The organism is Citrobacter sp. Cpo032 (assembly GCF_030332975.1).
Taxonomy (GTDB): Bacteria; Pseudomonadota; Gammaproteobacteria; order Enterobacterales; family Enterobacteriaceae; genus Citrobacter; species Citrobacter portucalensis.
This window is the reverse complement of record NZ_JAOWGU010000035.1, coordinates 1-57,671: the sequence shown is the minus strand read 5'-3', so window position 1 is coordinate 57,671 and position 57,671 is coordinate 1. Positions and strand designations below refer to the sequence as shown.

At 49.0% G+C, this 57,671-nt stretch carries 52 protein-coding genes, 1 tRNA gene, 4 pseudogenes and 1 other annotated feature (1 of these 58 running past the window's edge); of the genes and pseudogenes, 34 read left to right on the top strand and 23 right to left on the bottom strand.

Going from position 1 to position 57,671, the window contains the following annotated elements:
• The 6 genes from OGY33_RS05300 to ruvX all read left to right on the top strand — a co-directional run.
• Window positions 1–494, top strand: partial view of a SprT family zinc-dependent metalloprotease gene (locus OGY33_RS05300; protein ID WP_003825440.1) — the 3' portion only. It extends 4 nt beyond the left edge of the window; only the last 494 of its 498 coding nucleotides appear in the window; its start codon lies off the left edge, out of view; its stop codon occupies window positions 492–494.
• A gap of 94 nt (window positions 495–588) precedes the next feature.
• Window positions 589–1,296, top strand: a complete 708-nt coding sequence (endA, locus tag OGY33_RS05295) for a deoxyribonuclease I (protein ID WP_008785767.1) — start codon at window positions 589–591, stop codon at window positions 1,294–1,296.
• 74 nt (window positions 1,297–1,370) lie between these two features.
• A complete protein-coding gene (rsmE, locus tag OGY33_RS05290) occupies window positions 1,371–2,102 on the top strand; it encodes a 16S rRNA (uracil(1498)-N(3))-methyltransferase (RefSeq protein WP_008785768.1) in 732 nt (243 codons plus the stop codon).
• A 19-nt stretch (window positions 2,103–2,121) separates the two neighbouring features.
• Window positions 2,122–3,069: a glutathione synthase gene (gshB, locus tag OGY33_RS05285; RefSeq protein WP_191238140.1), complete on the top strand. Its 948-nt coding sequence runs from the start codon at window positions 2,122–2,124 to the stop codon at window positions 3,067–3,069.
• 176 nt (window positions 3,070–3,245) lie between these two features.
• Complete coding sequence (locus OGY33_RS05280) at window positions 3,246–3,809, top strand: YqgE/AlgH family protein (RefSeq protein WP_003027086.1); 564 nt, start codon at window positions 3,246–3,248, stop codon at window positions 3,807–3,809.
• Window positions 3,809–4,225 (top strand): Holliday junction resolvase RuvX, encoded by a 417-nt coding sequence (ruvX, locus tag OGY33_RS05275; protein ID WP_003825428.1) that lies wholly within the window; start codon window positions 3,809–3,811, stop codon window positions 4,223–4,225. The genes OGY33_RS05280 and ruvX overlap by 1 nt, the downstream gene beginning before the upstream one ends.
• On the opposite strand, the gene OGY33_RS05270 is transcribed toward ruvX, so the two are convergent.
• The gene (locus tag OGY33_RS05270; protein ID WP_191238139.1) at window positions 4,222–5,202 is read right to left on the bottom strand and encodes a type IV pilus twitching motility protein PilT; all 981 of its coding nucleotides are present in this window, start codon (window positions 5,200–5,202) and stop codon (window positions 4,222–4,224) included. The genes ruvX and OGY33_RS05270 overlap by 4 nt on opposite strands.
• A gap of 17 nt (window positions 5,203–5,219) precedes the next feature.
• On the opposite strand from OGY33_RS05270, the gene OGY33_RS05265 reads away from it, so the two are divergent.
• The 5 genes from OGY33_RS05265 to hemW are packed head-to-tail and all read left to right on the top strand — an operon-like array spanning window position 5,220 to window position 8,526.
• Window positions 5,220–5,924, top strand: a complete 705-nt coding sequence (locus OGY33_RS05265) for a YggS family pyridoxal phosphate-dependent enzyme (protein WP_103284733.1) — start codon at window positions 5,220–5,222, stop codon at window positions 5,922–5,924.
• Between the two features lie 18 nt (window positions 5,925–5,942).
• Window positions 5,943–6,509: a YggT family protein gene (locus OGY33_RS05260; protein ID WP_003825417.1), complete on the top strand. Its 567-nt coding sequence runs from the start codon at window positions 5,943–5,945 to the stop codon at window positions 6,507–6,509.
• Window positions 6,506–6,796: a DUF167 family protein YggU gene (yggU, locus tag OGY33_RS05255; RefSeq protein WP_003027101.1), complete on the top strand. Its 291-nt coding sequence runs from the start codon at window positions 6,506–6,508 to the stop codon at window positions 6,794–6,796. Before OGY33_RS05260 ends, yggU begins: the two co-directional genes overlap by 4 nt.
• Window positions 6,797–6,803: 7 nt before the next feature.
• On the top strand, window positions 6,804–7,397 hold the full coding sequence (locus OGY33_RS05250; RefSeq protein ID WP_003825414.1) for an XTP/dITP diphosphatase: 594 nt from the start codon (window positions 6,804–6,806) through the stop codon (window positions 7,395–7,397).
• Entirely contained in the window at window positions 7,390–8,526 is a 1,137-nt protein-coding gene (hemW, locus tag OGY33_RS05245) for a radical SAM family heme chaperone HemW (protein WP_003825412.1), read from the top strand. The genes OGY33_RS05250 and hemW overlap by 8 nt, the downstream gene beginning before the upstream one ends.
• Window positions 8,527–8,640: 114 nt before the next feature.
• On the opposite strand, the gene ansB is transcribed toward hemW, so the two are convergent.
• The 4 genes from ansB to trmB form a co-directional block, all read right to left on the bottom strand.
• The gene (gene ansB / locus OGY33_RS05240) at window positions 8,641–9,687 is read right to left on the bottom strand and encodes an L-asparaginase 2 (protein WP_003027108.1); all 1,047 of its coding nucleotides are present in this window, start codon (window positions 9,685–9,687) and stop codon (window positions 8,641–8,643) included.
• A gap of 188 nt (window positions 9,688–9,875) precedes the next feature.
• A complete protein-coding gene (locus OGY33_RS05235) occupies window positions 9,876–10,595 on the bottom strand; it encodes a YggN family protein (protein ID WP_003825409.1) in 720 nt (239 codons plus the stop codon).
• A gap of 49 nt (window positions 10,596–10,644) precedes the next feature.
• Window positions 10,645–10,971 (bottom strand): YggL family protein, encoded by a 327-nt coding sequence (locus OGY33_RS05230; protein WP_003027115.1) that lies wholly within the window; start codon window positions 10,969–10,971, stop codon window positions 10,645–10,647.
• On the bottom strand, window positions 10,971–11,690 hold the full coding sequence (trmB, locus tag OGY33_RS05225) for a tRNA (guanosine(46)-N7)-methyltransferase TrmB (RefSeq protein WP_003825406.1): 720 nt from the start codon (window positions 11,688–11,690) through the stop codon (window positions 10,971–10,973). Before trmB ends, OGY33_RS05230 begins: the two co-directional genes overlap by 1 nt.
• A 160-nt stretch (window positions 11,691–11,850) precedes the next feature.
• Here trmB and mutY point away from each other — a divergent pair, with 160 nt between their 5' ends.
• The 4 genes from mutY (at window position 11,851) to OGY33_RS05205 (ending at window position 15,839) form a co-directional block, all read left to right on the top strand.
• Complete coding sequence (gene mutY / locus OGY33_RS05220) at window positions 11,851–12,903, top strand: A/G-specific adenine glycosylase (protein ID WP_191238138.1); 1,053 nt, start codon at window positions 11,851–11,853, stop codon at window positions 12,901–12,903.
• 27 nt (window positions 12,904–12,930) lie between these two features.
• Window positions 12,931–13,200, top strand: a complete 270-nt coding sequence (locus OGY33_RS05215) for an oxidative damage protection protein (protein WP_003027126.1) — start codon at window positions 12,931–12,933, stop codon at window positions 13,198–13,200.
• A gap of 86 nt (window positions 13,201–13,286) precedes the next feature.
• Window positions 13,287–14,372, top strand: a complete 1,086-nt coding sequence (gene mltC, locus OGY33_RS05210) for a membrane-bound lytic murein transglycosylase MltC (RefSeq protein WP_008785777.1) — start codon at window positions 13,287–13,289, stop codon at window positions 14,370–14,372.
• Window positions 14,373–14,582: 210 nt separating this feature from the next.
• Window positions 14,583–15,839 (top strand): nucleoside permease, encoded by a 1,257-nt coding sequence (locus tag OGY33_RS05205; protein ID WP_008785778.1) that lies wholly within the window; start codon window positions 14,583–14,585, stop codon window positions 15,837–15,839.
• Window positions 15,840–15,891: 52 nt separating this feature from the next.
• Here OGY33_RS05205 and OGY33_RS05200 read toward each other — a convergent pair whose 3' ends face one another.
• Entirely contained in the window at window positions 15,892–18,027 is a 2,136-nt protein-coding gene (locus OGY33_RS05200) for an ornithine decarboxylase (protein ID WP_191238137.1), read from the bottom strand.
• A gap of 468 nt (window positions 18,028–18,495) precedes the next feature.
• On the opposite strand from OGY33_RS05200, the gene OGY33_RS05195 reads away from it, so the two are divergent.
• From OGY33_RS05195 to OGY33_RS05185, 3 genes are all read left to right on the top strand, one after another.
• On the top strand, window positions 18,496–19,203 hold the full coding sequence (locus OGY33_RS05195; RefSeq protein ID WP_048215570.1) for a DUF554 domain-containing protein: 708 nt from the start codon (window positions 18,496–18,498) through the stop codon (window positions 19,201–19,203).
• A gap of 105 nt (window positions 19,204–19,308) precedes the next feature.
• Window positions 19,309–19,384 (top strand) — tRNA-Phe (locus tag OGY33_RS05190).
• 175 nt (window positions 19,385–19,559) lie between these two features.
• On the top strand, window positions 19,560–20,750 hold the full coding sequence (locus tag OGY33_RS05185) for a tyrosine-type recombinase/integrase (RefSeq protein WP_016154414.1): 1,191 nt from the start codon (window positions 19,560–19,562) through the stop codon (window positions 20,748–20,750).
• A gap of 43 nt (window positions 20,751–20,793) precedes the next feature.
• On the opposite strand, the gene OGY33_RS05180 is transcribed toward OGY33_RS05185, so the two are convergent.
• Complete coding sequence (locus OGY33_RS05180; protein ID WP_223822565.1) at window positions 20,794–21,009, bottom strand: DeoR family transcriptional regulator; 216 nt, start codon at window positions 21,007–21,009, stop codon at window positions 20,794–20,796.
• A 142-nt stretch (window positions 21,010–21,151) separates the two neighbouring features.
• On the opposite strand from OGY33_RS05180, the gene OGY33_RS05175 reads away from it, so the two are divergent.
• The 4 genes from OGY33_RS05175 (at window position 21,152) to OGY33_RS05160 (ending at window position 26,408) form a co-directional block, all read left to right on the top strand.
• Window positions 21,152–22,174 carry an IS110 family RNA-guided transposase gene (locus tag OGY33_RS05175; RefSeq protein ID WP_016154415.1) on the top strand — a complete coding sequence of 341 codons (1,023 nt, stop codon included), beginning with the start codon at window positions 21,152–21,154 and terminating at the stop codon, window positions 22,172–22,174.
• Window positions 22,175–22,741: 567 nt separating this feature from the next.
• Window positions 22,742–23,965 (top strand): ABC-three component system protein, encoded by a 1,224-nt coding sequence (locus OGY33_RS05170; RefSeq protein WP_016154416.1) that lies wholly within the window; start codon window positions 22,742–22,744, stop codon window positions 23,963–23,965.
• Complete coding sequence (locus OGY33_RS05165; protein WP_016154417.1) at window positions 23,962–24,450, top strand: three component ABC system middle component; 489 nt, start codon at window positions 23,962–23,964, stop codon at window positions 24,448–24,450. The genes OGY33_RS05170 and OGY33_RS05165 overlap by 4 nt, the downstream gene beginning before the upstream one ends.
• The gene (locus OGY33_RS05160; protein ID WP_016154418.1) at window positions 24,447–26,408 is read left to right on the top strand and encodes a DUF3732 domain-containing protein; all 1,962 of its coding nucleotides are present in this window, start codon (window positions 24,447–24,449) and stop codon (window positions 26,406–26,408) included. Before OGY33_RS05165 ends, OGY33_RS05160 begins: the two co-directional genes overlap by 4 nt.
• 177 nt (window positions 26,409–26,585) lie before the next feature.
• On the opposite strand, the pseudogene OGY33_RS05155 reads toward OGY33_RS05160, so the two are convergent.
• Together OGY33_RS05155 and OGY33_RS05150 are read right to left on the bottom strand one after the other, a co-directional pair.
• Window positions 26,586–26,813 (bottom strand): annotated as a pseudogene (locus tag OGY33_RS05155) (transposase domain-containing protein); the annotation flags it as partial.
• 46 nt (window positions 26,814–26,859) lie between these two features.
• Window positions 26,860–28,100, bottom strand: a protein-coding gene (locus OGY33_RS05150; RefSeq protein WP_162838707.1) for an IS3 family transposase whose coding sequence is annotated in 2 segments (ribosomal slippage) — window positions 26,860–27,785 and window positions 27,785–28,100 — 1,242 coding nt in all. Because the reading frame shifts where the segments join, the coding sequence is not laid out codon by codon here.
• Window positions 27,676–27,792, bottom strand: a sequence feature (AL1L pseudoknot). Its footprint overlaps the gene before it by 117 nt.
• Before the next feature lie 50 nt (window positions 28,101–28,150).
• On the opposite strand from OGY33_RS05150, the pseudogene OGY33_RS05145 reads away from it, so the two are divergent.
• From OGY33_RS05145 to OGY33_RS05125, 5 genes and pseudogenes are all read left to right on the top strand, one after another.
• Window positions 28,151–28,606, top strand: a pseudogene (locus tag OGY33_RS05145) (IS66 family transposase); the annotation flags it as partial.
• 267 nt (window positions 28,607–28,873) lie between these two features.
• A pseudogene (istA, locus tag OGY33_RS05140) lies at window positions 28,874–30,417 on the top strand (IS21 family transposase).
• 13 nt (window positions 30,418–30,430) lie between these two features.
• Window positions 30,431–31,171: an IS21-like element helper ATPase IstB gene (gene istB / locus OGY33_RS05135; RefSeq protein ID WP_269150626.1), complete on the top strand. Its 741-nt coding sequence runs from the start codon at window positions 30,431–30,433 to the stop codon at window positions 31,169–31,171.
• Window positions 31,172–31,597: 426 nt separating this feature from the next.
• A complete protein-coding gene (locus OGY33_RS05130; RefSeq protein WP_016154425.1) occupies window positions 31,598–31,810 on the top strand; it encodes a YdgH/BhsA/McbA family protein in 213 nt (70 codons plus the stop codon).
• Window positions 31,811–32,135: 325 nt separating this feature from the next.
• Window positions 32,136–32,309: a hypothetical protein gene (locus tag OGY33_RS05125; RefSeq protein ID WP_016154426.1), complete on the top strand. Its 174-nt coding sequence runs from the start codon at window positions 32,136–32,138 to the stop codon at window positions 32,307–32,309.
• 172 nt (window positions 32,310–32,481) lie between these two features.
• Here the strand turns inward: OGY33_RS05125 and OGY33_RS05120 are convergent, their stop codons facing one another.
• The gene (locus OGY33_RS05120; RefSeq protein WP_016154428.1) at window positions 32,482–32,838 is read right to left on the bottom strand and encodes an IS4/Tn5 family transposase DNA-binding protein; all 357 of its coding nucleotides are present in this window, start codon (window positions 32,836–32,838) and stop codon (window positions 32,482–32,484) included.
• Window positions 32,839–33,220: 382 nt separating this feature from the next.
• On the opposite strand from OGY33_RS05120, the gene OGY33_RS05115 reads away from it, so the two are divergent.
• Together OGY33_RS05115 and def are read left to right on the top strand one after the other, a co-directional pair.
• A complete protein-coding gene (locus OGY33_RS05115) occupies window positions 33,221–34,588 on the top strand; it encodes an OprD family outer membrane porin (protein WP_016154429.1) in 1,368 nt (455 codons plus the stop codon).
• A gap of 176 nt (window positions 34,589–34,764) precedes the next feature.
• The gene (gene def / locus OGY33_RS05110) at window positions 34,765–35,217 is read left to right on the top strand and encodes a peptide deformylase (protein ID WP_016154430.1); all 453 of its coding nucleotides are present in this window, start codon (window positions 34,765–34,767) and stop codon (window positions 35,215–35,217) included.
• Here the strand turns inward: def and OGY33_RS05105 are convergent.
• The 7 genes and pseudogenes from OGY33_RS05105 to OGY33_RS05075 all read right to left on the bottom strand — a co-directional run bounded on the left by OGY33_RS05105 (window position 35,206) and on the right by OGY33_RS05075 (window position 45,012).
• A pseudogene (locus tag OGY33_RS05105) lies at window positions 35,206–35,940 on the bottom strand (IS5 family transposase). The gene def and the pseudogene OGY33_RS05105 overlap by 12 nt on opposite strands.
• A gap of 322 nt (window positions 35,941–36,262) precedes the next feature.
• The gene (locus OGY33_RS05100) at window positions 36,263–39,703 is read right to left on the bottom strand and encodes a molybdopterin-dependent oxidoreductase (RefSeq protein WP_023302365.1); all 3,441 of its coding nucleotides are present in this window, start codon (window positions 39,701–39,703) and stop codon (window positions 36,263–36,265) included.
• A gap of 149 nt (window positions 39,704–39,852) precedes the next feature.
• Window positions 39,853–40,287, bottom strand: coding sequence for a Cu(I)-responsive transcriptional regulator (gene cueR / locus OGY33_RS05095; protein ID WP_023336667.1), 435 nt, complete (start codon window positions 40,285–40,287; stop codon window positions 39,853–39,855).
• Window positions 40,288–40,506: 219 nt separating this feature from the next.
• Window positions 40,507–41,454, bottom strand: coding sequence for a UDP-3-O-acyl-N-acetylglucosamine deacetylase (gene lpxC / locus OGY33_RS05090; protein WP_023302364.1), 948 nt, complete (start codon window positions 41,452–41,454; stop codon window positions 40,507–40,509).
• A 312-nt stretch (window positions 41,455–41,766) separates the two neighbouring features.
• Window positions 41,767–42,036, bottom strand: a complete 270-nt coding sequence (locus OGY33_RS05085) for a hypothetical protein (RefSeq protein ID WP_223175622.1) — start codon at window positions 42,034–42,036, stop codon at window positions 41,767–41,769.
• Entirely contained in the window at window positions 42,020–42,424 is a 405-nt protein-coding gene (locus OGY33_RS05080) for a helix-turn-helix domain-containing protein (protein ID WP_071532327.1), read from the bottom strand. Before OGY33_RS05080 ends, OGY33_RS05085 begins: the two co-directional genes overlap by 17 nt.
• Window positions 42,425–42,516: 92 nt before the next feature.
• Window positions 42,517–45,012, bottom strand: coding sequence for a heavy metal translocating P-type ATPase (locus OGY33_RS05075; RefSeq protein WP_016154432.1), 2,496 nt, complete (start codon window positions 45,010–45,012; stop codon window positions 42,517–42,519).
• Window positions 45,013–45,093: 81 nt separating this feature from the next.
• On the opposite strand from OGY33_RS05075, the gene OGY33_RS05070 reads away from it, so the two are divergent.
• Complete coding sequence (locus OGY33_RS05070) at window positions 45,094–45,546, top strand: Cd(II)/Pb(II)-responsive transcriptional regulator (protein WP_009654812.1); 453 nt, start codon at window positions 45,094–45,096, stop codon at window positions 45,544–45,546.
• Window positions 45,547–45,635: 89 nt separating this feature from the next.
• Here OGY33_RS05070 and cueR (OGY33_RS05065) read toward each other — a convergent pair whose 3' ends face one another.
• Window positions 45,636–46,100, bottom strand: coding sequence for a Cu(I)-responsive transcriptional regulator (cueR, locus tag OGY33_RS05065; protein WP_016154433.1), 465 nt, complete (start codon window positions 46,098–46,100; stop codon window positions 45,636–45,638).
• 13 nt (window positions 46,101–46,113) lie between these two features.
• Entirely contained in the window at window positions 46,114–48,609 is a 2,496-nt protein-coding gene (locus OGY33_RS05060; protein WP_009654818.1) for a heavy metal translocating P-type ATPase, read from the bottom strand.
• 185 nt (window positions 48,610–48,794) lie between these two features.
• Here OGY33_RS05060 and OGY33_RS05055 point away from each other — a divergent pair, with 185 nt between their 5' ends.
• On the top strand, window positions 48,795–49,799 hold the full coding sequence (locus OGY33_RS05055; protein WP_009654826.1) for a cation diffusion facilitator family transporter: 1,005 nt from the start codon (window positions 48,795–48,797) through the stop codon (window positions 49,797–49,799).
• 45 nt (window positions 49,800–49,844) lie between these two features.
• On the top strand, window positions 49,845–50,207 hold the full coding sequence (locus tag OGY33_RS05050) for an ArsR/SmtB family transcription factor (RefSeq protein WP_016154435.1): 363 nt from the start codon (window positions 49,845–49,847) through the stop codon (window positions 50,205–50,207).
• Between the two features lie 384 nt (window positions 50,208–50,591).
• On the opposite strand, the gene OGY33_RS05045 is transcribed toward OGY33_RS05050, so the two are convergent.
• The 3 genes from OGY33_RS05045 to OGY33_RS05035 form a co-directional block, all read right to left on the bottom strand.
• The gene (locus OGY33_RS05045; protein WP_016154436.1) at window positions 50,592–50,840 is read right to left on the bottom strand and encodes a hypothetical protein; all 249 of its coding nucleotides are present in this window, start codon (window positions 50,838–50,840) and stop codon (window positions 50,592–50,594) included.
• Between the two features lie 280 nt (window positions 50,841–51,120).
• Entirely contained in the window at window positions 51,121–53,259 is a 2,139-nt protein-coding gene (locus OGY33_RS05040; RefSeq protein WP_009654821.1) for an AAA family ATPase, read from the bottom strand.
• A gap of 283 nt (window positions 53,260–53,542) precedes the next feature.
• Window positions 53,543–54,127 carry an MFS transporter gene (locus OGY33_RS05035; RefSeq protein WP_009654820.1) on the bottom strand — a complete coding sequence of 195 codons (585 nt, stop codon included), beginning with the start codon at window positions 54,125–54,127 and terminating at the stop codon, window positions 53,543–53,545.
• Between the two features lie 408 nt (window positions 54,128–54,535).
• On the opposite strand from OGY33_RS05035, the gene OGY33_RS05030 reads away from it, so the two are divergent.
• Together OGY33_RS05030 and OGY33_RS05025 are read left to right on the top strand one after the other, a co-directional pair.
• Entirely contained in the window at window positions 54,536–55,162 is a 627-nt protein-coding gene (locus tag OGY33_RS05030) for a Cap15 family cyclic dinucleotide receptor domain-containing protein (protein WP_016154438.1), read from the top strand.
• The gene (locus tag OGY33_RS05025) at window positions 55,155–56,291 is read left to right on the top strand and encodes a nucleotidyltransferase-like protein (protein WP_009654824.1); all 1,137 of its coding nucleotides are present in this window, start codon (window positions 55,155–55,157) and stop codon (window positions 56,289–56,291) included. Before OGY33_RS05030 ends, OGY33_RS05025 begins: the two co-directional genes overlap by 8 nt.
• Before the next feature lie 169 nt (window positions 56,292–56,460).
• On the opposite strand, the gene OGY33_RS05020 is transcribed toward OGY33_RS05025, so the two are convergent.
• Window positions 56,461–57,608, bottom strand: a protein-coding gene (locus OGY33_RS05020; protein ID WP_191238548.1) for an IS3 family transposase whose coding sequence is annotated in 2 segments (ribosomal slippage) — window positions 56,461–57,371 and window positions 57,371–57,608 — 1,149 coding nt in all. Because the reading frame shifts where the segments join, the coding sequence is not laid out codon by codon here.
• Window positions 57,609–57,671: the final 63 nt, after the last annotated feature.

The window sequence follows — 57,671 nt, the reverse complement described above, 5'->3', positions numbered from 1 at the left end:
AAACCTCCCGTCTCCCTATCGCCATCCAGCAAGCCGTTATGCGTAGCCTGCGGGAAAAACTCGCCCAGGCCAATCTCAAGCTCGAACGCCAATACCCGGAGCCAAAGCTGGTTTACCAACAGCGCGGCACCGCCGCGGGTACCGCATGGCTACAAACCTATGAAATTCGCCTTAATCCCGTCCTGCTGATGGAAAACGTCGACGCATTCATTAACGAAGTGGTACCCCATGAACTGGCGCATTTACTGGTGTGGAAGCACTTTGGGCGCGTGCCGCCACACGGGAAAGAGTGGAAATGGATGATGGAAAGCGTTCTGGGCGTACCGGCCCGGCGCACGCATCAGTTTGAACTGCAATCGGTGCAGCGCAAAACCTTTACTTACCGCTGTAAGTGTCAGGAGCACCAACTGACCGTCCGCCGCCATAACCGCGTTGTGCGCGGTGAGGCCACCTACCGCTGTGTTCACTGCGGCGAACCACTGGTTGCAGAATAATCTTCAGAATTATCAGTAGCTTTTCTGACCTAACTGATTGCATACTGGAATAACTTTCGCTACGTTGCGGGCTCGTTTTGACACGGAGTTTGTGATGTACCGTCATTTTTCTTTTGCTGCGGCCCTGTTAGCCGCTGCGTTTTCAGGCCCGGTTTTAGCCGAAGGCATCAACAGTTTTTCTCAGGCAAAAGCAGCAGGCGTCAAGGTTAACGCCGATGCGCCGGGCGATTTCTACTGCGGTTGTAAAATTAACTGGCAAGGCAAAAAAGGGGTCGTTGACCTCGAATCCTGCGGCTATAAAGTGCGAAAAAATGAAAACCGCGCCAGTCGAATTGAATGGGAGCACGTTGTCCCCGCCTGGCAATTTGGTCATCAGCGTCAGTGCTGGCAGGACGGAGGGCGTAAAAACTGCGCCAAAGATCCGGTCTATCGTAAGATGGAAAGCGACATGCATAACCTGCAACCTGCGGTGGGTGAGGTAAATGGCGATCGCGCTAACTTCATGTACAGCCAGTGGAACGGTGGCGAGGGTCAGTATGGGCAATGCGCCATGAAGGTCGACTTCAAAGAGAAAGTTGCCGAGCCGCCAGCCCGCGCCCGCGGTGCCATTGCTCGTACCTATTTTTACATGCGCGACCAGTACGATCTAACGCTCTCCCGCCAGCAAACTCAGCTTTTTAACGCCTGGAATAAGCAATATCCGGTCACCGACTGGGAGTGTGAGCGCGACGAACGCATTGCAAAGGTACAGGGGAACCATAACCCATATGTGCAACGCGCTTGCCAGGCGCAAAAGAGCTAACCTACACTAGCGTCAATATTTTTAACCATGCCCTGGCCTTTCGTAGCCCAGGGCCATGACGCGGATGTTTAACTATGCGCATTCCTCGCATTTATCACCCTGAGCCAATCACCTCCGGCAGCCAAATTTCACTGTGTGAAGATGCAGCCAACCATATCGGCCGCGTGCTGCGTATGGGACCGGGCCAGGCGCTACAGCTGTTTGATGGCAGCAATCAGGTATTCGACGCTGAAATCACCCACGCCAGTAAAAAAAGCGTGGACGTGAAGGTACTTAACGCTGAACTCGACGATCGTGAGTCGCCGTTGCACATCCACCTGGGTCAGGTGATGTCGCGCGGTGAAAAAATGGAATTCACTATCCAGAAATCGATCGAACTGGGTGTAAGCCTCATTACGCCACTTTTTTCTGAGCGCTGCGGCGTTAAACTGGACAGTGAACGCCTGAACAAGAAGCTCCAGCAGTGGCAGAAAATCGCCATTGCCGCCTGCGAACAGTGCGGTCGTAACCGGGTGCCCGAAATTCGCCCGGCAATGGATTTGGAAGCATGGTGCGCGGAACAGGACGAAGGTCTGAAACTGAACCTGCATCCGCGCGCCAGCGCCAGCATCAATACGCTGCCGCTGCCGGTGGAGCGCATCCGCTTGCTGATTGGCCCGGAAGGCGGGTTGTCGGCAGATGAAATTGCCATGACCGCACGTTATCAGTTTACTGATATTCTGTTAGGACCTCGCGTTCTGCGTACTGAGACAACCGCGCTCACCGCCATTACTGCGCTACAGGTGCGTTTTGGCGATCTGGGCTAAGGCATAAACGGAGAAGAAAATGATCAAGCTCGGCATCGTGATGGATCCCATCGCAAGCATCAACATCAAGAAAGATTCCAGCTTCGCTATGCTGCTGGAAGCGCAACGTCGCGGTTACGAAATTCATTATATGGAGATGGCCGATCTTTATCTGATCAACGGTGAAGCCCGCGCCCATACGCGCACCCTGAGCGTAGAGCAGAACTACGACAAATGGTATGAGTTCAAGAGCGAGCAGGATCTCCCGCTGGCAGACCTGGACGTTATTCTGATGCGTAAGGATCCGCCATTTGATACCGAGTTCATCTACGCAACCTATATTCTGGAACGTGCAGAAGAAAAAGGGACGCTGATCGTCAACAAACCGCAGAGCCTGCGCGACTGCAACGAAAAGCTGTTCACCGCATGGTTTGCCGACCTGACGCCGGAAACGCTGGTCACGCGTAACAAAGCGCAGCTGAAAGCCTTCTGGCAAAAACACAGCGACATCATTCTCAAACCGCTGGATGGTATGGGCGGCGCATCTATTTTCCGTGTGAAGGAAGGCGACCCGAACCTTGGCGTCATTGCTGAAACGCTGACCGAGCACGGTACCCGCTACTGCATGGCGCAGAACTATCTGCCAGCAATTAATGATGGCGATAAACGCGTCCTGGTGGTCGATGGCGAACCCGTTCCTTATTGCCTGGCGCGTATTCCGCAGGGCGGCGAAACCCGTGGCAACCTGGCCGCTGGCGGTCGTGGCGAGCCGCGTCCATTGACCGACAGCGACTGGGAAATTGCACGTCGCATTGGGCCAACGCTGAAAGCGAAAGGTTTGATTTTTGTCGGTCTGGATATCATTGGCGATCGCCTGACGGAAATTAACGTTACCAGCCCAACCTGTATTCGTGAAATTGAAGCGGAGTTCCCGGTTTCGATTACCGGTATGCTGATGGATGCCATTGAGGCGCGTTTGCAGAAATAAATACGTTGCCGGATAGCGACGCCATCGCGTCTTATCCGGCCTGGAATTGCACCCCGCAGGCCGGATTAGGCGAAGCCGTCATCCGGCAATGCTATCTTCAGAGGGTGACATCTTCGAGCTTTGCCCACATACTGGGCTCTGTTGCTTTTTTGAACCAGGAAACAGAACCTCTGACAATGAATTTACAGCATCACTTTCTTATTGCCATGCCTGCTCTCCAGGATCCGATTTTCCGCCGTTCCGTGGTGTACATCTGTGAACATAATGAGAACGGAGCAATGGGGATTATCGTTAATAAGCCTCTGGAAAACTTACAAATTGAAGGGATTCTGGAAAAGCTGAAGATTACCCCAGAAGAACGCGATCCGGCCATTCGTCTGGATAAACCAGTGATGCTCGGCGGCCCGCTGGCGGAAGACCGTGGATTTATTCTCCACACTCCACCCTCACGCTTTGCCTCCAGTATTCGCATCTCAGATAACACCATCATCACAACCTCCCGCGATGTACTAGAAACCCTGGGTACGCAGGAGCAACCGTCCGAAGTGCTGGTTGCGCTGGGTTATTCATCATGGGAAAAAGGTCAACTGGAACAAGAGCTACTGGATAACGCCTGGCTCACGGCGCCCGCAGACCTCAACATCTTATTCAAAACGCCGATTGCCGACCGCTGGCGCGATGCGGCGAAGCTTATCGGGATAGATATTCAGACCATGCCTGGCGTGGCGGGACATGCCTGATGAGCGGAACATTACTCTCTTTTGATTTTGGTACGAAAAGTATTGGTGTTGCTGTTGGTCAGCGCATTACCGGTACGGCGAGACCGTTGCCCGCCATTAAAGCGCAGGACGGTACGCCAGACTGGAGTTTGATTGAACGCCTGCTGAAAGAATGGCAGCCGGATGAAATCATTGTCGGCCTACCACTCAACATGGATGGCACAGAACAGCCCCTTACCGCGCGCGCGCGTAAGTTCGCTAACCGTATTCACGGTCGCTTTGGCGTAACCGTAACGCTGCACGATGAACGCTTGAGCACCGTCGAGGCCCGCTCCGGCCTGTTCGAACAAGGCGGATACCGGGCGTTGAATAAAGGCAAAGTGGACTCCGCTTCTGCCGTTATTATTCTCGAAAGCTATTTCGAGCAGGGCTACTAAAGCCGACCCTGCGCCTGGCGCTGCTGCTGGCTCTGCGTAAACGTCTGCATACCTGTCTGCTGCCCGGTTTGAATTACGCCGGGTAGCTGATGCGTTTTCCCTTCACGAATCAAATTGCCCACGGCTGGCGTGTTGACGAGCAGCTCAAATAGCGCCACGCGTCCTCCCAACTTATCTTCCTCCAGCTTTTGCGAAAGTACCGCCCGTAGGCTGTCTGCCAGCTGATTACGCACCGGATCTTTCTCCTGTGCGGGAAAGGTATCCACCAGCCGCGCGATGGCCTGCGCCGCCCCTCGCGTATGTAACGTTGCCAGCACCAGATGCCCGGTTTCCGCTGCCGTTAATGCCAGACGAATGGTTTCCGCGTCGCGCAGTTCGCCCAGCAAAATGACGTCGGGATCTTCACGCAGCGCGCCGCGTAAACCGGCGGCGAAAGAAGCGCAGTGTACGCCCACCTCCCGTTGGTGAATAAGACAACGCTGGCTGGTGTAGCGATATTCAATCGGGTCTTCCAGCGTCAGAATATGCCCCGCAACATGCTGATTCAGGTACTCTACCATCGCCGCCAGAGTCGTTGATTTACCGCTACCGGTAGCGCCTGTCACCAGAATTAACCCATTTTCACTGCGCAGCAGTTCAGGTATGACGTCAGGGGTCTGGAGATCGTCTAAACGTGGGCAATCAAGCGGGAGCAATCTTAGCGCCAGCGAGGTTCCCTGTTGATGAGCAAAAGCACTGGCGCGCAGCCGCCGGGAACCTGCCAGCGCAATAGCAAAATCCAGCTGCCCCTGTTCCTGCCACTGTACCTGTTGTTGCTCACTGAGCCAGCACATCAGCAGATTCTCCACGTCAGGCGTAGTAAAGGGTGCGATTTCGACTTTTCCACGTATGCGCCAGCGCGCAGGCCATGCATTGCACAGGTGTAGATCCGACACGTTATGCTTTACACTAAGGGCCACTATTTCTTCCATATTCATATGAACATCCTCGGAAAATGAACGATATCGCGCATAACCTGGCACATGTCCGGGACAAAATCTCAGCCGCCGCGACGCGTTGCGGGCGGTCTTCAGAAGAAGTTACGTTGCTTGCAGTCAGTAAAACCAAACCTGCGAGCGCCATCGAAGAAGCCATTGCCGCCGGGCAGCGTGCCTTCGGTGAAAACTATGTGCAGGAAGGGGTGGATAAAATCCGCTACTTCCAGGAAAAAGGCGTCAACGATCTGCAGTGGCACTTTATCGGCCCGCTGCAGTCCAACAAAAGTCGTCTGGTCGCCGAGCACTTTGACTGGTGCCATACGATCGACCGTCTGCGTATCGCTGCCCGTCTGAGCGAACAGCGCCCGGCGGAACTGCCGCCGCTCAATGTACTGATTCAAATTAATATCAGCGATGAGAACAGTAAGTCAGGAATTCCGCTGGCAGAGCTTGATGCACTAGCCGCTGAAGTCGCTGCACTGCCGCGCATTACCCTGCGTGGTCTGATGGCGATTCCGGCTCCAGAGTCAGATTATGTAAGGCAGTTTGAAGTTGCACAGCAAATGGCGGTAGCATTTGCCGGGTTGAAAACACGCTACCCAGGCATCGACACTCTCTCACTGGGAATGTCTGATGATATGGATGCCGCCATCGCGGCGGGTAGCACGATGGTGCGCATTGGCACTGCCATTTTTGGTGCTCGTGATTACACTAAAAAATAAGGAAAACTAAGGAACACCATGAATACGTTGACCTTCCTGCTCTCAACGGTAATTGAGCTGTATACCATGGCGCTGCTGCTGCGCGTGTGGATGCAATGGTCTCGCTGCGATTTTTACAACCCGTTCTCGCAGTTTATAGTGAAAATCACTCAGCCCATCATTGGGCCGTTACGCCGCATTATTCCCCCGATGGGACCGATCGACAGCGCATCGGCATTAGTTGCGCTCGTTCTCAGCTTTATCAAAGCAATCGTGCTGTTTAAGGTGGTCACGTTCCAGCCGATCATCTGGATCGCCGCCGTACTGATTGTCCTGAAGACTATCGGGCTGCTGATTTTCTGGGTGCTGCTGGTGATGGCAATTATGAGCTGGGTCAGCCAGGGCCGCAGTCCTGTAGAGTACGTGCTGATTCAACTGGCAGATCCGCTGCTGCGTCCTATCCGTCGCATACTTCCAGGCATGGGCGGGATCGATTTCTCCCCAATGATTCTGGTTCTGCTGCTCTACGTTATTAACATGGGCATCGCGGAAGTGTTGCAGGCGACAGGCAACATGCTGCTGCCGGGGCTGTGGATGGCGCTATGAGTGCCGTTACACCCTGCGACGACGGTCTAGTTTTACGGCTCTACATTCAGCCTAAAGCCAGCCGTGACAGTATTGTGGGTTTACATGGCGACGAAGTTAAAGTCGCCATTACCGCCCCGCCAGTAGATGGCCAGGCCAATAGCCATCTGGTGAAGTTTCTCGGCAAACAGTTCCGTGTGGCAAAAAGCCAGGTCGTCATTGAGAAGGGCGAGCTTGGTCGTCACAAACAGGTTAAAATCATTCATCCGCAACAGATCCCGCCCGAAATTGCGGCGTTAACTGATTAGGTATCCTATGCAAAAAGTTGTCCTCGCGACCGGCAATGCCGGTAAAGTGCGTGAACTCGCCTCTCTTCTGAGTGATTTCGGTCTTGATGTTGTTGCCCAAACGGAACTGGGTGTTGATTCTGCAGACGAGACCGGGCTGACGTTTATTGAGAACGCCATTCTGAAGGCGCGTCATGCCGCGCAAATTACCGGCTTACCGGCCATTGCTGATGACTCAGGTCTGGCAGTAAATGCCCTTGGCGGCGCGCCGGGTATCTATTCAGCCCGCTATTCCGGCGAAGATGCGACCGATCAGCAGAACCTGGAAAAACTGCTTCACACCCTGCAGGATATTCCTGATGACAAGCGCCAGGCGCAGTTCCATTGTGTGCTGGTGTATATGCGCCATGCAGACGATCCAACGCCTGTTGTGTGCCACGGAAGCTGGCCGGGCGTGATTACCCGTGAACCTGCCGGAAACGGTGGTTTTGGCTACGACCCGATCTTCTTTGTGCCGTCTGAAGGGAAAACCGCGGCTGAGCTGACCCGTGAAGAAAAGAGTGCGATTTCTCACCGCGGACAGGCACTGAAGCTGTTGCTGGATGCCCTGCGTAATGGTTAAGCTTCCACCGCTAAGTCTTTATATTCACATCCCGTGGTGCGTGCAGAAATGCCCGTACTGCGACTTCAACTCGCATGCGCTAAAGGGCGAAGTCCCTCATGACGACTATGTGCAGCATCTGCTGAGCGATCTGGATACTGAGGTGGCCCACGCCCAGGGACGTGAAGTAAAGACGATTTTTATCGGTGGTGGCACGCCGAGCCTGCTTTCTGGCCCGGCGATGCAAACGCTGCTCGACGGCGTGCGAGCACGGCTGAATCTGGCCGAAGATGCAGAAATCACGATGGAGGCGAATCCCGGGACGGTGGAAGCCGATCGCTTTGTGGATTATCAACGCGCTGGCGTCAACCGTATCTCGATTGGCGTACAGAGCTTTAGCTCCGCCAAACTCGAACGTCTGGGACGTATTCACGGGCCGGAAGAAGCCAAACGAGCAGCACACCTGGCGAGCGGTCTGGGGCTACGCAGCTTTAACCTCGACCTGATGCATGGTTTGCCGGATCAGACGCTGGAAGAGGCGCTGGGTGATTTACAGCAGGCCATCGCGCTCAACCCACCGCATCTTTCCTGGTATCAGTTGACCATCGAACCCAACACGCTGTTCGGTTCCCGACCGCCGGTTTTACCGGACGATGACGCGCTGTGGGATATTTTTGAGCAAGGCCACCAGCTACTGACCGCCGCGGGATATCAGCAGTACGAAACCTCAGCCTACGCCAGACCGGGTTATCAGTGTCAGCACAACCTTAACTACTGGCGTTTTGGCGACTATCTTGGCATTGGCTGCGGCGCACACGGTAAGATCACATTCCCTGACGGACGAATCCTGCGCACCACCAAAACACGGCATCCGCGTGGGTATATGCAAGGGCGTTATCTCGAAAGCCAGCGCGATGTCGCCGAAGCCGATAAGCCGTTCGAGTTCTTCATGAATCGTTTCCGGCTGCTGGAAGCCGCGCCTCGCGCGGAGTTTACGCAATATACCGGTCTTACCGAAGACGTTATTCGTCGACAGATCGATGAGGCTATTTCCCAGGGCTACCTGAGTGAATGCGATGAGTACTGGCAGATTACCCAACACGGTAAGCTGTTCTTGAATTCGCTGCTGGAGCTGTTTCTGGCGGAGTGATGGCTGGTGAACGTAGGCCTGATAAGCGTAGCGCCATCAGGAAAATTGCCGGATGGCGGCTGCGTCTTATCCGGCCTACAGGGTTAGGGCGGTAAGCGCAGCCACCTTCATCGATTAATACTGATTAAACATTTCCTGGATCTGCTTAGGATCCTTGGTTTGAGTCAGCGCAAGCTGCAGCAGAACACGTGCTTTTTGCGGGTTCAGGGAACCTGAAGCCACAAATCCGTATTTTGCATCATCAACTTCTGCATCCTGTGTAGTGGCGCCCGTTGGTACACGGGATGAACGCACTACAACGGTACCTTTATGCGCGGCGGTTGCCAGCGTATCGAAAATGGTTTTATACAGGTTACCGTTACCTACACCCGCACTGACGATCCCGGCGTAACCCGCATCCACCAGCGCTTTTGCCGGCAGATCAGAGGCGTTAGCGTAGTTATAAACAATTCCAACTTTCGGCAGCTCGGTCAGCTTAGACACATCGAACGGAGTAGACGTGGTGTGCTTACGCGCAGGCGTACGCTGGTAGTCGATTTTACCGTTATGGATGTAACCCAACGGGCCGTAGTTAACGGATTTGAAGGTAGCGACGTCGGTAGTGTTGGTTTTAGTCACGTCACGACCATCCATAACAGTGTCGTTCATCACCACCAGCACTCCGCGGTTGGCAGAGGCTTTGTCTGCGGCAGTTACTACTGCGTTATACAGGTTAAACGGGCCATCAGCGCTCATACCCGTAGACGGACGCATTGCGCCGACCAGCACCACCGGTTTGTTACACTTGACGGTCAGATCGAGGAAATAGGCGGTTTCTTCCATGGTATCCGTACCATGTGTTACCACGAAGCCGTCGGTTTTATCACACTCGGTATTAATCTTTTTCGCCAGCGTTAACCAAACTTCGTCATTCATATCCTGGGAGCCGATATTCACCACCTGCTCGCCTTTAACGACAGCGATATCTTTCAATTGAGGTACGGCCTCAACCAGATTTTCTACGCCAACCTTGCCTGCCGTGTAGTTAGATTTTGTCGCGGAATCACCGCCGCCGGCAATCGTCCCACCGGTCGCTAAAATGGTGATGTTTGGCAGTGCAAGCGCCGCGCCGCTGAAACCCATAACCAGTGCGGCAAGTGCCGTTTTCTTGAAAAACTCCATGTTATTTCTCCAGTTACTTGAATTTGCAGCATTATGTCTATCCTACAGATGAATAATGTGACGAGTTCCAATTAACCAGATTTATATCTCCACCAAATTGCCGTTCTTAGAGATGGATATCAAAAAAACAGAAATATACAAAATAAAACGGCACAGAATGTTTCTGTGCCGTTAATAAGAGGTGAAGATTATTTCAGAGTGCTAACCAGCGTTTTACGATCGTTTTCCAGCGTCACAACGCGGGAACAGACATCTTTGCCAAACTGCTGGAAGTCTTGTTCCTGATTCTTCCATTCGTTCTGAATTGAGGTCTGCAAACCACCGAGGCTTCCGAGTACGCCCTGCAGTGGATTACCACCGCCTTTGAGCACGGCTTTCGCCCCCATTTCGTTGATGCTGTCCTGCAAAATGCCGCCCATCGCCTGATTAACCAGCTGTTGTCCGTCCGCGCGGACCTGATCAATCGCCTTATAATGGAAAGTCAGGCCATCAGTTCGATGCTCGATGATGCGGTTCATCTGCTCTTTCAATTGCGCATCCAGCTTGGTTAAGCGGCCACGCATGTTGCTGCTTTCACCGACCTCTTTGGCGATGATTTTGTCCAGCGCCACGCGACCTTTCTCTACGCGCGCTCTGGCACCTTCGTCGATCCACGGCAGGCTGCTACGCAACGCCGCCTGATAATCTTTAGCCTGCTCACGCTGTGCGGCGTTCAGGTTGTACTGTTTACCGTTGAAGGTGACATCGCCAGCCTGGGTAATAACCAGGTCGCCATTCTCGCCCTTCACCTGCACCGTTTGTGGGCTCAAAATCACATCGTCACGCGGGGTGACGCTGCACTGGTAATCTGCATGTGCGGCCATCGCCGTGAACGTTAGGACTGCCGCCAGCAGCGTTTTGCGCATCATATCTTTCCCTCAATACAAATCGGGCCGGCATTTGCCGACCCTGTGCTACTTAGTCCCACCAAATATCGAAAAGTTCGCTGGTACGCACTTCTTCGAGTTTGTGCTCTTCCAGCCACTTACGCACGATTGCCTGGTGTTCTTCGGTGCATTTGCCGATTTCCTGCAGACAGATCAGACCTTCCCAGGCCAGATAGCCGCTGCCGTCAAAAGCCAGCTTGTTCGGTTCGATGACTTCATTGATAAAGTCATCAACGATTTGATCGACCTGCTCTCCAGATGTACCTTCCGGGAAACGCCATGCAACCGAAAATCCTACTTCCTGGAATTCTTCGATGTGCATCTTTTTACGCAGACGACGGCTACGGTTCTTTGCCATTATTTCACCCTCTCGAACATTAAGTCCCATACGCCGTGGCCAAGACGATGACCACGTTGTTCAAATTTGGTTACCGGGCGCGATTCCGGGCGCGGTACATAATCGTTACTCTCTGACTGGTTTTTATACCCGTCAATCGAGGACATCACTTCAAGCATGTGCTCCGCATACGCTTCCCAGTCGGTCGCCATATGGAACACGCCGCCCAGCTTCAGCTTACTTAAGATATGCTCAGCAAACGGTACCTGAACGATACGGCGTTTATTATGACGTGCTTTATGCCACGGGTCAGGGAAAAACAGCTGAACCATAGATAAAGAATTGTCAGGAATCATTTTATGCAGGACTTCAACGGCATCATGGCACATGACGCGCAGGTTCTCGACACCCTCTTCATGGGCTGAAGCCAGACACGCACCAACGCCAGGTGAGTGAACCTCAATGCCGAGGAAATTCTGTTCCGGACGCGCTTTCGCCATTGCAACCAGCGACGCTCCCATACCAAAACCGATTTCCAGCGTGACTGGCGCGTCACGGCCAAACAGTTCTGCGAAATCTACAGGCTCTTCGCTGAACTCAACGCCCATCACCGGCCAGTAGTTTTCCAGCGCGTGTTCCTGCCCTTTCGTCAGTCGCCCCTGGCGACGAACAAAACTACGAATCCGGCGCAGAGGGCGGCCGTTTTCATCAAATTCCGGTGAAATGACGTCGTTCTTCATAAAAGTTTAGTCTGCTGTGTTTAAGTTCTGAAAACGGGCATTATCCAAAGTTAGTTGCCGGATGCAAGTAAAGGAAGAAAGTGAGCAGCGGAAAGTTCCGGTTTACACCCCGTTGCCGCTGTGCTGCAATCTTGCCCCCGGCAATAATGAAACGGTAATCATGCAAGCGTCTCAATTTTCGGCTCAGGTTTTGAGCTGGTACGACAAATACGGGCGGAAAACGCTGCCCTGGCAAATTGACAAGACGCCTTACAAAGTATGGCTCTCTGAGGTAATGCTGCAACAAACTCAGGTTGCGACCGTTATCCCCTATTTTGAGCGCTTTATGGCGCGCTTCCCAACGGTAACGGATTTGGCCCATGCGCCGCTGGATGAAGTTCTGCATTTGTGGACCGGGCTGGGTTATTACGCCCGTGCGCGTAATCTGCATAAAGCCGCGCAGCAGGTTGTGACGCTGCATAGCGGTATATTTCCGCAAACCTTTGATGAAGTAGCCGCCCTACCTGGCGTCGGACGTTCAACCGCAGGCGCGATCCTTTCTCTCTCTCTGGGTCAGCATTTTCCGATTCTCGACGGTAACGTCAAACGCGTGCTGGCTCGCTGTTATGCTGTAAGCGGCTGGCCGGGTAAAAAAGAGGTCGAAAAGAAGCTGTGGGAGCTGAGCGAGCAAGTTACGCCGGCCCAGGGTGTTGAGCGTTTTAATCAGGCGATGATGGATTTAGGCGCAATGGTCTGTACGCGCTCAAAACCTAAATGTTCCCTGTGTCCGTTGGAAAATGGCTGTGTGGCGAGCGCCAATGCAAGTTGGGCGCTGTATCCCGGTAAAAAGCCCAAACAGACGCTACCGGAACGAACGGGCTATTTTTTACTGATGCAGCATGATGACGAAGTGCTGCTCTCACAGCGACCGCCCAGCGGCTTATGGGGTGGTTTATACTGTTTTCCGCAGTTTGACGACGAAGATGGACTGCGCAACTGGCTGGCGCAACGACAAATTAACGCAGATAATCTGAACCAACTTAATGCGTTTCGCCATACCTTTAGCCATTTCCACTTAGATATTGTGCCTATGTGGCTTCCCGTGTCTTCATTCACCTCATGCATGGATGAAGGCAACGCGCTCTGGTATAACTTAGCGCAACCGCCGTCGGTCGGACTGGCGGCTCCCGTGGAGCGTTTGTTACAGCAATTACGTGCCGGTACACACGTTTAACGTACCGGACGATAGAGAGGACTTTTTATGAGCAGAACGATTTTTTGCACTTTCCTGCAACGCGAAGCAGAAGGCCAGGATTTTCAGCTGTACCCGGGCGATCTGGGAAAACGCATTTATAACGAGATTTCTAAAGAAGCATGGGCGCAATGGCAGCATAAACAGACCATGCTGATTAACGAGAAAAAACTCAATATGATGAACGTCGAACACCGTAAGTTACTGGAACAGGAGATGATTAACTTCCTGTTTGAAGGTAAGGATGTGCATATTGAAGGCTATACGCCAGAATCATAAGAACCGTTGCCGGATGGCGCTGCGCTTATCCGGCCTACGTTTTAATCTGGTCCTTGCAAACAACAAACACAACACGCACTCCCGGAATGATGAAAAAATTTCTCGCGCTTGCCGTTATTGCGCCGTTGCTCATCTCCTGTTCCAGTTCGACCAAAAAAGGCGATTCCTATAACGAAGCCTGGGTCAAGGATACCAACGGTTTTGATATTCTGATGGGGCAATTTGCCCATAATATTGAGAATTTGTGGGGATTTAAGGAAGTGCTGATTGCGGGTCCGAAGGACTACGTCAAGTATACCGATCAGTATCAAACCCGCAGCCACATCAACTTTGATGACGGTACGATAACCGTCGAGACCATTGCCGGGACAGATCCCGCCGGACACCTGCGTCGGGCGATTATCAAGACATTGCTGATGGGCGATGATCCGGGTTCTATCGACCTCTATTCCGATGTCGACGACATTAAGATTTCCAAAGAGCCATTCCTGTACGGACAGGTTGTTGATAATACCGGCCAGCCCATTCGTTGGGAGGGGCGTGCCACCAACTTTGCCAACTACCTGCTGCAAACACGACTTAAAAGCCGCAGCAATGGCCTGCGTATCATCTATAGCGTGACGATCAATCTGGTGCCGAACCACCTTGATAAGCGCGCGCATAAATACGTCGGTATGGTGCGTCAGGCTTCACGTAAGTATGGCGTCGACGAGTCGCTGATTCTGGCTATCATGCAAACCGAATCCTCGTTTAACCCGTATGCGGTGAGCCATGCCGATGCGCTGGGACTGATGCAGGTGGTACAGCACAGCGCCGGGAAAGATGTGTTCCGCTCGCAAGGGCGCTCAGGCACACCAAGCCGTAGCTTCTTGTTTGATCCGGCCAGCAACATTGATACCGGCACGGCCTATCTGGCAATGCTCAACAATGTCTATTTAGGTGGTATCGATAATCCGACCTCACGCCGCTATGCGGTAATCACCGCGTACAACGGCGGTGCGGGCAGCGTGCTGCGCGTGTTCTCGAACGATAAAATTCAGGCCGCGAATATCATTAACAGCATGTCTCCAGGTGACGTTTATCAAACGCTGACCACCCGACATCCCTCTGCTGAATCACGCCGATACCTTTACAAGGTCAATTCCGCACAAAAATCCTATCGACGCCGCTAATGTATTCCTCTTCAGCCCCCTAAAACGGGGGCCTGAAGCACCAAAAATGTTAACTCCATCACTCTTTTGCTTTGCAATCAGAAATTGTTTGCAAATATTTGTCACAGGTAACAAAAAAAGAGTGCCTCTCATTGATAGAATCACATCATATAGCCACGGCAAATGTGCCTTTTAAAACATTCATCCGCATTACGGTGTGAGGAAATTAACATGAATCTTAAGCTGCAGCTGAAAGTTCTCTCGTTTCTGCAGTTCTGCTTATGGGGTAGTTGGCTCACTACCCTCGGCTCCTATATGTTTGTCACCCTTAAATTCGATGGTGCATCCATTGGCGCGGTGTATAGCTCGCTGGGGATCGCCGCCGTGTTTATGCCAACGCTGTTAGGGATCGTGGCCGATAAATGGATCAGTGCGAAGTGGGTTTACGCCCTTTGCCACCTGGTCGGCGCAGGAACGCTGTTTGCCGCAGCCGAAGTCACCACGCCAGGGGCCATGTTCTTTGTGATCTTGCTTAACTCCCTGGCCTATATGCCAACACTGGGGCTAATCAACACCATCTCCTACTATCGCCTGCAATCTGCCGGGATGGATATCGTTACCGACTTCCCGCCAATTCGTATCTGGGGCACCATCGGCTTTATTCTGGCGATGTGGGCCGTGAGCTTCTCCGGCTTTGAACTGAGCCATATGCAGCTGTACATCGGTGCGACATTGTCCCTGGTACTGGTACTGTTCACCCTGACGCTGCCGCATATTCCGGTTGCCAATCAGCAGAAAAACCAGAGCTGGACATCAATGCTCGGTCTGGATGCTTTCGCGCTGTTTAAAAACAAGCGTATGGCGATTTTCTTCATCTTCTCAATGATGCTGGGCGCAGAGCTGCAGATTACCAATATGTTTGGTAACACCTTCCTGCACAGCTTCGATAACAACCCACTGTTCTCCGGTAGCTTTATCGTGGAACACGCATCGGTGATGATGTCGATTTCACAGATTTCCGAGACGCTGTTTATCCTGACCATCCCGTTCTTCTTAAGCCGTTACGGTATTAAGAACGTGATGCTTATCAGTATTGTGGCGTGGATGCTGCGCTTCGGCCTGTTTGCCTACGGCGATCCAACGCCGTTCGGTACCGTGCTGCTGGTTCTGTCGATGATTGTTTACGGCTGCGCCTTCGACTTCTTCAACATCTCTGGTTCCGTGTTCGTGGAGAAAGAAGTACGCCCTGAAATCCGCGCCAGCGCACAGGGTATGTTCCTGATGATGACCAACGGTTTCGGTTGTATTCTGGGCGGACTGGTGAGCGGTAAAGTCGTTGAACACTATACGCTGAACGGTATTACCGACTGGCAGACCGTGTGGTTGATCTTCGCAGGTTACTCGCTGGTTCTGGCTTTTGCCTTCGTTGCGCTGTTTAAATACAAACACGTACGCGTTCCAGCAGGCACACAGACTATCGCGCACTAACGTTTACGCAGAGAAAAGCGGGTTACCAAAAGGTAACCCGCTTTTTTTGCGCTTACTTCACAACATATCCATACAGACGCTTAATACCGTCTGCATCCGTTTCACTGTAAACACCTTGCAGCTCCGGCGAGAAGCCTGGCAGCAGGTTTACGCCCTCTTCCAGCGCCAGGAAATATTGCTGTACCGCCCCACCCCATACTTCGCCCGGTACCACGCACAGCACGCCCGGAGGATAAGGCAGCGCACCTTCCGCCGCAATGCGGCCAGCTGCTTCACTAATCCGCACCAGTTCAACATCACCACGGATAAAAGCGCTGTTCGCATCCTGTGGGTTCATCGCCACGGCAGGTAAACTTTCCTGACGAAACATCGCTTTTTGCAGATCTTTCACATCAAAGCTGACGTACAGTGAGTGCATCTCCTGGCACAGTTCACGCAGCGTGTAATCCCGATAGCGTACCGGATACTTATTGAAGATGGTGGGCAGCACATCTGCCAGCGGCGTATCGTCTTCAATATGCTGCTCAAACTGTGCCAGCATCGCCACCAGTTGCGCCAGTTTCTCTGCGCTTTCTGCCGGGGTCAGCAGGAACAGAATCGAGTTAAGGTCGCATTTCTCCGGTACGATGCCGTTTTCACGCAGGTAATGCGCCAGAATCGTCGCCGGAATACCAAACTCGGTATATTGCCCGGTTTGTGCGTCAATGCCTGGAGTGGTTAACAGCAGTTTGCAAGGGTCAACGAAATACTGGTCACGCGCGTAGCCGGAAAAACCATGCCATTTAGCACCCGGTTCAAAGCTAAAGAAGCGGCGCTCGCTGGCAATCACCTGCGTCGGATAGCTTTCCCACGGTTTGCCATCAACTACCGGGGGAATAAACGGCTGAATCATCTTGCAGCGGGTAAGAATCGCTTTACGGGCCTCAATGCCCAGCGTCACACACTCCGCCCATAGCCGACGGCCGCTCTCGCCTTCATGGATTTTGGCGTTAACATCCAACGCCGCAAACAGCGGGTAAAACGGACTGGTAGAAGCATGCAGCATAAATGCATTATTCAGACGCTTATGCGGGCAGAACCGCGCCTGACCGCGAATATGGTTATCCTTTTTGTGGATCTGCGAAGTTTGCGAGAATCCGGCCTGCTGTTTGTGTACCGACTGGGTGACAAAGATCCCCGGATCGTTAGCATCGAGATCCAACAGCAGCGGTGACCCATCGGCCATCATCGGAATAAATTGTTCGTAGCCGACCCATGCGGAGTCAAACAGGATGTAATCACACAGATGACCGATCTTGTCGATCACCTGCCGGGCATTGTAGATCGTACCGTCATAGGTGCCGAGCTGAATGATCGCCAGACGGAACGGGCGCGGTTGATCGGCCTTTTGCGGCGCAACCTCGCGAAGTTGCTGGCGCAGATACTCCTCATCAAAACAGTGCTCGTCAATACCGCCAATAAAGCCAAACGGATTACGCGCCGCTTCCAGATACACCGGCGTCGCACCCGCCTGGATCAGCGCACCGTGGTGGTTCGACTTATGGTTATTACGGTCAAACAGCACCAGATCGCCGCGCGTCAGCAGCGCATTGGTTACTACTTTATTGGCCGCAGAGGTCCCGTTCAGCACAAAGTAGGTTTTATCCGCGTGGAAAACTTTCGCGGCAAATTTCTGCGCATGTTTCGCCGAGCCTTCATGAATCAGCAGATCGCCAAGCTTAACGTCGGCGTTGCACATATCCGCGCGAAACAGATTCTCGCCAAAGAACTCGTAGAAATGGCGCCCCGCAGGATGCTTTTTAAAGAACTCACCGTGTTGATGTCCTGGGCAGGCAAATGTGCTGTTCCCCATCTCGACATACTGAGTCAACGTGTCATAGAACGGCGGCAGCAAATCTTCTTCATACTGACAGGCAGCAGACTCCAGCTCCAGCCAGTCCTGCGCCTGACCGCGAATGACCGCATTCACGCCCGCCGGCAGATCAACATCCGACTCTGCGAACAGAAACACGGGTATATGAAAACCGGTGCGTTTCAGCAAAGCAAGGATCCCGCTGCGGCTATCCGCAACGGTAATGACGACTGCCGCAACGTCAGTAAAATCAGTACTGTCCAGCGACACCACCTGACGATGGCTGGACAGACGAGAAACCAGTTCTCCACTGGCGGCAATTTTCATTGATTTCATAAGCGCAATAACCCGTTTCGGGAAAATCAAAAGTCCCGGACAAAGCCATATTGCTTTGCCCACGAAATGACAGGTCAAACTGGTTACCAGCCCCGACCGCCAGACATCAGTAAAAGCAGATAGCCTCTGATTTTACTGTTATCCTGCAGTGAGCGTGCGCTGCCCTCACCGCATGGTGGGAGCGTAAAGATAAGTCGCAGGAAGGGGCAAACGTCGCGCAAAAAGGCGATGTTGAAGGCGATGTAGGGGGAGTAATATCATCCCAGGCAGCCCCATTCAGACAGGAGAAAATTCGCGCAATCATGGCACCTTTCACTTTCAGGCGCAAGATAAAATCCGGAGCCTGAACCTCACAGATAAACAAGCAATCCGCCTGTCAATCGCGGCATAATAATGCAATCTGAAAACATATTTTACCCAGAGAATTGCCTTTAGCATCAAGACGATAATGGGTATGCAGGAGCAAACGTGGTAATTGGACCCTTTATTAATGCTGGCGCCATTTTATTTGGTGGTGTTCTCGGCGCACTACTCAGCCAGCATTTACCGGAACGCATTCGTGCCTCCATGACCTCCATATTCGGATTGTGCTCTTTGGGAATTGGTATTTTGCTGGTTATCAAATGCGCTAACCTACCGGTGATGGTCCTGGCTACGTTGGTCGGTGCATTAATTGGTGAGTTCTGTTATCTGGAAAAAGGGATCAATACCGCGGTTGCCAAAGCGCAGCAGCTTTTCACCCGGTCGGATGCCAACACCACGCACGAATCCTTCATCCAGAGCTATGTGGCCATCATCGTGCTATTTTGCGCCAGTGGTACCGGGATCTTCGGGGCGATACATGAAGGGATGACCGGCGATCCAAATATTTTAATCGCCAAGTCGTTTCTTGATTTCTTCACGGCCATCATTTTTGCCTGTTCATTAGGTATCGCGGTATCGGCAATTTGTGTACCGATGCTGGCAATCCAGTTAACGCTTGCCACCTGCGCGGCAATGATTTTGCCCCTGACGACGCCAGCCATGATGGCCGATTTCAGCGCCGTAGGTGGACTGCTGTTGTTGGCAACCGGTTTACGTATTTGTGGAATCAAAATGTTTGCGGTTGTGAATATGCTTCCTGCCCTTCTGCTGGCAATGCCGCTTTCCGCCGCGTGGACGGCATTTTTTGCCTGAGAATGCGTGCAATAGCAACAATGTGGTGATAGATTGTGCAGTCTGCGTTGATTTGAAGAAATTTCGTTGACGAAACGAAGCGAATCGGTTTTAATGCGCCTCGTTGCCCGGATAGCTCAGTCGGTAGAGCAGGGGATTGAAAATCCCCGTGTCCTTGGTTCGATTCCGAGTCCGGGCACCACTTTCACTTCAATGTACGTCTCCCAAACATCACAAAACTCAAGTATAATCACTGCTATACGCCACTTTCCAACATTACGAACTCCACTGACCTCAACTCGATTCTCTCTAAATCAAGTTGCATCCGGGGGCTTTTCAGGGGGCTCTTTGTGTTCAATGAAAATTGAGGCCCCCATATGGCACTGACAGCCCGGCAGGTCGAGACCGCCAAGCCTAAAGAGAAGGACTATAAACTCTCTGACGAACGTGGCCTTTTTCTCCTGGTAACCACCACCGGAAAACGCTACTGGCGTATGAAATACCGTATCGCCGGTAAAGAGAAAAAGTTATCTATCGGTGTTTATCCTGAAATCTCTCTGGCTGACGCGCGTGTAAAACGCGATGAAGCCAGAAAAGTGATTGCTGATGGCGGCGATCCGAGTGAGAAAAAGCAGCTCGAAAAACTCGCCAAAAAAATATCCGTCGTAAATACCTTCAGGGCACTCGCCATGGAGTGGCATAAGCATAAGTGTATCTCATGGTCGGAAAGCTACGCAGAAAGCGTTCAGGAGGCGCTGGAGAAGGATATTTTCCCGTATGTGGGCAAACGCCCTGTCGCTGAGATCCTGCCTCTGGAGATGCTGGAAGTTTTACGGCTGATTGAAAAACGCGGTTCGCTGGAAAAATTACGTAAGGTCCGGCAGTACTGCAATCAGATCTTCCGTTACGCCATAGCAACAGGGCGTGCGACGATTAATCCAGCTGCGGAACTGACCGGTACTCTGACCGCACCAAAGACCGAGCACTTCCCTCACCTACAGGCATCCGAGTTACCCGCGTTCCTTGCCAGTCTGGCTAATTACCATGGCAGTTGCATTACGCGTATGGCAACCAGTCTGCTGCTACTGACGGGGGTTCGTACGATTGAACTTCGCGCTGCAGAATGGCAAGAGTTTGATCTGGAGAATGCATTGTGGACAATCCCCGAAAGCCGGATGAAAAAGCGCCGCAAACATCTGGTGCCTTTGTCAGACCAGGTTCTGTCGATCCTGCTGGAACTCCGCACTTATACCGGTCAGTATCAACTCGTGTTTCCAGGGCGCTGCAACATCAACAAACCGATGAGTGAAGCCAGTATCAACATGGTTATCAAACGTATCGGCTACGATGGTAAAGCTACCGGACACGGCTTTCGCCACACTATGAGCACCATTTTGCATGAGCAGGGGTTTAATACAGTCTGGATCGAGATGCAGCTCGCTCACGTGGATAAAAACAGCATTCGCGGCACATATAACCATGCACAGTATCTGGATGGAAGACGAGAAATGATGCAGTGGTACGCTGATTATATTGACAATCTTCTCAGTTCATCGACAAAAAGTTAGTGGTTGTTCACCCGCACCTGAAGGTGCGGGGAACGTAATTCTTTTATTTTTTGTTTGTTCTATAACCTTCTGGCATATTTACCGCGCTGTATGGACTTAAACGTGAAGCGATCCAGTACTGCTTTCCCTGTCGGAGCAAGTTCAGGTAAGCAAGACGTTCGGTCAGATCACGCCGTATTGTTTTTTCGCAAATGCTAAATTCGTCAGCAAGGCTCCTGACGGTCAGTGACTCGCCATTGTTGAGGCGGGTTGACCTGATCCCCGTTGATTAATACACCGCGATGTTTGTAATGTCTTCATCAGCAACGTAAGCGATGAGATGGTCTACCCCCTCCTTCACGGCGACTCTCAATACCGTCATGATGGTGGTAATTCAATCAGCGTTGAAAGGGTGAGAAACCATGTCAAGGCTGAACATTATTGGAATTGATCTTGCGAAAACAAATTTTTATCTTTTCAGCCTTTCACCGGAAGGGAAGCCTGGTGGAAGGATTAAGCTCTCTCGTGAAAAGTTGATTGGCTGGTTTACGACACAGTCCAGGATGATTGTCGCCATGGAGGCATGTGGTGCTTCTCATCACTGGGCCAGAGAAATTCAAAAGACGGGGCATGATGTTGTGATGCTACCCGCTCAGCACGTCAGGGCTTATCAGCGTCGCCAGAAAAACGACTATAACGATGCTCAGGCCATTGCCGAAGCCTGCTGGCACGGAACAATTCGCCCAGTTCCGGTAAAAACGCTATCTCAGCAGGATGAACAAACCTTTTTAAAAATGCGACGACTTGTTTCTGAAGAAAGAACGCAGTTAATCAACCATATCAGAGGGTTAATGGCAGAGTATGGTATTGTTTTGCGTAAAGGCGCAACTGAGCTTCGACGTAAATTACCCGAGTTGCTTGAAGATGCAGAGAATGGATTTACGCCCCAGATGCGTGAACTGTTACAACGGCAATATCAGCGGCTGGCGGCTCTGGATGATGAACTCATATGGTATGACAACCGACAGCGAAAAAATGCCGCCGGGGATTCAGTATGCCAGCGCCTACTTTCTATTCCGGGTTTTGGTCCACTGGTTAGTCTGGCAGTGAAAAGCTGGATGGGTGATGGAAAACAGTTTAAAAGAGGTCGGGATGCTTCAGCGGCTCTTGGGTTGGTTCCACGACAATTCAGCACAGGGGGGCAACAGGTTCTTCTGGGGATCACCAAATGTGGAAACAGCTACGTCAGATCAATGCTGATACATGGTGCCCGAGCTGTTTTGTTCAGATCCGCAGGCAAAACGGATCAACTTAGCTCATGGGTTAACCTGGTCCGGGAGAAACGAGGATTTAACAGGGCAGTCGTCGCCCTGGCAAATAAGTTAATTCGTATTGTCTGGGTTATTATCACTCGTAATGAAGTTTACCGGGTTTCGGTAGCATGAAATAAGAAGTTGAAACAGGGTAATTTATACCGTTAACTCCAGCATTGCGTAGAAAGCAGAAACGATGAAAAACAGGTCAAACCTGCATATCGAAAACCTGGGATCGGGGCTTGGCCAGAATTAATCAAGGCCGTGTAAGCGTTAAGGACGATATGCGCGAATGTTTCATCAAGGCCAGAAGCAGTAGCTTCATCAACAGGCCGAATATACGAAAGCAAACCTGTTACTTTCATTGTCACTGCGTTCTTGCAATACGGGGGAAGACCATATAGGTCCCCCTATTAAGAAGCGTTTTTACAACAAAAACCTTCACATGACCGAACGCCGTTTTCCATTCAGGTTACAAAGTGCCTCATCAGCACGATAAACCTCGGCACGGAAGGCTATTCACTTCACATTTAGCATTCTCAAGTACTTACTTTTTCTATTCACGCAGGAAACACAGTGGTATTGTTTTAAGCTAATATCGATGATGTGATACGTACCACCAAACATTGGATGGTAACTTGTTGCTTTCATGAGCCATTTTCCGTACAGCTGAAAGCGCAATCGACGCAGGGACTTAAAATGACCGGAGTATCTAGCGATCAATACGCTGCTGGTGAACAGGGCTTAGGGTATATCTATCAGCCTCGTTTTGCGCTACTTAAGCTTCTTCAGTGGCCAGAAGATACATCTGTTTTGATCGAAAAAGATGATGACCTAGACTTCGTTAGTTTTGATGGTGTCAAAACACTGGCATCGCTCAAACACAAAGGGGATGGGGATACTCTAACCGACCTGTCTACCGATTTTTGGAAGTCAGTCCGCATCTGGCTTGACCGCTATAATCGTGATGGTAAAACCGAAGCAAATCTTCGTTTCTTTTTGTTTACGACCGGATCTATCTCAAACTCCTCGTTCCTGCAACACTTCTTAGTCGAACCGCCAACAAAAGACGATAATTCAGTATCAATAACTCAACTCACCAACACAGCTCTGGCTAGAAGCAAGTCAAAACTGATCACGGCAATAGCCGATGAGTTCAATAAACTGACTGATGAGCAAAAAGATGACTTCTTATCACGGATAATCATATTTGATGGCGGGCCTCGCATTGAAGACCTCCCAACAATTATCAAAAATCAACACATGCGTATCATTAGACGCGATAACCGAGACGCTATTTTTGAACGACTTGAAGGGTGGTGGAATAACACGATAGTCGATCTGCTAACAGGGAAACGTAAAGAGGCGATTTTTGGTTATGAGATTTCCGACAAACTTGCAGCATTTTCTGAAGAGTACAAATCGGACAATCTGCCGATTACGTTCAGAGGAAAAATTCCCGTTGGAGAAATCGATGCGATGAATGATCCCAGGCTCTTTGTTGTGCAACTCCGTGAAATAGGGGTTTCCTCTAATCGTATCCGAAACGCTATTCTCGACTACTACCGAGCATTTGAGCAGCGTTCTTCATGGGCGCGTGAAAACCTTTTGGTAACAGGAGAGATGGAAGATTATGAAGACCGCCTTGTTGATGAATGGAGTCGCTATAAAGACGTAGTTTTTGAAGAATTAGATGAAAATTCAGCTGACGAAGTACTTATTACTGCGGGAAAAGCATTGTATCAATGGGCCGATCTTGAAAGTGGTAATATTCACTCATTGCGAATCCGAGAACGAGTGACTGAGCCTTATGTAGTTCGAGGAGGATTTCACATCCTTGCGAACAGTAGACCACTACCCAAAATTTTCTGGCATCCCCACTTCCTAAATAGAATTGGGCAATTGTTGGGAGCCCAAGCATGAAGCAATGGGATCAGCGTCCATTCGAGATAAGGAATCTTTTCAATCCTGCATTTTGTGGTGTTGTACTATTCAGAGCAATGCAGAGCTACGAAGAGGAAAACTCACAGGGCATGCCATTTTCTCTCGCTCTTTTAGTTTTACCATTATGTCTGCAAAAAGATTCTCGCCAAGTGTTTGCTGAAAATCCTCGCCGCTACCTTTTGAAAACTATAGAAAACAATCCCAAATTACTCATTAATTTTGCTAACCGCGTCAATAATATGCTGCCATTTACGCTTGAAGCTTTTGGAGTGCTCATGGAACGAGGATGTTTTGTCGTAACGCAAGACGGCCGATTGAAAACAATACCTAATAAAGTTCGCAAATCGGTCATAGGGACTGAAGAATCAATCTCATGCCAGCGTGTCGCGCGCTATATAGGAAAAGAATTTGCCCGTATTGCAGATCGCGTTACGGTGTACACGACCTTTGGAATACGCCCATGAAAATTAAGTCGATTCATGTCTACAGCCATGATGGCCAACGTCGGGACCTGCAATTTAAGGTTAATGGTTTAAATGTCATTACTGGCCGTTCCTCAACCGGTAAATCAGCTCTTTCTGAGATCATTGAATACTGTATGGGTCGATCTACTTTTAACGTACCAGAAGGTATTATTCGCGATAAAGTGTCATGGTTCGCAGTCATTTATCAATTTTCACAGGAACAAGTACTAATCGCGAAACCAACACCAAATGCAGGAGCCACAAGCTGTGGCACCGTTATGCTGCGACGAGGAAATGAACTGACCGCACCAAATTTCAAAGACCTCTCGGTTAACACCGATGATGATTCTGTAGTCGCACTGTTGTCACGATTACTTGGCATCCGCGAGAACCGTACAGACGTGGCAATTGGGCACAGCAGAGAAAGCTTTGAAGCAAACATCAAGCATACTTTTTATTACCTTTTCCAAAAGCAGGGCCTTGTAGCAAATAAAGATCAACTTTTTTATCGACAAAATGAGGCATTTCAGCCACAAGCTATTCGCGACACATTACCGATTCTTTTAGGTATTTCATCAAATGATCGCTATGAACTTGAGGCCAAACTCCGAACAGCACAACGAGATCTGAAAATCAACGCCAAACGTCTTGAACAAGCTCGCGATACAATCGATACATCACTGCTAAAAGGTTCTGGGCTTTTATCTGAAGCCAGAGCCGTGGGTATCATCACACAAGACAAAGAGAGAATCGGAACTGACGAAGTAATTGATGTTTTGCGTTCTGCAATGCAATGGATTCCGTCCCCCCTACCTGAAGACGATGGACATAGAATATCCATTCTTGAAAATGAAATTGCTGGTTTACGACAAGACAGACGTCAGACCCAGTCCCGAATTGATTCTGCTCGGATGTATGCCAAGCAATCAGGTAATTTTGAAAACGAAGTTTTAGAGCAGCAAGACCGATTATCTTCTATCAAGGCTCTACCGAAAAATCCGGAAACTGGTGAATGGCAATGGCCATTCTGTGAAGCAAATTTAGCACTGGAATCTCCAATTGCTAAAGCACTCCTGAGCGAACTAACAACTCTCGACGCTGAAATGAGCATTGTGGCTGGCCAACGCCCTAAAATGGATGTTTATCTTACTGAACTAGAAGATGAGGTTCAGACCATTGTAAGTTCGATAAGAGCCAAAGAAGTGGAGCTTGCTGCGGCAATCGCGGCAAACGAAGTTATTGAGCAATTAGGCACACGCAATAATGCTGCGGCAAGAGTAATTGGTCGTATAAGTTTGTTCCTTGAAGACCTTGTACCTAACTCAGAACTGGCCACATATGAAGCAGAAAATCGTCGTCTAAAGCTCAAAGTCGAAGACCTACAAAGGAAATTTGGAGCTGATAGCAGCCATGAAAGACTCATATCTATTCTGAATAACATTTCGTCACAGATTACACGCTACATCCAGGCTTTTGATGCAGAATTTCAGGGGCTCCCTGCACGGTTTGATCTAAGCCAAATGACTATTATCTTTGATCGTACAGATCGTCCGGTACCAATGAGTCGAACTGGCGGTGGCGAAAATCATCTCGCTTATCACCTGTCTGCCTTGTTAGCCCTTCATCTCTTTGCTTCAAAGAACAATTGCCCCATTCCTCAGTTTCTTTTAATTGATCAGCCTACCCAAGTTTATTTCCCTTCTGAAAAAATTTACCAGGAAGCTGATGGTACTGTTCAGAAAACGGAAGCTGATGCTGACTTAGCAGCAGTACGTAGACTGTTTGCGTTACTGCTGAAGTTTACACAAGAAGAAGTCCCAGGCTTCCAGCTTATCGTGACAGAGCACGCAAATCTTCGCGACCAGTGGTTCCAGGATGCTTTAACCGAGCTTCCCTGGACCAAGCCCCCTGCCCTGGTACCAGAAGACTGGCCTTTACCGTCAGAATTACCAAATTAAGCACGAGTTTTGAAAATCCCCGCATCTTTGGTTCGATTGCGAGTCTTGCACCAAATTCATATCAACGGACCTCCATGGTGGTCCGTTTTTGCATTCTAAGCCCGCCGAAATCAACACTTCTACAATACCTTAACTCCGCCTGACCGTAAGCGCACCGTGAAGGACGTGGGGTAAAAATTAGTTTACAGAGAGGGTGACGTTCCAGGGCAGCAGTTCTTTCACGCGGTTGGCGGGCCAGGTGTTGATGACGCTGATCACATGGCGCAGCCAGGCTTCCGGCTCGATGCCGTTAAGTTTGCAGCTACCGATCAGGCTGTACATCACTGCCGCACTGTCACCACCACCATCAGAGCCGAAGAACATGTAGTTACGGCGCCCCAGCGCAACCACCCGGAGGGCGTTTTCATACTGAACCGCCCCGGTTTTCCTGGAGAGAGTTAAGTTCGGAAGTTCAGGCTGCCAGAACCTTGTTCCCGATGGAAGCGTAATACGCTTTTTCTGCCTCTATCGGAGGGATGTGACCAAGTCGTTCCAGCAACCGACGATTGTTGTACCAGTCCCCCCATGCCAGCGTAGCCAGTTCCACTTCTGAGCGCTTCTTCCAGGCCTGACGGTGGATGACCTCCGCTTTGTACAGACCGTTGATACTCTCCGCCATCGCGTTATCATACGAGTCACCGGTACTCCCCGTGGAAGCCAGCAGCTCTGCATCCTGCAACCGCTGCGTGTAGGCCAGCGAGACATACTGAGAGCCTTTGTCGCTGTGATGGATGGTGCCCGAAGGTCGCCGTGACCACAGTGCCTGTTCCAGCGCATCCAGGACGAACGACGTTTCCATCGATGATGAGACCCGCCAGCCCACGATGACGCCAGCGAACACGTCGATAATGAACGCCACATAGGCGAAGCCCTGCCAGGTGATGACGTAGGTAAAATCTGCACACCAAAGCTGGTTGGGACATTCCGCTACGAACTGGCGGTTTACCCTGTCCTGTGCTGCGGTATCTCTGCGACTGGTTGTGGTGCGGACTTTTTTGCCCTGGAGCACGCCTGCGAGCCCCATCAGTTTCATCAACCGTACCACTGTACATCTGGCCACGCCGATGCCCTCCCGCTGTAACTGACGCCAGACCTTGCGGGCTCCATAGACGCCATAGTTATCGTCGTACACCCGCTGTATCTGCACCTTCAGAAGCGCATCACGCTGCGAGCGCAGGCTGTGTTTTTCCGGCGATTGCTGACGTTGCTGATGCCAGTAATATGTCGACGGGGCAATATCCAGCTCGCGGCATACCGGCCCGACCCCGTGGGCACCACTCAGACGTTCGAGCAGTGGCATTATTTTTTCCAGTGGCGGTCGAGCTCCGCCTGAGCAAAATAGGCTGATGCCTGACGCAGAATATCATTGCTGCGACGCAACTCCCGGTTTTCCCTCTCCAGCTCTTTTAAACGTTGACGTTCGTTACTGGTCAGCTCGCCATCACCAGTCCTGACGGGGCTGATACCACCGCGTAAGTCATTTCTGTGCTGGCGTAGCCAGCCTTTCAGGGTATCGTAATGACAACCAATTTTTGACGATATGGCACGGATAGCATCCGGTTCAGAGTCATATTCATCAAGATGCTCAATGAGCATTCTGACAGCGCGCTCACGTAATTCCGGCGGGTAACGATTAGCTGATTTTGATTTCATCAGGGATCTCCTTTTACTGAGAGTTTAGTCTCCAGGATTCCCGGGGCGGTTCAATCGAAGAAGCAATACGGGGCCTCCCTGCAACTGAGCGGCTGGCAGCCAGGCAGTCCCGAAGTAAGCCGCTGCTGATATCCCTGCATGACTGGTTAGTGGAGAAAAGCGCCACTCTGTCGAAAAAATCCCGTCTGGGCGAAGCGTTCGCTTATGCCCTGAACCAGTGGGATGCGCTGTGCTACTACTGTGATGATGGCCTGGCAGAGCCTGATAACAACACAGCCGAACGAGCCCTTCGTGCCGTCTGTCTTGGGAAAAAGAATTTTATCTTCTTCGGCAGCGACCACGGCGGTGAGCGCGGAGCCCTGCTGTATGGTCTTATCGGAACATGCAGGCTCAATGGTATCGATCCGGAGGCCTACCTTCGCCATATCCTGAGCGTACTGCCGGAATGGCCCAGCAACAAAGTGGCGGAACTGCTGCCATGGAACGTGGTTCTTACCGATAAATAACCGTCAATACGGCGCTCGTTTAACGCTTACACATTCCGGCGGTGATCGCGTTGCGTATTCTGGCGGAACGTGAACGCTATTTCTGGTTTTGCGTGAACGCGTATTCCGGCGGAAAATACCCCGATTTTGCACCATGACCAGAATCACTGTTCATTTTGCCAGAATCGGTGTTCACCCGACCGGAATTGCCGTTCACGTTGCCAGAATCATTCTTAACGCATTGATTTTTGATGCTATATCTATCCCTTTTATTCCAGGGTGTGATATATGCCAAACAAGAGAATCGCAATGCATAAAATCCATGAAATTTTAAGGCTGCGTTTTGAAGTCGGCCTGTCCTTCCGCCAGATAAGCCAGTGCGCAGATGTCAGCACGGGTGCCATCCAGAAAATGCTCAAACGACTTGAAGCCGCTGGGATCTCCTGGCCACTTCCGGAAGGAATGTCAGAGCCCCTACTTGCCAGTCTGCTTTATCCTGAGTCTGACAGTCGTCCTGGCGCGCTGGAGGATCCCGACTGGGCTGAAATCCATATGGAGCTGCGTAAAAAGGCGTCACCCGCCACCTGCTGTGGGAGGAATACTGCCAGAGGATGCCGGTTCGGGCGTACAGCTACTCGCAGTTCTGCTGCCGCTACCAGACCTGGTGCCAGTCACAGAAACGCTCCATGCGCCAGCAGCATCTTGCCGGTGAAAAATGCTTTATCGACTATTGTGGACCCACAGTGTCGGTTATCTCACCTGAGACGGGTGAATGCCGGCAGGCCCAGATCTTCGTGGCGGTGCTGGGCGCATCAAACTACACCTTCGCGGAGGCTACCTATACGCAGTCGCTGTCAGACTGGCTTCTCAGCCACGTCAGGATGCTGGAGTTCTTCGGTGGAGTCCCCGAAATCCTGGTTCCGGATAACCTGAAAAGCGGGGTTAGCAAAGCCAGTCGTTACGATCCCGAACTGAATCCCTCCTATCAGCAGCTGGCTGAGCATTATCAGGTTGCGGTGATACCTGCCCGCCCCAGAAAACCCAGAGACAAGCCGAAGGCGGAAGTTGGCGTTCAGATCGTCGAACGCTGGATCCTGGCCCGGCTCCGTCACCAGGTCTTCTTCTCGCTTGCTGAGCTGAACCACTGTATCCGTACGCTGGTAACCGGGCTCAACGAACGTCCCTTCAAAAAACTGCCGGGCAATCGCCGTGAGGCCTTCGAAAGGCTGGACAAAACTGTGCTCAGGCCATTACCGGTGCAGCAGTGGCGCTACCGGCACATCAAAAAAGCGAAGGTGAATATCGATTATCACGTGGAATATGAACAGCATCACTACTCAGTCCCCCATCAGCACGTCGGTAAAACGGTGGAGCTTCATGCCTTCGACAACCTGCTTGAAGTCTGGTCTGACGGGCAGATGATCGCCAGTCACCCGCGGCGTCTTCATCCGGGCAACAGTACGGCAGCAGAACATATGCCGGAGCGCCATCGTCATCATCAGCAGTGGACGCCAGAGCGGCTGAAAAGCTGGGCGGCCGGTGTGGGCTCCGACACCTTCACGTGGGTCAGCGAGCGTCTGGCTGAAAAAGCGCATCCGGAACAGGCCTATCGCCTGTGTCTGGGGCTGCTGAGCCTGACGCGTGAATATCCTTCTGAGCGCGTCAATAACAGCTGTCGGCTGGCCAATGCAGAGGGGTTAACCCGGCTGAAGCAGATAAAGTCGATCCTGAAGAATAACCGCGACCTGGTTCCGGCGGACAAAGATCTGCACCCGTCCCGGGAGCTTCCTCAGGAACATGAAAACATCCGTGGCCCACGCCACTTCCACTGAAACAAGGGATCCGATAATGCCACATACGCTGATGAAACAGCTGACAGAAATGAAACTGACGGGAATGGCGGCCGCGCTGTCCTCACAGATGGAGCAACCCGGCACTTACGAAGAGCTCTCCTTCAGGGAAAGACTGGCGTTGCTGGTCACGCGCGAATCACTCGAAAGGGATCAGCGTAAACAGAAACGTCTGCTACAAAAAGCCCGCCTGAGGCTTGAAGCCTCGGTCCAGGACATCGACTACCAGCCAGCGAGAAACCTGGAACGTTCTCGGATCGCTCAGCTAAGCCAGAACGAATGGGTGGTCAGGGGGCAGAACCTGCTGATAACCGGCCCCTGCGGTTGCGGCAAAACCTATGTGGGCTGCGCCCTTGGCAACAACGCCTGCCAGCAGGGTTACAGCGTACAGTACTGGAGACTGAACCGGTTGCTGGTTGAACTGACGCACAGCCGCGCAGACGGTAGTTACCGAAAGCAGCTGGCTCAGCTGTCAAAAACGCAGCTGCTTATCCTGGATGACTGGGGCCTTGAGCCGTTGCTGCCAGCGCAGCGTAACGATCTGCTGGAACTGATGGATGACAGATACGGAAAGAACGCCACGGTGATGATAAGCCAGCTGCCAACGGATGAGTGGTATGGCTGCGTTGGCGATAACACGCTGGCAGACGCGATCCTTGATCGTCTGATGCATAACTCCCACCGGCTGGAAATGAAGGGTGAGTCGATGAGAAAACGACTGGCACAGGTTGACTGAAAGTGAACGGTCGGTGTAATAAAAAGAAGTTAGGGCGCGTTAGGGAATAACGCGTTCACGTTCCTCCGGAATAACCGTTCAACTTCGCCAGAATACGCACGCGTACTTAATCAGTAGCCGTAACATCATAAACCCTCACTAATCCTGTAAGTTAACTTGCCCTGCACCGACCTATCTCCCCAGCGCAATCCCGGTTTCGCGGTGTCTGTTACGGCCGTATTTTCTCATTTCTCGTCAGCCACAGTGAGTCTCTTTCAAGAGCTGGGTTGTATGAAAACGACAAAAACACAGCCGACAATAATTTACAAAATAACTTGTTGACCCTGTATTTACTACAGGGTTTTTAATACACATCAACAGGTGAGACGGCGATGACGCCGGTATCACCAGATGACCAGATGACCAGATAACCCAAGGAATATGACCATGAAAAACATCAAACTGCTTGCTGCTGCCGGTATGCTCTCCGTAGTTTCTTTCTCCGGCTTCGCCCAGTCCGTCAGCGTTACTGCTGACACCCTGAACAACGCGGAAGCGAAAATTGCCGCTATCGCCCAGGAATCCGGTGCTTCGTCCTACCGCATCACCAGTGCAGACCAGAAAAACGTTGCCCGCGTGACTGCAGTACTTGATAAGTAATCCGGGACGGTATTACCCTGAACCTGAGCAGTAAACGCGTGAGATGGTCGCAGAGGGAACTGCCGGACTGACTGCCACTATAGTGGGGGTCACCTCCGGTTCCGCCGGCGACCTCACATGCGGACACACCCTCCAGGACAACCCTATCCCTGTTGTCCGTTTTCCTTGATGACTGTTTTAGTCAGGTTACCCCCAGGTAGCCTTTTTTTTTGTCCTTATCCCACCAGAAAAAACAGCGTAAGGGTGTTGACCCTGTATGAACCACAGGGTTTTTAATACACATTAACAGGTGAAACGGCGATATCTGATGAAGAGGAATATACAGATGAAAAAATTTAGCGTGACTGCAGTACTGATTCTGACTGGCATGCTCTCATCCGGAGCTATGGCAACCTCGTTCCTGCCGGAAACTTGCTCGGATATGGACATCTCTGTCCGGACAGACTATGTCAACCATGAAGACGTGAGCCACGTCTTTGACTGTCAGCCAGTGATCTGATGTAAAAAAACGGTCGGATTAATTTTCCTTTTAAGTGCGTTAGTGCCTTTGAATTTTTTTCGGGTCCAGAACTTCACCGCGGTCAGACCCAGCGGGAGCCCTGATGTCGTCACTGCCAGGCTCGAATGCATCAGGATCCCACAATTGACACCTGCATCATTCCCCATCTTGATTAGGTGTGATTGCCTGCAAATCCTACTGCATCAGGGTTATCCCGGTGGTAGCCAAATGTTGTGGTGTCCTGAAGCAGTAGAATCTTCTCACCTTGCAGCGCATATATCCTTTGACTGGTAGCCTCGGAATGTCCCTGCAGCAGGTGCTGCTCATCAATCCTGTCACTGGAAAGGAACCGGTAAGCGGCTTTTGTTGCTGCATTATCCTGGCAGGCAAAAGGGAGGCTGTTGCCCATCCCCCGCCAGAGTTTTTGCATGAGACTTTTAAAACGACTGGCACGGCGGCGATCGCTAAAGACAGAAGAATTAATTTCCTCATCGAGCCATGAAAGCGAAGTCTGTTCCTGATTAATCATTCAACCATCCCTGAAAGTAATTTAGCTGATTATCATAATGATTACCTTAATATAATTGTGGGTAGTTGCAAGTCTCGCTGGACGCTTACAATTAACCCAATTCGCTTGATACATCAGATTGATTCCCTCCCTGAAAACAGTGCCGGTCTAAACGGAAGTCTCCTGTCTTACAACCAGCAGAAACACGGTGCATAGGGCCAATCCATGGTATAAGCAGTCAGTCTGAAAAAAAAAGTCTTGACCCTGTAGCCACTTCATGGTTTTTGATATGAACTGGATTCGTACTTAGTGCAGCGGTAAACAAATACCTCATTATTTTCTGCCATTTTCCCTTCGTGTTACCGCGTATATTGATATCAGGCAAGCTAAAGGAATTACCTGAATGAGAATAGTTACACTCGTAATATCTGCTGTAGCTTTGATGCCGGGAGTTACAGTCCCTAATGCGATAGCCGGTTTTATTGAAGACAGTAAGGCCAATCTCACACTCCGCAATTTCTATATTAATACAGATAATCGCAGTGGGGACGGGTTCAGTAAACAGGAAGAATGGGGACAGGGGTTCATCCTCAATTACGATTCAGGTTATACTGAAGGGCCAGTGGGATTCGGACTGAGCACTCTGGGGCTACTGGGCATCAGACTTGACGGAGGAGGTAAAGCAGGCTCACCGGCGTCAGGTCGGCAACCCGGTACAGTATTTCCGCTAGACAATGATGGCAGAGCGGTTCATCAGTTCGGTAGCCTGGGGGTTACCGGCAGGGCAAAAATATCTGATACGGAACTCCGTTATGGAACGCTTCAGCCCAAAAATCCCGTCGTTATATACAACGATGCCCGCCTTTTGCCCATGACATATCAGGGAGGACAAATATCATCAACAGATATCGACGATCTGAGTCTGACCGGCGGCGTTCTCACACATACAAAAGGACGTAACTCCACAGATATGCGCGGAATGTCCATTGCCGGAGCCAATGGAAGTGGTCCCACTTCACGGAGCAGTAATCGTTTTTATTTCGCCGGTGGTGACTATACTCTTATGAAAGACATGACTCTCTCATACTATTACGGTGAGCTGGATAATTTTTACAGACAAAACTATATCGGACTGGCACATAACCTGAAAATCGTTTCCGGGAACCTGAAATCAGATATTCGTATATTCATCAGCGATGCAGACGGAAAGAACGGAAGTGCTGCAGGACGGAGTGCCGGATATGTAAGTACTGGTTATTACGGAAATAATCGCACAAAGGGAGAAGTGGACAACAATGTTTATAGCGGTCAGTTGACATGGTCTTCTGGAGGTCACAGTGTGAGCAGTGGTTATCAGTGGCTGACGGGGAAAAGTGACTTTCCATATCTGAATCGTGGTGATGGAGAAGGAACAAGCACCTGGTTAATTACTGATGCACAATTGCTAAAATTCAGCAGGGCGGGGGAGCGAACCTGGCTGGCACGGTACGCCTATAATTTTGCTGATGCAGGGCTCAAAGGGCTGAATCTAAGTATCCTCTATCTGAACGCCGATAATATTGATACCGGGAATGGGCGAAAGGGGGAATGGGAACGGGATATTGCCCTGAGTTATACTATCCCCGAGGGAATACTTAACGGACTTGGCATCTCCGTAAAAAATGCCACAATGCGCAGCGCTCTGCCTGACACAAGTAGAAAAGGCTCTGCTGGACAGCGTGACCAGGATGAAACCCGGGTTACAGTCAGTTATACCCTTCCTCTTCTCTGATATAGTGTTTCCGGTCTGTTGTGCTGTTGAGCAGGACAGACCGGAATGACGTTCGCAGGCAGCAGAAGATTTATATCTGGCTGTCAGTCCGGTAGTTATTTCTGTCCCGGTTCTCCACTCAGGTCCGACTTAAAACATATCGTTTTTACTGCCATTTAAATAAAGAGTAGCCTTGCATGTCATTATTATCAGTTTTAAAGTATCCGGATCCCAAATTGAAGATCATTGCAATGCCCGTCGAACATATTTCACCGATAACCCGGCAATTTATTAAGGATATGATTACCACTATGTACGGTACATCCAGTGTAGGTTTAACAGCAACCCAGGTTGGTGTTCACCAAAGGATTGCTGTAATTGATGTCCCTGAATCGCTGGTGCAACCAATAGTATTAATTAATCCGGTAATTGCTGAGAGTAAGGAAGAAAAAAATATCACTGAGGAAAAATGTCTTTCTATACCAGGAACCAGTCGTTTTGTATACCGTGCAGAGAAAATAAATGTCACCGCTCTTGATGCTTTTGGGAATACAATAAATTTTAGTGCAAGTGGTACTCTCTCGATCTGTATACAGCATATGATAGACCATATGAACGGGATTCTATTAACTAAGAGCCTATCTCAATAGGACTTTATTCCAGACGATAAGACCACAGGCAAAATGCAACATAGCCTCGTAATTTTCGGCCTTCTTTTTCCATCGGGTCAGAACCCGGCGAAAGCGATTCATCCAGCTATGAGTCCTCTCAACGCCCCAGAGAGGGGCTTTGAAGTCCCTGTTTTTACTGGCGTCAGACTCCTCTTTACGGGACTGAATATGTGGCTCGTAACGGCGACTCTGCAGATACGTTTTCAGCCATCCAGCTTCGTAACCTTTGTCCAGACAGAGCCTGAGTTTCCCCCCGGATGCCCCGCCTGAAGGGCATCGAGCGTATCCGCAACCAATTTGATGTCGTGCGTGTTCGCTGCTGCGACGACCAGCGACAGAGGAAGCCCCCTGGCGTCCGTCAGCAGGCTGCGCTTTACACCTTGTTTCCCTTTGTCCTTAGGATTGCGACCTGTTTTTTGTTCCTGACAGCGGCGATTTGGTCATACAACCGTCCATCGACAACCAGGACCAGTCAATGCTGTCCAGATGCTCGCAGGCAAGCAAACCGTTCTGCCAGAAGCGCTCAAAAATGCCTGAATCGTGCCACTCCTTAAAGCGCCGGTGTGCAGAACTCGATGAACATATCCCGGTGGCGTTCAGACAACCAGTCCTGAGGAAGAAGAATATGGCATCCATGGCAGCGCGGTTATCAACGCGTTTCCTGTATGTATCGAGTGGATGGCTGGTTTTGTGCTCAGGGATACCCGGTCATTTTTTTAGGCTCGATGCAGAAAAACAATGAAGTTTCAATTTTATCATTGCAAGCCTTTCATTCACTAAAACTCCTCGGCCAATCCGAAACTGGTGACTGTAGTAATTTCTTACAGGCTAAGACTTGCAGTAACTTGAAGGTAAGGGGGAGGATGATAAAAATTCATGAAGATCGCACTGAAATAATTCATTAAATCGGTTATTGAGTTGGATTGGCGCAAAATAATTAAAAATGTCTTTAAAACATAGCGTTATCCATTGAATAACATCAGACCACTAAAATGGCCTGATGTAAAGGATGCTAATACCTATCTCAGGCATCAATAGTGATATCACCGGCAGGAATGCACTGGCATGTCAAACATGCACCCTCATCAGAGGGTTCCACACCATTCAGATGCTGCACGTTCCCGGCAATCACCTTAGTTGAACAGCTTTCACATTGTCCAACACGACAACCACTAGGCATTTTAATCCCAAGTTTTTCTCCAAAATTCAGCAGAGTACCTTTATCCGTGGTCCAGATCTCTTCTCTTCCTGATTTTGCAAAAATTACTTTATGACGTAATGAGGGATCATTATTTATTTTTGTCGGAGAACGAAATATCTCGTAGAAAATAGCAAATGCAGGTACACCTCTCTCCTGAAGCCCTCGGGATATCGCATCCATCATAGGCTGCGGACCACACATGTAATAACGAGCATTATTCTCAATAAGATATGCCTCGACATCTCCCGCACCAACATAACCAGCTCTATCATAATCCAATCCTGGAATATCACAGTCGAGGGGCTGGTTGTAGATATTAATTACTTTAAGCCTGTCAATAGACGCATTTAGCTCCGCAATTCTTTTCTTAAACGCATGTAGCCTACTATTTTGATTAGCATAGAAAAGCCAGATTTCCGGACCTTCCGCTTGGGGGTTAATAGACTCCAGATAGGAAATGAATGGAGTAATTCCAATACCGCCAGCAAATATTACGACAGGCTGGACGGCATTGAGCGGGACAATGAAATTCCCCCCAGGAGGCGTAAGTTCAACATCCTTGCCTATCTGCAAATGCGTGTTTATGTAGGATGACATTATTCCTTCTACATATTCACCTTTCTCATCAGTCGCTTTCTGATGACGGACAGAAATGGAATAGGTTTTACGGTCATGAACAAACGCAGGGCCTGTCAGCGAATACGCCCGGGTAACGATCTCTTCAGAATCGCTCATCGGACAACAGCTAACAGTGATATGCTGGCCCGGTTCATAATCAGGTAAGTAGCCTTCACTATTCGATTGGAAGGTAACTGTCGTAACATTATCTGCTTCTTTTTTCAGTTCAATGACTTTGAATGTTTTACGACCTTCCCAGGGGCGTCTTATCAGCTCAAAATCATTCAAGCGGCGAATGCGGCAGCGGAATGAACGCAAAGGTAAAGCACCGCTGACTGGATCATAGCTATCACCGCTGATTAAGCTATTGTAATTGCTACTGTACTCACCTTTAACCGGGTATGAAGGTTTGCCAAAATCAGGACAAGCCTGCCACCACCCAAACTCAGCAATTACAGTTTCATGAGAGAGTTTGGCTTCCACTTTTGCTCTAAATCGAGCAAGACCTGCTCTCGTTTCAATTTCTACCCAATCCCCCGTCTTGATACCTTCTTCGTCAGCCAGAGCTGCCGAAATGTCTACCGTTGGATAAGGTGCTTTTTTTCGTAGGCTAGTCAGGCTTCGATGTTGGCTATGACAGAAGAATCCGCTTTTAACGGATGTCAGCATTAGTGGATAATCAGGATCGTTGCGCTGGTATTCTTGCGGCTGTACATACTCAGGTAAAGGATTGTAACCATAGCGATGAAGGATCTCAGAGTAAAACTCTGCACGTTTTGTTTCTGTATTGAAACCTGCCAGATATCCACTATTTGGGTCTCTGAAAGCATATTTTCTGACTTTATGCTCAAGCGGGATATCGTAACCTTCTGGCTTATTTCTGAGCATCTCAACAGTCAAACCTAATGGTTCTAGTTGATAATTCCAGGCTGCCTCAATATTGCCGTCGAAGAACGCTTCATTCATTCCTAACCGGCATGCAAGATCGAAAACAATCTCAAGGTCGGAACGGCTTTCACCGCGCGGAGAGACCATTTTTTTTCTCAACTGAATGTGGTCCTGAGCAGCAGCACTACTTTCAAACCCGGTTCTTAGGCCTTCGCGCTCCCAGGCAGTGTTTACTGGCAGAAGGATATCAGCATACTTTGATGTAGGCGTTTCAAACAAATCTACATGGGCATAAAACTCAAGTGCCTCAAGCGCCTGTTGTCCGAGAGAAGTATCACTTTGTGAAAGTAATATGTTGGCACCAAAGCCAATTAACCCGCGAATTTTATAGGGTGTACCTTCTAATACTGAATGCCAGATATCCTGAGAATGAACCCAACCTTGTGAAGGCGGCCCGATAGGCCTTTCTTCAAGACCTAATGCTTTATCCCATTGTGATTTTGGCATCAGTGTCGGTGAATTAACCACATTCACCGGGTGGCTGGCATAGATTCGATTACATCCTTCCTGATCGAAACAACCGGTTAAAGCATACAGTGTCGCAATCGCACGTTCTGTTTGGGTGGCATTAGTGTGTTGTGCCACTCCAGACCAACTGTGGTAGGCGATTTTCTTGGCCCCGGCAATCAAACTCGCAGCGGCTTCAATTGATGCAACAGATACCCCGGTGATACGGCTTACGTTTTCTGGGTCATAATTAGCCAACATATCTTTAAAAGATGAAAACGCCGTTTGGCAGGAAATTTTTGCACCATCAGCTATTGCAACTTCAACATTACCCTCAAGTGCAGCTGTAGGCGTCAGCGTTTCTTCAGTTCGAGTCTCGGAATCGATAAATGTGACTTGCTGGTTGTGTTCGTCCCAAACTGTATAGCGATTACTGATGGCAAGTGGGTTAATATCTTTTTCCCGAAGAAAATAACCATTATCATTTCGAACCAACAAAGGACCATTAGTCCAGTTTCGAACAAACTCATGATTAAACAGGTTTCTTTCTACCAGGAGATGGCTTAACCCCAAAGCTAATGCACCGTCAGTTCCAGGATTGACATCAAGCCAGGCATTTGCTTCTTTCGCTAAAGGTGTCGGGCGAGGATCCACGACGATCAGTTTTGCACCGTTATTTCGACCAGTACCAATCGCACTAGCCTGGGCAAGCCAAGTATTCGCGGGGTTATGCCCCCAAAGAAGGATAAGATCGGCATGGGAATAGTCAGCAACAGGGATGCCGCAGCCAAAGGTCCATCGATGTGCAACGTCTTTATGCCAGTTACATATTTCAGTTCCATAGCTGGTGTTTGGGCTGCCATAGATACGAACAAATCGCTCTAACCATTCAATTGCATCGCTGAGGGGGGTACCGCTTGGGCTCGTAAAACCGAAAGCGACAGATTCAGCTCCGTTCTCTCGTTTAAATTTTTCCAGTTGTCCGGCTATCGTTGACATAGCCTCTTCCCAACTTATACGTTTCCAGCCCGGGTTCTCGGCACCTTTAGGATGGGTTCTCTTCATCGGGTACAGAATTCTATTTGCGCTGTCCACCAGCTCAGGTGCCGCTTTGCCCTTCATACACATGGCCTTACCATTAGGATGTTCAGGGTTGGCCCGTACCTTGATCAGGTGGTCATTTGCTACTTCATTCAACGTCCCGCAACGCGAACGGCAAAGTGTGCAATATCCGGGAATAATATCTGACATTGTAAACCTCACTACTAAAAACAGTTAATATATTTTAAAAACCACATTGCTTTCTTTTCACCCAAGAATTACTAACCCAATTAATGTTAATATCATCTTGTTTTGTGGGCGTAATTTCAGTTGAAATTACTGTCATATATGGGTAGCGGCTAAGTAATTTCAGGGCCAGAATCTGATTCCTGCAAACCGTTAACATCTGCAAGATACAGTGCACGCAAAATAGGGCATTCAGGCTTATCATCCCCTGCACAGCAATCAGAAAGCGTTGTAAGTATTGATGCCATACGCTGAAATTCTTGAATTTTTACAGTCAACTCGCGGATGTGTGACTCGACTAATTTTTTCACATCAGCGCTTTGGCGCGAATGGTTACCCCAAAGACAGAGAAGTTCTCCTGTTTGCGCCAGAGAGAAACCTAACTCCCGACATCGACGTATAAAATGCAATTTGTACACATCAATATCGCTGTACATCCGATACCCGGCTGCAGTTCTTGCAACTTCCGGTATTAATCCCGCCTCTTCGTAATAGCGGATCATTTTGGCGGAAACTCCGGATAACCGGGCAGCATCACCAATGTTCATCCTTACCTCCCAAAATGTATTCTGTTAATATCAGATCCAGTTTCAAATGACGTCGTTTCTGACACTCTTACCTTGCATACGTAGTGATACGGTTACCGTTTGGCTCATCAAGACTTAGTCGATATCCAGCCTAGACCTTCCCGTGGTGGTAAGGTCAAGAAAAAAATCATCAAGATAAGCTGTGTAAAAAACCAGATGTGACGAACATACTCATATCCCTTATGACCACATACTTAATGACTCAAAACACTCTTCTTTGGGTTTAGAAAGGATGGTTTCTCTAGTGGCATCATTTTTATATTCACCAACACTCACTAATTCCCATGATTCGACATCATTCAACAGTGCAAGCATCAACTTATTATTTAATGCATGCCCTGACTTATAAGCATGGTAGGCGCCAATAATATTATGGCCTGATACAAAGAGGTCTCCAATCGCATCCAGTGTTTTATGTCGCACAAGTTCGTTATTAAATCGCAGACCTTCCGGATTCAGAACGCTATATTCATCAAGCCCTATCGCATTGTTCAAACTTGCCCCTAACCCAAGACCTTTTTGTTGTAGAAGTTCTACATCACGAACAAATCCGAAAGTTCTGGCATCAGCAATCTCGCTAATATAGTTTTCTTTCGACACTTCAATATTTAATCTATTAGTCTCAGCAGAAATCAAGGGATGCTTAAAATCAATCATAAAATCGATCGAGAACTTTGAGTCTGGATGCAAAAGAGCCCATTTGTCGCCATCTTTTACGGAAACCGTTTTTTTTATCAGAAGATATTTTTTTAGCGCACACTGCTCTATCAAACCAGCGTGCATTATTGAGTCTATGAATCCTCTGGCACTCCCATCGAGAATGGGAAGTTCTGGAGCATCGAGCTCCACCAAGAGGTTATCAAGCCCCATGCTAGACACCGCAGAAAGGAAATGCTCGATTGTTGAAACTCGAACTCCCTGAGGGTTGATAATGCTTGTTGCCAGCATAGTGTCATGAATCTGATCGGCACGGAGCTGAATATCAACAACAGGAGTTACATCTGTTCTACGGAACCGTATGCCACTATCGGCACCAGCAGGCATGATTTTCATGTTAACGGTTTTACCGCTATGCAAGCCAATACCGTTTAATTCAACAATATTCTTGATAGTTTTTTGCTTGATCATGGAGACCTCTGTTTGCTCTAGCGACTAGGCAGAACGTCCGCAACAAGGTTCCATTGATGATTCCCCCTATTGCTCTGTTCATCGTCCTCGCTACTCTCGACTTGGTTCCATTAAAAACCATGAAGTTGATATAGGGTCAAGATTTTATACGATATACACATCAAGCATCTTGCATGAGTCGCACTGACTGACCCGGGTTAGTTACCATCATATTCTTTATGGTTGAGACCATACGGAAATCAGTGAATTAAAAATATTTATTCATCCAAAACACAAATGGTTTTAAGAAAGCCTAATGCCCTTCTTGTAAAATTATTCAAGATAGTCAAGTATGTTTTTTATATTGTCAATTAAGGCGACATGCAGGTCAGGGTCATCACATTCATCTGAATGGCAATAGGAAATATGTTGAAGTATAATTCTTTTTTTGAATTCACTAACTGTACACTCCAACTCATACACCGACCGTACGATATCAATACAAGGTTCATCATCGATTAAAAAATCCTGCATTTTATTATACTTATCAGTCAGATCTTCTATCATAGAAATTAATACGGGGTCATTAACTAACATTGGCATATCTCTCCTCATAATCTGAAAGTAAAGATGGACACAGCGCTGATAAATTCCAATTCCCTTGCTTGCGGTACCGACCGGGAGGAAGATGAAACTTGTTTTTAAAAGCTCTCGTGAAAGTTTGTTGCGAATTAAAACCATACTGAAGTGCAATGTCTAGGACTGTTCTGGAAGTCAATTTCAGATCAATCGCAGCACATGATAATCGACGAGCACGAACATATTCACCCAGCGCAACACCGGTCGTCTGTTTAAACAAACGTTGAAAATGCCATCGTGAATACCCAGACTTCTCAGCAATAAATTCTACTGGCAAGGTTGTATTCAATGAACTTTCAACCCACTGCAAAATATCTTTGACAACACTTTCAGAATATTTCCTGGTGTCCATTCTCTCCCCCCAAACCATATTCTATGAATATATTCAAACCAGAATACGGTCTCTGAGTCTGTCATCCATGAAGAACTCAGGGACCCAACTCTTTATTTTCGTAATAACCTCAGGCCATTTGCCACAACCAGAAGACTGGCACCAACATCAGCAAATACAGCCATCCACATAGTTCCCATTCCCATGAGCGTGAGTACAAGGAATACGGCTTTAATACCTAGAGCGAGGCTGATATTTTGCACGAGTAAGCTGTACGTTTGTCGGGATAATTTTACAAAGGCTGGGATTTTACGCAGGTCATCATCCATTAAGGCTACATCTGCAGTTTCAATCGCCGTATCAGTACCCATTGCGCCCATAGCAAAACCGATATCAGCTGCAGCCAGAGCCGGTGCATCATTGATACCATCACCAACCATCCCAGTGATTCCAATCCGTGAATGCTCTTCAACTGCACGATGTTTATCTTCTGGCAATTGATTCCCTCGAGCCTCATCGATTCCAACCTGAGATGCGATTGCTTTAGCTGTATGTGGGTTATCACCAGTCAGCATAATAGTTTTAACGCCAAGTTCATGAAGTTGTTCAATCGCTTCACGGCTGCTGTTTTTAACAGTATCAGCAACAGCGAACAACCCAAGCACTTGCTTACCATCATTGAGTAAAATAACTGTTTTACCCTGGCTTTCCAGCCTTTGTACTGTTGCTTTAATCTCTGATGGACAATTAAAGTGTTCTTCAGTCAAACGCAGGTTACCAAGGTAAAAATCCTTACCTGTAATCGCGCCATGCACACCTCGCCCAACAATCGCTTCAAAGCTGTCAACATCCTGCTTTTTCAAATCAGCAGAAGCATTCACAATTGCCAGTGAAACAGGGTGATCAGAGTAACTAGCGAGACTAGCTGCAGTAGTACGAACTTCACGCTCGCTCCACCCATTGAATACCATTACGTCGGTTTGTACTGGTTTCCCATAGGTAATAGTTCCTGTTTTATCCAGCGCAAGGGCTTTTAGCTTACGTCCCTGCTCAAGATAAACACCGCCTTTAATGAGAATCCCTTTGCGAGCAGCTGCAGTAAGTCCACTAACAATCGTTACTGGCGTAGAAATAACCAGGGCACATGGACACGCAATGACAAGCATAACTAAAGCTTTATAGATCCACTCCTGCCATGTTCCTGCCCCAAACAATGGTGGCAATACAGCAACCGCAACAGCAATACCCATAACGACGGGGGTATAAATCTGGGAAAAGCGGTCAACAAAACGTTGTGTAGCTGCTTTGGCGCCTTGCGCCTGCTCAACGGCATGAATGATGCGAGCAAGGGTTGTATTATTTGCAGCTGCAGTGACTTTATATTCAAAAGAGCCTGACTGATTTATTGTTCCAGCAAATACAGCATCGCCCGCAATTTTATCGACAGGCATACTTTCACCTGTAATTGGAGCTTGGTTAATGGTGGTTTGGCCTTTGACGATTTCTCCGTCGAGACCAATTCGTTCACCTGGTTTTACCCTGACAATACTGCCCGGTTGTACGCTACTGGCGTCAACTTCCTGCCATGTTCCATCAGCTTGTTGGACCATTGCAGTTTCAGGAGTCAGGTTCATCAGGGAACCTATTGCATTTCTGGCTCTATCAAGTGATTTGGCTTCTATCAGCTCGGCAATGGTGAATAACACCATAACCATCGCCGCTTCTGGCCACTGCCCAAGGACCAAAGCCCCAGTAACGGCAATACTCATTAGTGCATTGATATTCAAGTTGCCATTGCGAATCGAAATCCAACCTTTTTTGTAGGTTGTCAGACCACAAGAAAGCACTGCTATCAAAGCCAACCCAGCTTCTAGCCAGTCAGGCATATCAGCCCAGTGCATCACTTCGGCTGCAAGAGCAGCTACGCCAGCAAGAGCTAATGGCCACCAGGGCTTTTTTTTCTCCTGGGTATTTTTCTTGCCGCTAGTATTATCAGAGACTTCTGGCGCGAATCCCAACGAGCGAATTGCAGCCATGATAGCTTCAAGCGAATCCGGTGTATGGGTTACAGTCAAAACACGCTGCATCAGGTTGAAATCAAGCTCTTTAACAGCGCTCATTCCACCCAGTTTCTTTTTGATAAGATTTTCTTCAACAGGACAATCCATCTGCATAATGCGAATTTCTGTCCGTAATCCACCAGCCACAACCTGCGAGCCCCCTAGGCTACTCAATTGTTCTGGAGCAGCGGAGCAACAATCCCCCTCATGGCCGTGATCGTGGCCTTCATGAGAATGCTCTTGCGCGGCATGAGCATGGTTACATCCCTTATGATTATGCTCATCATGCGAATGCCCTTCGCCGCCATGGCTATGGGCATCATGATTATGGCCTTCATGGTTATGGCCTTCATGGTTATGACCTTCATGGGAATGATCATCACTGCATTTCTTGTGATTATGAGCCTGCTGATCATGTGCATGATCATTTGCTTTATGTGATTCACCAGTATTCTTAACCCGGAGTCCTGTCCCTAAATTGAACGTTTCACAGCAACTAGCCGCTTCGTCTCCTGCAGGGTTTTTGCTATTTTTTACACCACCACTCATTTTCATTGCCTCATCTGTTAACTATACTGACGATTAAAGACCCTAATCTAACTAGAGGGTCAAGCGCATAAGGGGGGAGGCATGAAAATTGGTGAATTGGCCCGTAAGGCGGATTGTCCGGTGGAAACTATTCGGTACTATGAGAAAGAAGGATTACTTCAGGCTCCATTAAGAGATATTGAAAATAACTATCGCCGTTACAACAATACTCATCTGGAAAAGTTATTATTTATCCGACGCTGCCGCTCTCTTGATATGACCCATGAGGAAATACGTGCATTGCTACTGGCAATGAATAATCACGGTAAAGACTGTGGCCCCATTGATGCAATAATCAGTGCCCATCTCACTCATGTTCAGCATCGTATTAAAGAATTAATAGCCCTGGAAATACAACTCAAAGAACTTAATAACTATTGCAGCTCAGACCGGAGCGTGGACGAATGCGGGATAGTACAGAAATTGACTGCTGATGAAGAGAATGGTGATCTTCCTTTAACCGTACCAACTGACCACTTGGGGGGTGTGCATTAGTGGTGTGCGCTTATAAGTTGATTAGACTGATGGCGTAACACAAGCCCATACAGCTTTGTGCTACGCCATCATGCCCTTAAAATAAGGGGTCAGGCTTTTTCCATTTCGTTACCACGAGAACGACGTTGCACTGCCCCTTCTCTCTTACCGGGATGGCTTTTAGCATCAGCGGTCATTAATGTCTGGAGTATTGGGCATTCAACTCGCTCATCCCCAGCACAGCTTTTGATCAGAGCTCTGAGTGTATCTGCCATTCGTCGCATATTTTCCATACGTCGCTCTAAATCATCCATATGCTCTTGTGCCAGACGTTTAACATCGGCGCTCTGGCGAGATTTGTCATTCCATAACTTGAGCAAATCGGCTATCTCTTCAAGAGAAAAACCAAGATCGCGCGCACTGCGGATAAAAATCAGACGATGGACATCATTGGGTGCATAATCACGGTAGCCCGCTTCGGTACGGCCAGTAGCAGGAATCAGACCAATTTGCTCGTAATAGCGAATCATCTTTGCGGAGATTCCTGATTCGTTCGATGCTTTACCAATGTTCATAGCTCCCCTTTTCTTAGTGCTCAGAGTCTTCTGCCAGCGGAGGCTGGAACCGACGCAAACGAAGTGCGTTGCCCAGGACAAATACACTGGATAGCGCCATCGCGCCTGCAGCAAAGATTGGTGAAAGCAGCAATCCATAGGCAGGGTACAGCAGGCCTGCTGCTACAGGGATCAATGCGGCATTATAACCAAACGCCCAAAAAAGATTTTGCCTGATGTTACCTATGGTTGCCTTAGACAATCCAATAGCATTAGGCACACCCTGTAGGTTGCCGGACATTAAGACAACATCAGCAGATTCCACCGCTATATCGGTACCTGTACCAATTGCAAGCCCAATATCTGCCACGGCTAAAGCTGGGGCATCATTAATGCCATCACCAACATAAGCGACCTTACCGTAAGACTCCTTCAACCGACGAACTGCTTCAACTTTCCCTTCTGGCAACACTTCGGCAACCACTTCATCAATACCAAGCTGTCTCGCAATCGCATTTGCTGTATTGGCATTGTCACCGGTAATCATTGCGACTTTGAGCCCCAGTTGGTGCAATGCATTTATGGCAATCGGCGTACTTGATTTAATAGGGTCAGCGACTGCGATAATGGCAGCCAGACGTCCATCAATAGCAACATAGAGTGGCGATTTTCCTTCGTTTCCAAGGCGTATCGCAGTCTTTGAAAAATACTCGATATCCAAGCCTAACTCACGCATAAATCGATCGGCCCCGACCTCTACGCGCTCTCCGTCTACGGTAGCCCTGACGCCCATCCCAGTAATTGAATCAAACTCAGTCAACGCTGGCAGCGATATCTCTTTTCCTAGAGCAGCTTCAACGATAGCGCGGGCAATAGGATGTTCCGAACGTGATTCAACAGCGGCAACTTTTGCTAATACTAAGTCAAGCTCAAACCCTTCGGCCAACTCCAGGTCTGTCATTACTGGGCGCCCTTCAGTCAAAGTACCTGTTTTGTCTACAGCGACAACCCTGGCATCTTTAAGCAACTGCAGAGCTTCTCCCTTACGGAACAAGATCCCCATTTCTGCACCACGCCCAGTACCTACCATGATAGAGGTTGGGGTAGCCAATCCCATTGCACATGGGCAGGCAATGATCAATACAGCCACGGCATTAACCAGTGCGAAAGACAGGGCCGGTGATGGCCCAAATGTTAACCAGGCAAGGAAAGTTAACAACGCTGCCAGCATCACCACAGGAACAAACCATAATGTCACCTTATCGACCACGGCTTGTATAGGTAGTTTAGAGCCCTGGGCTTGCTCTACCATTCTGATTATTTGTGACAACATCGTCTGGCCACCAACGGCTGTTGCACGCAACCTCAATGCTCCTTTCTGGTTAACAGTCCCGCCAACCATTAAGCTTCCGGGAACTTTCTCGACGGGGATAGGCTCCCCCGTTATCATCGATTCATCGACAAAACTTGTTCCTTCACTCACCTCACCATCAACAGGTATCCGCTCACCTGGTCGAACTTCGATAATGTCATCAAGGGCTACATCACTAATGGGAATATCGATGACAATGCCGTTACGCAGCACATGCGCCTCTTTGGCCTGCAATCCAACCAAACGCTTGATAGCCTCAGACGTTCGACCTTTAGCTCGCGCCTCCATAAATCGTCCTAAAAGAATAAGAGCGACGATTACCGCAGCAGCTTCGTAATACACATTGACGGTACCTTGAGGCAAAAGACCTGGAGCAAAGGTCGCAATCATTGAATAACCGAATGCAGCGAGAGTCCCGACGGAGACGAGAGAGTTCATGTCTGGGCCAAGTCTTAATAACGCGGGAATACCTTTCAGGTAAAAGCGCCGCCCCGGAATAGCCAACACCAGCAATGTTAATACAAACTGGAGATACCAGCTTTCCTGGAGCCCAATGGTATCCATTATCCATTGATGCATTCCCGGTATCACATGCGACCCCATTTCCAGAATAAATACTGGTAACGCAAGTACGGTCGCCAGAACTAAATCTTTCTTCAACGCAACCTTTTCAGCATCTTTTTTTTCTGCGGCACTATCATTATTCTGGCTTTGGTTATCAACCAGGCTGGCTTCATAACCGATTTTTTCGATAGCAGTTATGAGGTCATCAACTCCTGCGGTTCCACGTACAGTAGCTCTTTCAGTCGCTAAATTAACAGTGGCTTCTTTTACACCTTTAACCGCTCGGAGCGATTTTTCGACACGCCCTACGCATGATGCACATGTCATGCCCTGAACTGATAACTCTACAGAAGCTTGAGGAACCTCATAACCAACCTTTTCAACTGCTTCAACCAACGCCATACGATTAACGAATGCATTTAGGCGGATATCTGCACGCTCTGTTGCAAGGTTAACGCTTACGTTTTGTACGCCTTCAACCTTAGCCAGAGCGGCTTCAACTCGTCCAACGCAGCTTGCACAAGTCATTCCCTCAATGGGCAAGCTGACTTGAGTTTCACCATCATTAGAATGCTGTTTTTTTTGAATGCTCATGATGTATTTCTCATCGTTATGGTCAGATAAAGAACAACCTTAAGGCTTACCATCGTGGGAAGGTCAAGCGCATTATTTTGAACATGCCGATGCCGTGGAAGGAATGGATATAAAAACCCTTTACATGAACACATATTCATATGTTATATTGAAGGCATCATGTATAACCAACCGCTTGAGGCCCTATGTCACAATCACATGATCACGAGCATGACCATACTCCAGCAGTAACCAGTGCAAACGAGCGTAAAGTCCTTATCTCCTTCCTCATGATATTCACATTTATGGTGGTCGAAGCTGTTGGAGGGATACTTTCTGGCTCATTAGCATTGCTGGCAGATGCAGGCCACATGCTTACAGATGCAGTAGCTTTGGCGCTGGCTTATGCGGCATTCCGTTTTGGCCGTCGAGCTGCTGATAGCAAACGAACCTTTGGATATTTGCGATTTGAAGTCATCGCGGGATTCTTTAATGCCCTGACACTCTTCGCTATTGTGGCGTGGATTGCATATGAGGCATGGGAAAGGTTACAAGCTCCACCAATTATACTGGCAGGCCCAATGCTGATCGTTGCCATTGCAGGATTGTTGGTCAACATATTGGTATTATGGATCATGACCCGTGGTGAGACCGATCATGTTAATGTCAAAGGTGCTATTTTACATGTGATGGGTGATCTATTGGGTTCTGTTGGCGCTATTGTCGCCGCTATTGTCATTTACTACACGGGCTGGACACCGATTGACCCAATACTTTCCGTTCTTGTCGCAGCACTGGTTTTACGTAGTGCCTGGAAATTATTAGCAAAATCGCTGCACATCCTGTTAGAAGGAGCGCCTGAAGATGCCTCCCCAGACAAGGTGGAACAGAGACTAATCAGTTCTGTTAAGGGCTTAGCAGCCGTAAGTCATATTCATGTCTGGCAAATAACCTCAGGTCGGACGATGGCAACACTGGAAGTAAGAGCCAAGGAAGATGTGGACGTAAAAGACGTTGTGAAGCTTGTAAAACAAGAACTTTATGAGCAGTTCAAAATAGAACATGCAACTGTGGGAATCGACTGGAATTACGATCAAAACGATAATACATGCAGCCTTTCACCGACAAAACTGCGTAACGAACACGAACACGAACACGAACACGAACACGGAAAAAAGCATAACCATTCTAGTCCAGGCCACAAACATTAATCAGGCCTCTGGTGATGCACTATCAATTTAGGAGGGAGAATCATAATGTCCAGCACATCAGATTGCGGCAACATACAAGACTGTTCCGCGACAGATCATGTCGCGGAGCCAGATCTATCAATGCTCTCGCAAAACGACATTGGGCAACTTTCCGAGATTTTCCATCTACTGGGGGACCAGTCAAGACTACGAATCCTGCTTTACTGTATGCGTGGTTCGGTCTCTGTAGGCGACATTGCTGAGTCGCTCCAGTTATCACAATCTCTGGTCAGTCATCATCTGAGGTTGTTACGAAGTGCAAGGCTTGTTCGCGGAGAGAGAAAGGGTAAGTACATATTTTATAGCATAATGGATCACCATGTAAGTCATGTTCTTCAGGACATGGTATTTCACATAGCTGAAGAATAACCCGAATGAATTTTGATAAGTAGAGCTTGTGTAATTCCAACTCACCTTAGTTTTTCATTACTTTGGTGAGTTGTTTCATCATTAATTTATTAAAACCTTAATAATTAACCTTTTAATAATGAAACCTGCCCCCTTCCCTTGTATGTAATAAATACCTGATGGTTCACTATCACCAGATAAAGCGAAGTGAGCAGGCCACCTCATGAAGGAGAAACCTTGCTTTGCAAGCTTATTGAATAGCCACGGATAATCTAGTTTGTCTGCTTCGTGCCAAAAGCGGACATTGCTACATCACAATGCGTTATGGTCAACATCAGAATGCAGCCCTTGTGTTGTGACGTGTAGTCTGGCCTAAACGCAGTTGCACTACATTACCTCGTGGGGTCAGCGACGGCCCCGTTTCAGTTCACGTACACAGGGATCATACTCATCTGCATAGCCACCAAAGTCATGGCTGGGCATGAAGTACCACTTTTCACCTTTCCAACCAGCGATCCGGGTGGTCGGTTTGGTTTTATTCAGAACAACAATACAGACGCCGACGGGAGACACTGGAGGAAGAAGTCGTTGCACCACACACTCACGATTGCCCACATCAATCCAGTCTTTGACGTGAATTTCAGGATGGTTCATTGTTTATCTTCATGTGATGGAATTGCTTACCGTAATGCATCCGATTACCGTGCAAGATCATGTATCCTGTCGCCTTCCTGCTCCCTTGAGGTGGCGCTGCCTTGGTACAGTCAGCACTCTGAATGTCAGGCCCAGCCGCGAGGCCGGAAGCTCATCAGGTCGCTGCGGTAGGGGAAAACGGTCCGGGTAACAGACCGTAATCGCCTGCTGGTGGTTATTGGCCCTGACTGGAGCCGCACTGAAAACTGAAGCGCATTAATATACTCGCGCCTCCGACAGGTCAGGCAATTTCTTCCAGCGCATCGTCATTTGCCGGTGGAGGAGGAAGTATAAGCGCGTCGCACTCCCTGATGACATATTCAGGAATGAGATCAAACCGGGCAGGATCCAGCTGACAGATAAATTCATTTTCAATGTGGTAGGTCTCATTCATGAATTTACGTATTACTGCGTTCTCGAGTCCGGTCTGAAGCAACCTGAACACCTGCAGTTTCTCGTAGCCATTACGGCAGAGCAGATAAAGCGCACGTATACGATCCGGGTCGGTGAGCTGAACGAAAGTGGCCTGGTAGTCAAAGCCGGGAATGCGATCGGCGATTGCCTGGCAGCCGAAGGCAACTTTTTCTGCGGACATTTCAGGATGTCCCACTCCCTGCACAACGGGTTCACGGGTGTCGATGGGCGTTTCACGGTGATGAAAAAGGTTTGACAGCACCTGATAGGCATCACCGAGGTCGTCCATAATTTCATAATGTCGGCGAAGATAGATCAACTTGATGATGTCTTCACTATCAGAGTCAGTGACAGACTGGCAGATCTGAGCAAAAGTGCGGATATCACTTTCACCGATGAGCTGCTCGGTGATGCAGCCTGCGCTGTAGTGCAAGTGTGAGGCCGTAACCAGATTACTGAACAGCTTCCTGACGGACTTCAGTGTATCAATAATAGGCTCAACATCGTGAGTCAGCATCAGTACCGTTTCATTTTTCAGGCACTCACCGGTATTGCGGCGAAACAGCATCTCCAGGATGGCAAATTTCTTGTTCTTATCAAACGATGAAATCGGGTCGTCAAGAATGATCAGGCCTGGCTTCTTGGCTAAGCATTCATACATAAACAGAACAATGGCAAAGGCGTTGCGTTCACCGTAGCTGAGATGCTGGCTGCCGCCGCTGACGTAGCCTTCAAAGTCTTCGTGGCGCAGTTTCAGCCGACATTTATCGCCTTCCCCAGTGATATCCACCTGATAACGATAGCCTGCGTAAGCCAGAAAGGTATTGATATCGGTTTTATGCTTGAGGATCAGCTTCTGCATGCCCTGACGCTGCTTATTTATTTGACCCTGCAGGCGTCCGGCCTGCGTCGTCAGGTCGTCTAAAGAGGTATTGAGACTGGCTACGGTGCGGGCCGTTTTATCCGACTGCAGCTCCGGGAAAAACTTCACGTCTAGGCGACAGGCTTCCAGTGCAGCCTTGACGTTGGTTGAAGCGCTGAACGTAAAGCCGTTAAGAGTCTTAAGGGTATTCAGCATATTTATCAGGCTGTCTGTCTGCTTCTTCACTGTCACGAGATATTCTTCGTGCTGTTTTTCCAGCCCACTTTTTAGGGTTGTAATATCAGCGAGGCGGGCACGGGCAGGCTCTGAAAAATATTCGCCGAGTTTATCTAGCACGCCGATCAGGCCGATCAGGTTTTTAATGACAGCCTTATCATACTCCGCGCTGACGCGGCTAATCTGCTCGGCCTTTTCACGGGAGTCGCCAGTACAGAACGGACAGCAGCCGTCGGATAGCGCGGAGAATTTCTCATACCCCCGGGTCTGCCACTCGATCCACTCTACGCTGCTTTTACTTTGGATGTACGGCTTATAAGATTCCAAACCGTCGGGAATGTGCTGAAGCTTGTTGCCAGCGGATAAGCCTTTCATACCGGTAGACGTTTTTGCAATCCCGGTACTACTCAGCTTAAATGCGGCGCTGAGTTCCCCCAGGTGCGTGATGAATTCTTCAAGCCCGACGTTATCAGCAAACTGCTGCCGTATGGCCACGACCATGGCTTCGATTTCGCGTTCTGTCTCGTGATACGCTTCACTTTTGATGAAGATGTCAAAACTATTACTTACTAACTCGTCTGGTTGAAAAGTGAATTGATCGACATATTTTTCATTAAAGCACATGACGTTTTGCAGGCCATCGACACCAGTTACCCTAGGCTGTACTGCATCGGGATTAGAACCACGGTATCTAAACGGAAGCAGGTCGCTGAGACCCTGTTCATCCCCGTTTACCGTACACTGAATCGCGCGGGAAATGGTGCTTTTTCCGGTGCCGTTAGGCGCAAATTTAATATTTAGTTTTTTTTCTGCCAGAGTTATATTTGCTTTATCGATGTTATTACAGCAATTAATTTCAATTTCCATACCTAATCCTTTACGGCAAAGACACTGAGCAGGCCCCGTATATTGCAGGCCCGATTAATTATTTAAGCTGAAGCCAGAACATATAAGCACCGTTTCATTTTTGAGTAAAGCACTCCGGGATTCGCCCTTGGTACCGCAGCGCCGGAGCAGTTGTTTTATAGAGCGTATGTACGGCGCTTGTGATGTATGTCCGCTTCGTGCCAAGAGCGGACATTTGCACCCTCAGTACCCGCACCAGACTAAGCCGGCTCAGCAATGTCGGCGTTGCTGATACTGACAGACGTTATGCCGTTTTAAAGCGACGTTTCCGGTGTATCACCATGAGAGCGACAATTACCGCCACCGCAATTGTCGCGGTCCCCCGGAAGACGACTGATGAATCTCCTAGGATGATTTCCATGAATGATGATAAAAACTGGCCGGAGAATATAGCCATAGAAAGCCAGGCAAGGTTACGTCCCCGGACGCGAGCGTGACTCTGCTCGACTGTCATATGATTCACAAGCGGCACCGACAGACCAAACCCACAACTCATTAAAACCCCGCCAGCGATGTAGAACACTACATTATCAGCGAATGAAAATATGAAATGTCCGGCAGCGTAGCAGCTAAACGCCGTGTACAGATTTCCGTACTCACGTAAACGCGCTATGAGGCGCGGCATCATCGCAGCAGCCCCGACGGCGACCAGTGAGATAAACGACAGAAAGTATCCGGTTTCTGCTGCCCCAATAGCCATGCAGCTAAACACCTGCGGAATGATGATAATGCTGGTGAAGAAGCAAATCATGGACAGCAGGGCTGCAAAAAGCACAGGCGCTAATCGAGTCGCACTCACCGATTCGCTTTCTCCGGCGTTTTCATTCATGTTTTCTGTCCCAGAGGACAATTGTTACGGCACAAACGCCAGCTGCATAACCAGAAGAACCTAGGCAAAAAGATGAAGCAAAAACGGCCACTGCCAGCCAAGGGTTGCAAGTAATCCGCCTATAAACAGAAAAATGACACCGCCCAGCTCAATCAACATTCCCTGCGAAGGTATCATTTTCAGGCAAGCCTGACCGCTATGAAACGAGGAAATCAATCCGGTTCCTGCTGACATGACGATGGCGGTATCTGACTGAAATCTGGATGTATCTTCTTCCAGATCTACTTAAAACTCGTTCTGATAACCATACCGAGAAATAACTGTCAATCCATCCATATCTAGGGTTTGATATAGTAAAATTACCTATATATAGTTTTTTTAGTTTTCATCTCACTTGGACGCCATTTCATGAAAAGTCACGAGTACATTGTGATTTGCGGTTTTAACCGCAGTAAAGTCGGCCGATATATTGCCATTGTTGCCTCAGTTATATCGTTCGTTCTGATTTTACTAGCACTCACACTAATCGAATGGCTGAAAAACTTTCACATTAACAGCCACATACCTGCCTCAGTTTTTTCACTTATTAGCGCCGGTGGGATCTACATGGGGTTGTATACATGGTTTGATAAAAATCTCTGGCATAACACCTACCTCGGGAAATTTTTATGTGTGCCAAATCTTGCAGGCCGCTGGAATGTTGAAGGCCATACCCGATCTGAAGGTGGTAAACCCTGGGAAGGTGAGCTGAGAATTGTCCAGTCATGGGACAAAGTCAGAATTCATCTGAAAACTCAATCATCGCATTCGGATAGTGTGACAGCCTCCATCATTCATGACGAGGGAATTGGTTACCAGCTGCTTTATAACTACCGCAACCAACCCAAGACAGGTGAAGAACACCTGACTTCACATGTTGGATTCGCAGAGTTCAGGTTCGACGACGGACTCAAATCTGCTGAAGGCCATTATTTTAACGGTCAAGGCCGGGCTACTTACGGAACAATGACAATCACTAGGATCGACAATGTCTAATTCATTTAGTGCGCGAATTGAACGCATGAAGTCTCGTCGTAAAGGGACATTCGATCAATTAAACGTAGCCAGAGAGTCAATCAGTAACCAGAGGATTGATGGACTGGAAAACTATGCTTTGCTAGAAGGTTTCCTGGATTTAAATGAAAGTTGGGAAACCAGGGGAAAACAAGATTCTGCAACCCGCTATGTTATAGGTGCCATGCAACCGGTTGATAACCGCTATACCGAAATTTCTTTTGAAACTGCCAAGCGTATTGAGAACCAACTGGTAAAGAAATTAGATCTTAATCTGGAGTTTCGTGTCCAAGGCTCTGTACCACTGGATATTCATATTAAAAGTTTCAGTGATGTGGATCTGCTGATTATAGACACTCAGATGCTTATTTATGATAGCGACGGTATTGGCCGCTACACCCCTACGAACAAAAATGATGGGGATGTCATCCTTGAACTCAGGGATGCCGCTAGGGATGCCCTGAAAGCAACTTTCCCTGCGGCAGATGTTGATGACAACAACGCCAAATCTTTGAGAATAACGGGAGGGTCTTTGCAGAGAGAAGTGGATGTGGTGCCAAGCATCTGGTGGGATACCAAAGAGTACCAACATACTAAAGATGTAGATCAACGTGGGGTCACTATTATAGATAAAAACACACGTCAACGTATCTACAACCTACCTTTCCTCCACATCAAACGAATTAAAGACAAATGCGATCAATGTAATGGAGGATTGCGTAAGTCTATTCGTTTTCTTAAGACACTAAAAGCGGATAGTGAAGCTGAGGGTACTAAAATTGAACTCAGTAGTTATGATATTGCCTCGCTGATGTACCACGCAGATGGTAACAATCTCCGACATAGCCAATACTACGAGCTGGCTGTCCTTGTAGAGACTCACAGATGGCTAAATTATCTTGCACAGAACCCTAATGCTGCAATGCTGCTCTACGTTCCAAATGGCACCAGAAAGATAATTGACAAGAATGAAACTTTTGCCGAATTGCTTAAACTGACGGGAATGGTCAATAGTATTGTCACTGAGGTGCTGCGTGAAATAACCGGCCAGCCTACTGAATATTACACACCCGCCAAAGGAATTTTACTTATAAAACAAGCGGTTTACTAACAGGATGCTATCAAGATCCACTTAATAAGTGGATCTTGAATCATCCGCGACTATTTGCCGGACAGCGCTAGTCATTCCGGCTTAAGCGCTATTATGAGATTTATTTCCAGTTTAGTATGAGTCTCCGTACTAATCGTTGATTGAAGAGACATGAATCGCCACGGATAATCTAGACACTTCCGAGCCGTTGATAATACTGGTTTTCATATTCTGTCGGTGACATCTGATTGCTCGAACCATGCCGACGCTTACTGTTATAAAACATTTCGATGTAATCAAAAATATCGCTGCGGGCTTCTTCCCGCGTTCCGTAGATCTTTTTCTTTATCCGTTCGCGTTTCAGCAACTGGAAAAAGCTTTCTGCAACCGCATTATCGTGACAGTTACCGCGACGGCTCATGCTCCCCTCCAGGCCGTGTGATTTCAGGAACGACTGCCACTCATGGCTTGTGTACTGACTGCCCTGGTCCGAATGAACCAGCACCTGTTTTTGGGGATTACGCCGCCATACAGCCATCAGCAGTGCGTTCAGGACAATGTCCTTTGTCATCCGGGATTGCATTGACCAGCCGATAATTTTGCGTGAGAACAGATCAACAACCACAGCAAGATACAGCCAGCCTTCGTGGGTCCTGATGTAGGTTATGTCCGTTACCCAACGCTTATCCGGAGCATCCGGATTGAACTGTCGCTGGAGCCTGTTGGGCGATACGATACTGGCCTCGCCTTTGCGTGCCCACGGGCTCCGGTACCCGACCTGAGCCTTTATCCCGGCACGATTCATCAGTCGCCAGACTCTGTTCACTCCGCACTGTTGACCGCTATCCCGCAAGTCCAGATGGATCTTGCGATAACCATAAACGCAACCGGACTCCAGCCAGAACTGTTTGATCTGTCCCGTCAGTCTCAGATCTACCTGGTGGCGCTGAGAATACGGTTGCTTAAACCAGGCGTAAAAGCCACTGGGATGAACATCCAGCACCCTGCAGAGCAGACGAACAGGCCAGCAACGGGAGTTGTCACGAATAAAGGCGTACCTCAGTCGGACAGCTTTGCGAAGTACGCCGCGGCTTTTTTTAATATGTCCCGTTCGTCAGTAACCCGCTTCAACTCCTTCTGGAGTCGGCGGATCTCGGCCTGAGCATCTGACTGTTCTTTATTAGTGGATGAGTCCGGACCGTACTTCTTTATCCAGGCGTAAAGGCTGTGGGTGGTGATATCGAGACGTGTTGCAACGCTGGAAACAGAATGACCGCGATCAATAACCTGTTTGACTGCTTCAATTTTAAACTCTTCGGGATAACGTTTACCGCTCATGGGCACCTCTCTTTAAGTCATCTTAAATGACTCCGAGGTGTCTGTTAAACCCGTGGCGATTCA

Bases quoted from the DNA above. Each gene is read 5' to 3' on its own strand.
- endA (WP_008785767.1), top strand. From the start codon at position 589: ATGTACCGTCATTTTTCTTTTGCTGCGGCCCTGTTAGCCGCTGCGTTT.
- rsmE (WP_008785768.1), top strand. From the start codon at position 1,371: ATGCGCATTCCTCGCATTTATCACCCTGAGCCAATCACCTCCGGCAGC.
- gshB (WP_191238140.1), top strand. From the start codon at position 2,122: ATGATCAAGCTCGGCATCGTGATGGATCCCATCGCAAGCATCAACATC.
- OGY33_RS05280 (WP_003027086.1), top strand. From the start codon at position 3,246: ATGAATTTACAGCATCACTTTCTTATTGCCATGCCTGCTCTCCAGGAT.
- ruvX (WP_003825428.1), top strand. From the start codon at position 3,809: ATGAGCGGAACATTACTCTCTTTTGATTTTGGTACGAAAAGTATTGGT.
- OGY33_RS05270 (WP_191238139.1), bottom strand. From the start codon at position 5,202: ATGAATATGGAAGAAATAGTGGCCCTTAGTGTAAAGCATAACGTGTCG.
- OGY33_RS05265 (WP_103284733.1), top strand. From the start codon at position 5,220: ATGAACGATATCGCGCATAACCTGGCACATGTCCGGGACAAAATCTCA.
- OGY33_RS05260 (WP_003825417.1), top strand. From the start codon at position 5,943: ATGAATACGTTGACCTTCCTGCTCTCAACGGTAATTGAGCTGTATACC.
- yggU (WP_003027101.1), top strand. From the start codon at position 6,506: ATGAGTGCCGTTACACCCTGCGACGACGGTCTAGTTTTACGGCTCTAC.
- OGY33_RS05250 (WP_003825414.1), top strand. From the start codon at position 6,804: ATGCAAAAAGTTGTCCTCGCGACCGGCAATGCCGGTAAAGTGCGTGAA.
- hemW (WP_003825412.1), top strand. From the start codon at position 7,390: ATGGTTAAGCTTCCACCGCTAAGTCTTTATATTCACATCCCGTGGTGC.
- ansB (WP_003027108.1), bottom strand. From the start codon at position 9,687: ATGGAGTTTTTCAAGAAAACGGCACTTGCCGCACTGGTTATGGGTTTC.
- OGY33_RS05235 (WP_003825409.1), bottom strand. From the start codon at position 10,595: ATGATGCGCAAAACGCTGCTGGCGGCAGTCCTAACGTTCACGGCGATG.
- OGY33_RS05230 (WP_003027115.1), bottom strand. From the start codon at position 10,971: ATGGCAAAGAACCGTAGCCGTCGTCTGCGTAAAAAGATGCACATCGAA.
- trmB (WP_003825406.1), bottom strand. From the start codon at position 11,690: ATGAAGAACGACGTCATTTCACCGGAATTTGATGAAAACGGCCGCCCT.
- mutY (WP_191238138.1), top strand. From the start codon at position 11,851: ATGCAAGCGTCTCAATTTTCGGCTCAGGTTTTGAGCTGGTACGACAAA.
- OGY33_RS05215 (WP_003027126.1), top strand. From the start codon at position 12,931: ATGAGCAGAACGATTTTTTGCACTTTCCTGCAACGCGAAGCAGAAGGC.
- mltC (WP_008785777.1), top strand. From the start codon at position 13,287: ATGATGAAAAAATTTCTCGCGCTTGCCGTTATTGCGCCGTTGCTCATC.
- OGY33_RS05205 (WP_008785778.1), top strand. From the start codon at position 14,583: ATGAATCTTAAGCTGCAGCTGAAAGTTCTCTCGTTTCTGCAGTTCTGC.
- OGY33_RS05200 (WP_191238137.1), bottom strand. From the start codon at position 18,027: ATGAAATCAATGAAAATTGCCGCCAGTGGAGAACTGGTTTCTCGTCTG.
- OGY33_RS05185 (WP_016154414.1), top strand. From the start codon at position 19,560: ATGGCACTGACAGCCCGGCAGGTCGAGACCGCCAAGCCTAAAGAGAAG.
- OGY33_RS05175 (WP_016154415.1), top strand. From the start codon at position 21,152: ATGTCAAGGCTGAACATTATTGGAATTGATCTTGCGAAAACAAATTTT.
- OGY33_RS05170 (WP_016154416.1), top strand. From the start codon at position 22,742: ATGACCGGAGTATCTAGCGATCAATACGCTGCTGGTGAACAGGGCTTA.
- OGY33_RS05165 (WP_016154417.1), top strand. From the start codon at position 23,962: ATGAAGCAATGGGATCAGCGTCCATTCGAGATAAGGAATCTTTTCAAT.
- OGY33_RS05160 (WP_016154418.1), top strand. From the start codon at position 24,447: ATGAAAATTAAGTCGATTCATGTCTACAGCCATGATGGCCAACGTCGG.
- OGY33_RS05130 (WP_016154425.1), top strand. From the start codon at position 31,598: ATGAAAAACATCAAACTGCTTGCTGCTGCCGGTATGCTCTCCGTAGTT.
- OGY33_RS05125 (WP_016154426.1), top strand. From the start codon at position 32,136: ATGAAAAAATTTAGCGTGACTGCAGTACTGATTCTGACTGGCATGCTC.
- OGY33_RS05120 (WP_016154428.1), bottom strand. From the start codon at position 32,838: ATGATTAATCAGGAACAGACTTCGCTTTCATGGCTCGATGAGGAAATT.
- OGY33_RS05115 (WP_016154429.1), top strand. From the start codon at position 33,221: ATGAGAATAGTTACACTCGTAATATCTGCTGTAGCTTTGATGCCGGGA.
- def (WP_016154430.1), top strand. From the start codon at position 34,765: ATGTCATTATTATCAGTTTTAAAGTATCCGGATCCCAAATTGAAGATC.
- OGY33_RS05100 (WP_023302365.1), bottom strand. From the start codon at position 39,703: ATGTCAGATATTATTCCCGGATATTGCACACTTTGCCGTTCGCGTTGC.
- cueR (WP_023336667.1), bottom strand. From the start codon at position 40,287: ATGAACATTGGTGATGCTGCCCGGTTATCCGGAGTTTCCGCCAAAATG.
- lpxC (WP_023302364.1), bottom strand. From the start codon at position 41,454: ATGATCAAGCAAAAAACTATCAAGAATATTGTTGAATTAAACGGTATT.
- OGY33_RS05085 (WP_223175622.1), bottom strand. From the start codon at position 42,036: ATGCCAATGTTAGTTAATGACCCCGTATTAATTTCTATGATAGAAGAT.
- OGY33_RS05080 (WP_071532327.1), bottom strand. From the start codon at position 42,424: ATGGACACCAGGAAATATTCTGAAAGTGTTGTCAAAGATATTTTGCAG.
- OGY33_RS05075 (WP_016154432.1), bottom strand. From the start codon at position 45,012: ATGAGTGGTGGTGTAAAAAATAGCAAAAACCCTGCAGGAGACGAAGCG.
- OGY33_RS05070 (WP_009654812.1), top strand. From the start codon at position 45,094: ATGAAAATTGGTGAATTGGCCCGTAAGGCGGATTGTCCGGTGGAAACT.
- cueR (WP_016154433.1), bottom strand. From the start codon at position 46,100: ATGAACATTGGTAAAGCATCGAACGAATCAGGAATCTCCGCAAAGATG.
- OGY33_RS05060 (WP_009654818.1), bottom strand. From the start codon at position 48,609: ATGAGCATTCAAAAAAAACAGCATTCTAATGATGGTGAAACTCAAGTC.
- OGY33_RS05055 (WP_009654826.1), top strand. From the start codon at position 48,795: ATGTCACAATCACATGATCACGAGCATGACCATACTCCAGCAGTAACC.
- OGY33_RS05050 (WP_016154435.1), top strand. From the start codon at position 49,845: ATGTCCAGCACATCAGATTGCGGCAACATACAAGACTGTTCCGCGACA.
- OGY33_RS05045 (WP_016154436.1), bottom strand. From the start codon at position 50,840: ATGAACCATCCTGAAATTCACGTCAAAGACTGGATTGATGTGGGCAAT.
- OGY33_RS05040 (WP_009654821.1), bottom strand. From the start codon at position 53,259: ATGGAAATTGAAATTAATTGCTGTAATAACATCGATAAAGCAAATATA.
- OGY33_RS05035 (WP_009654820.1), bottom strand. From the start codon at position 54,127: ATGAATGAAAACGCCGGAGAAAGCGAATCGGTGAGTGCGACTCGATTA.
- OGY33_RS05030 (WP_016154438.1), top strand. From the start codon at position 54,536: ATGAAAAGTCACGAGTACATTGTGATTTGCGGTTTTAACCGCAGTAAA.
- OGY33_RS05025 (WP_009654824.1), top strand. From the start codon at position 55,155: ATGTCTAATTCATTTAGTGCGCGAATTGAACGCATGAAGTCTCGTCGT.